Source organism: Pseudomonas sp. RSB 5.4, from assembly GCF_037126175.1.
Taxonomy (GTDB): domain Bacteria; phylum Pseudomonadota; class Gammaproteobacteria; order Pseudomonadales; family Pseudomonadaceae; genus Aquipseudomonas; species Aquipseudomonas fluorescens_H.
Genome location: NZ_CP146986.1, coordinates 749,729 through 803,921, shown reverse-complemented (window position 1 = coordinate 803,921; position 54,193 = coordinate 749,729). Strand labels below are relative to the sequence as shown.

The window sequence follows — 54,193 nt, the reverse complement described above, 5'->3', positions numbered from 1 at the left end:
GTGACCAATGTGGCAACACACCAGGACAGGAAGCCATGGGCGGTATCACGGAAATACACTTCATCACCGTGCATGTTGGCCCACTTCACGCGCAAGCGACCGGCGATGTAACCCCCGAGACCCGAGGCAATGATTTGCGTCGCCGCCAGCCAGACAATCGTGGAAATCCCCAGGCTCTTGGCGCTGACGCCCTCTCCGGCCCAAGGTGAAACGGCAGAGAATCCCAAACCGAACCCAAGCAGCACCAAAATCATCGACAGTGCTGCGGCCGCCGCTGCGCCCGCGAAGATCGCGCCCCAGGACACGCCTGACACGTTGCTCGACTCTCCTTCGAAGGCAGAATAAAACCCATCAGAAGATCTATTCATTGTTGTAGTGCTCCAGGCATGAATAATGGTGTTACAACTCGTCATCAGAGGAATTGCAGCGACCGTGCCATGTGCCAACTTTAAATAAATCGTTATATTTCAATCAGTTAAAAAGAATGAACTTCCTAAGACCGTGCAATTTGCAATAACAGGCTAAAAGCAGCGGGTTTTATGCATTGGCACAAAGGGCTGTCATTTGCGCTTGTAGCTTTTGTTCCCGCTGGGTGTCAGGCAATACACCCCGCCACGCGGGCCGGTGCAGAAAGAGCCGCTACCGCAGGTGCAGCCATCGTCACTCTGCAGAAATTGCTGAGGACGTGCCTGGCCCTTGATTCCGAACAGGGCGGCACAGCTTTTCTTCGAGCCGCTGATAGAGCCGTCATTGCACAGGAACAGATCGCCGTCGCAGCGATCGATACCGCCCTTCTTCCCGGAGCACGGCGTATTGGCGGCCAGGGCTGCGGTGCTCAGCAGCACCAGCAACAAACCGGTAATTGGCATCCAGCCACGGCGAATAAAAGTACGCACTGAACCACTCCTGTTGGAAATTATGGCCAGATGATATCAATGTTCCCGAAAATAATTCCGCAGCCTTGGCAAATGGCGGCTAAAACATGAAAGTTAATTTAAAGCGTTACGGAAAATACTTGGCAAAATGCTGCCATTCCGTTTGAACCGATCAAGGCCTGCTCTATGACTCGTATTTTGACCATCGAAGACGACGCCGTGACTGCCCGTGAAATCGTTGCCGAACTCAGCAGCCACGGCCTGGAAGTGGATTGGGTCGACAATGGCCGCGAAGGCCTGGACCGTGCCGTCAGCGGCAACTACGACCTGATCACCCTCGACCGCATGCTGCCGGAACTCGATGGTCTGGCCATCGTTACCACGCTGCGCACCATGGGCGTGGCCACGCCGATTCTGATGATCAGCGCGCTCTCCGATGTCGATGAACGTGTGCGCGGCTTGCGTGCCGGCGGCGATGACTACCTGACCAAACCGTTCGCCACCGACGAGATGGCCGCGCGCGTAGAGGTGCTGCTGCGCCGCCAGAACAGCGTCGCCACTCAGGCCACTACGTTGCAGGTCGCTGACCTCGAACTGGACTTGATCAGCCACGAAGCGCGCCGCGCCGAGCAGGTGCTGACGCTGCTGCCGACCGAGTACAAGCTGCTGGAATTCCTGATGCGCAACAGTGGCCAGATCCTGTCGCGGATGATGATTTTCGAAGAAGTCTGGGGTTATCACTTCGACCCGGGCACCAACCTGATCGACGTACACATCGGTCGTCTGCGCAAGAAGATCGACGCGGCCGGCAATGTCCCGCTGATTCGCACGGTACGGGGCTCGGGTTATGTCATTGCCGAACCCGTCTGACGGCTGGCGTTCCTCCAGCAGCCGGTTGCTGGCGCTGTACAGTTCGCTGTTCGTGGCCTGGAGCGCGATCCTCATGGGGGTCATGTATTTCGAGGTTTCCGGCTACCTCGACAACCTCGCCAAGCATTCGCTGATGCAACGTCAGCATCTGTTTTCGCACTTTCGCGGTGAGCAACTGGAAGAAGCACTCGCTGCCAGCATGACCTTCGACATCCGCGGTATCGACGCCTATGGCCTGTTCGACGCCCAGGGCGTGTACCTCGGCGGTGCCTTGCAACAGTTGCCCGAAGGCCTGCCGCTGGACGGCAAGATCCACACCCTGGATGACTGCGCCGATTCCGACGACCCGACCCTGCCCGCCGACAGCTGCGACGCGGTGGCAACCCAGACCCGCGACGGTCGCTGGCTGGTGTTGTTGCGCGATAACGGTTCGTTGTTCGCCGTGACGCGGATCATTCTGCACGCGTTGTTCTGGGGTGTGTCGCTGACGATCCTGCCGGGGATTGCCGGTTGGCATCTGCTGCGCCGTCGTCCGATGCGGCGGATTCGGGCGATTCAGGACAGCGCCCAGGCGATTGTGGCCGGCGACCTGACTCACCGCTTGCCGCTGTCCAACCGCCGCGACGAACTGGACATGCTCGCCGCCATCGTCAACGCCATGCTCGATCGCATCGAACGGCTGATGCATGAAGTCAAAGGCGTGTGCGACAACATCGCCCACGACTTGCGCACCCCGCTGACGCGTTTGCGCGCGCAGTTGTATCGCATGCAGCAACAGGCCGGTGAAGGTTCTCAGGAGGCGGCGCAACTGGATCTGGTGCTGGCCGAGGCGGATACGCTGATGGCGCGGTTTCGCGGATTGCTGCGGATTTCCGAGCTCGAAGACCGTCAACGGCGCTCAGGATTTGTCGAGCTCGATCCGGTGCAACTGCTCGAAGAACTGCATGAGTTCTACCTGCCACTGGCCGAGGAAGGCGAACTGCTGTTCGTGCTGAACATGCCGGAAACCCTGCCCCCGTTGAACGGCGACCGGGCGTTGATGTTCGAGGCGCTGGCGAATCTGCTGAGCAACTCGATCAAGTTCACCCCGGCGGGCGGCACGGTGATTTTGCGTGGCGTGAATGATGGCGGGCATACGCGAATCGAGGTCCACGATTCCGGACCGGGGATCCCCGAGGCCGAGCGTGAGGCGGTATTTCAGCGTTTCTATCGGGCCGAGGGTGGGCAACCGCAGAGTGGTTTTGGCCTTGGTCTGTCGATTGTGGCGGCGATTGTCAGTCTGCATGGCTTCAGTCTTGAGGTCGGCAGCAGTGAGCTGGGGGGCGCGAAGCTGGTGCTGGATTGTCGACAGAGTTTGATCTCGCAGTCCTGAGAATCACCGCGATGCAATGTAGGAGTAAGCCTGCTCGCGATGCCGGTGAATCAGCCAACATATTTGTTGTATGACTCACCGCTATCGCGAGCAGGCTCACTCCTACAATCCGTGGTCCTGAAAACAATGTGATCCTCTGTGGGAGCGGGCTTGCTCGCGAAGGCGTCGGGTCATTCGACATCGTTATTGGATGACCCTGCGCATTCGCGAGCAAGCCCGCTCCCACATTCAGATCTTTGTCAGATCAGGCCGGATAATTGGCCCGCAGCGCCTCAAGGCCCCCCTGATAGATGCCGCTGAACAGCGCCACCACTTCCTCATCGCTCACGCCCTTGGCGTTGAAGCGTCCCGACCACGTCACCCGGGCGCCCTGCCCCTGGGCTTCGACCTTGATCGTCGCCAGGTAATCAGTCGCCGGAAACGGCGCCTGTTCGATCGAATAACTGTAGGTCTTTGCGCCGTTATCGAACGCTTGCAGACGCTCGATCACCACGCCGCCATCGGCGGTTTGCAGGGTGCGCACGCGTCCGCCTTCACTCAGCTCACTCTTGGGAATGAACGGCAGCCAGTCCGGCAGCGTGTTGAAGCCGCCAATCAATTGCCAGACCTGATCGGCCGAGGCCGGGATGTCGATCGTTGCTGATGCAGTTGCCATAAATAAAGGTTTCTCCAGAAGAGTTCGGGTTCAGATCGCCATACTGTCGACGACGCCGCCATCGACCCGCAGGGCCGCGCCCGTGGTGGCCGAGGACAGCGGCGAAGCGATGTAAGTGACCAGATGCGCGACTTCTGCGACATCGGCCACGCGCTGGATGATCGAGGTCGGACGCGCCTTGCGCACAAAGGCGTCGGCCTCATCGCGCAGGCTGCGACCGGACTCGGCAGCGGCGTCCTTGAGCATGTTTTCCAGGCCATCGGTGAAGGTCGGCCCCGGCAGGATTGCATTGACCGTCACGCCAGTGCCAGCCAGACGTTTGGCCAGACCATGGGAAACCGCCAGATTGGCGCTTTTGGTCACGCCATAGTTGAGCATGTCGGCCGGAGTCGCCACGCCGGATTCCGAAGACAGGAAGATCACCCGGCCCCAGCCCTGCTCGACCATTGCCGGCACGTAATGGCGCGACAGGCGCACGCCGGAAATCACGTTGACCTCGTAGAAGCGCGTCCACTCGCTGTCCGGCGTGTCGAAGAAATCCACCGCGTCGAAAATCCCCAGGTTGTTCACCAGGATGTCCGCACGGGGTTCGGCGGCGAACAATTTTTCCGCGCCCTCGGCGGTACCCAGATCGGCCGTCAGACCGCGCAGTTGCGCACCCGGCACCTTCTGCCGAATGCTCGCCAGCGCCTGATCGACCTTGGCCGTTTCGCGCCCGATCACCACCACCGTGGCGCCGGCTTCGGCCAGCGACTGACTGATGCCCAGACCAATTCCGGCGGTGCTGCCGCTGACGATCGCCAGTTTTCCACTCAGATCTATTTTCATGCTTTCACCTCATCGATAGGCAACGGTGCACGTTCGGACACCAGTTTTGCGTCACGCATGGCCTGCCAGAAACCGGCGGGAATCAGCGCCGACAATGCCGCGACATCTTCAGCAATGCGCCCCGGTTTGCTCGCACCCGGAATCACCGCAGCAACGGCGGGATTGGCCAGCGAGAATTGCAGGGCTGCCGCTTTTACATCGACGTTAAAAGTAGCGGCGATACGTTTGATCTGCTCGACTTTGGCGATGACCTGCGCGCTGGCCTTCTGGTATTCGAAGTGCGCGCCGCCGGCCAGTATCCCCGAGCTGTAAGGGCCGCCGACCACAATCTCGACGTTCTGCGCCCGTGCCGAATCCATCAGACGTTGTAGCGCACGTTCGTGATCGAGCAAGGTGTAGCGCCCGGCAAGCAGGAAGCCATCGGGTTTCGCCTCCGTCAGGTCGAGCGTCAGTTCGCACGGCTCGACCTTGTTCACACCCAAGCCCCAGCCCTTGATCACGCCTTCTTCGCGCAGTCGGGTCAGCACTTTGAACGCGCCGGTGCGGGCCTGATTGAAGTATTCCAGCCATTGATCGCCATAGAAGTCCTGGGCGATGTCATGGACCCAGACGATGTCGAGGCGATCGGTCTGCAGGCGCTTGAGGCTGTGTTCGATCGAGCGCAGCGTGGCGTCAGCGCTGTAGTCGTTGACGATCCTGTTCGGGCGACCGTGTTCGAACACGCCGCTTTTTTCGCCCAGATCGCGAGCGGCTGCATCTTCCACTTCATCGAGAATCACTCGGCCGACCTTGGTGCTGAGCACATAGTCATCGCGCTGGTACTGTTTAAGCGCCTCACCCAAGCGGATTTCCGACAGGCCCGAGCCGTAGAACGGCGCGGTGTCGAAGTAGCGCACGCCGGCATCCCACGCAGCATGCACGGTGGCTTGCGCTTCGTCTTCCGGGATGGCGCGGAACATGTTGCCCAGCGGTGCGGTGCCGAAGCCGAGCTGGCCGGGCAGTTTGTCTTTCAAGCTCATTGAATTGTCCTCGCAGGTGTCTGGGTCGGTGTGACCGTTGAGCAGATCGTAGATTGCGACGCCGAGACCGTCCAAGACATAATGCGCAGCACTTGAGTCCCTATAGGTCTGACATGATCGACATCCGCCAGTTGCGCTACTTCGTTGCCGTCGCCGAAGAAGAACACGTCGGCCGCGCTGCCGAACGGTTGCATATTTCCCAGTCGCCGCTGAGCCGGCAGATTGCTCAGCTCGAAGAACGCCTGGGCCTGACCCTGTTCGAGCGCAGCCAGCAGCGCATCCGTCTGACCCGCGATGGCCAGACCTTTCTCGCCGAGACCCGCGCCCTGCTGACCCACGCCAGTCGCCTGGAATCCCTTGGCAAACGCCTGGGCCGGGGCGAAGAAGGCGGGTTGTGCATCGGCTATAGCGAGAACGCCATGCACGCCGGGGTGCTGCCCAATGCCCTGCGGGTGTTGCGGGTCGATCGGCCGAATGTGCATGTCGCGCTGTACAACCTGAGTTCCACCGAACAACTTGAAGGCCTGCGTCAGCGGAGCCTGGATATCGCCTTGGTGAGCGAGCCGCCGAGCGACGACGATCCGGATCTGCTGGGTTTTCAGGTGCTCGACGATCCGATGCTGCTGGCTTTGCCGGAACAGCACCCGCTGGCCCGACACACCGCGCTGCGCCCGGAAGATCTGGCCGATCAGGAATGGATCGGCGTGCAATCGCGTCAAGGTGCGAACAATGAGTTTGTGAGTGCCTGCATCCGCGCCGGGTTCACGCCGGATGTGCGCATGCAGGCTACCGAGCCGTTCACCGCGCTGGGACTGGTGGCGTCCGGGCTGGGGATCGCGATGATCCAGAAAGGCCTGAGCCACAACGCCCCGCCCGGCGTAATACTGCGGGAAGTGCCATGGCTGGCATTCACCACACCGCTGTGGGCGGCGTGGCACCGGATCAACCTGCGACCGTTGGTGGAGACCTTTCGCAAGGTCCTGACCGACCCGGTCCCCTACGACCATCACACACTCCCCTGTGGCAGCCAGCCTGCGGGCGATAGCGTTGGCGGATCCAGCATCACTGACAGCTGACAGTCCGCATTCGCGAGCAAGCCCGCTCCCACCGGGGATTGTCGGTGGATCAGGGATTTTTCGGCTGGCCGCGATCAAGGGTGGGAGTGGGCTTGCTCACGAAGGGGTCGGTACATTCAGCATTGATGTCAACTGACCTGACGCCTTCGCGAGCAGGCGAAGGCCTACGGGGAATTGGCGATCTACACTCAGGTGATCAGCAATCGACGTGAGGTGCCCATGAAGATGTCTGTGCAAATGACCGTGGTCACGGTGCTGGCCACCCTTGCCTACCTGGCGCTGGCGGTCTGGGGCATCGGTGGGCCGGCGGTGTTCTTTGCGCATGGGGCGCTGGTGCTGGTGGCGCTGGCCACGGTGCTGATGGTGGTGGCGTCGCTGTTCACCGATGTGAACATGAGCTCGGGCGAGCGCGAGGATCGAGCCAATCGTTGGGTGATTCCAGCGTTCGGGGTGATTGGGCTGGTCAGCGGATTTCTCCCGGCGTACTGCGACCGCATCGACTTCTGGACCTTCGGTGCTGAAGGCGTGCGCTGGCTCGGCGCGCTACTGTTTATCGTCGGTGGTGCGCTGCGGCTGTGGCCGGTGTTTGTGCTGGGGCGGCGGTTCAGCGGGTTGGTGGCGATTCAGCCGGGGCATCGGTTGGTCACTGACGGCATTTACACGCGCCTGCGCAATCCAAGCTATCTGGGTCTGGTGGTCAACGCCGTGGGCTGGGCGCTGGCGTTTCGCTCCAGCGTCGGGTTGATTCTCGCGGCGCTGACATTGATCCCGCTGATCGCCCGCATCCACTCGGAAGAGGCGCTGCTGCGCGGGCAATTTGGCGCTGAGTATGAGGCTTACTGCGCGCGTAGCTGGCGGTTGTTGCCGGGGGTTTACTGACGCCATCGCCAGCAGGCTGGCTGCGACATCTATCCAGTGTGGGAGCGGGCTTGCTCGCGAAGGCGCAGGATCAGTCGACATCACTTGCAACTGACCGAGCGCTTTCGCGAGCAAGCCCGCTTCCACAGGGGGACTGTGTTATGTCAGGTTATTTGCAGGTGTAATTGACCGTCCCTGTCGACAGCGACGCTCAGCGACTCATAACTGTCGAGGGTCGCGTGGCGGGTTTCGAGAGGATGCTGGTGCGTCGTGGTGACGATCATCAGTGCCGCTCCGGCAGCTTCAGCGGCCTGAATACCAACGGTGGCGTCTTCGAAAACCAGGCAATCAGTTGGCTCAAGCCCGAGGCGTTTCGCCGCCAGACGATAACCGGCAGGATCCGGCTTGCCGGCCGTCACGTCCTCCGCCGTGATCATCACCGCAGGTTCGCAGATCCCCGCCGCGGCCATTCGCCGCAACGCCAGATCCCGTGGTGCCGAAGTCACCATGGCCCAGCGCTCTCTCGGCAAGGCATCGAGAAACGCCGCGGCCCCGGGAATCTGCACGATCCCTTCGACATCATCGATTTCCGCCTGCGCGATAAACGCCGCTTGCGCCTCGGCGTCCACCCCCGGCAGGTTCAGCCGGCGGATGGTGTCGATGGCGCGGGCGCCATGAATGGTCGGCAGGAAACTCTCGACATCAACCCCGTGACGCGCAGCCCAAGCCGCCCAGACGCGCTCGGCAGCGGCGATGGAATTGAGGACGGTGCCGTCCATGTCGAACAGGAACGCGCCGAACGCGCGATCAAAGACGTTATCGTGAGCAGACAAAAGGTCGCATCCTTTGACAAGACTGGGCGGATTGGCCGGGCAATGTAGCATTTTTGCCCGGCGATTCGACCCGCCGCTTCAATGCAGACGCGGCGCCTTGGACTTGAACGCGCTGTCGACGCAGTCGAGCAACTGGCCGATGGCCCAGGGCTTTTTGATGAACGCCACCGGATGCTTGACCCCGGAAGTCTCGGGGGTTTCATAACCGGACATGACCATCACCGGTTTGTCCGGCCAGCGCTCGCCGACCAGATTGGCCAGACCCGCCCCGTTGATTTCACCGGGCATGGTGATATCGGTGAGCAGCAGCGCCACTTCCGGCGCGTGCTTTTCCAGATACAGCTTGGCTGCATCCGCGCTGGTTTGCGGCTCGACCTTGAAACCTTCCTCCTGAAGAATTTCGCAGAGAAACTCCAGAATCAACGGGTCATCCTCAACCACCAGAATCAACCCGTCAGGAAGGTGCGCGCTCGCCGTCGGTGTTGGACTCATGAACTGGCACTCCCTGAATTGCATTAACGATTTAGCGGCTTGTTTCCGCTGCTTATCTGGTATGAGCGGCGCGCCCTGCATAAATTCATTTTTGATACAGGTCTTTTCTTAACAGTCGCCAATGGCATTGGCTGACCGGCGTTCGTCAGGCGGTATTTGTGGTTAAAATGCCGGCCCTTTTGCTTGCCGACCGTGACTGATGAACCCTGAAGCCCTCGCCACCCTCCGCGCCCATTTGCTGCCTGCACTCGCTGCGGCACCGAGCGAAACCCGCCGCCTGTTCCATGGCCGCGGGCGTTGCTGGCCGGGGCTGGAACAGTTGACGGTGGACTGGCTGCAAGGCGTGGTGCTGGTGTCGCTGTTCAAGGAGCCGCCGCCGGAGCAACTCGAAGCGCTCAAGCAATTGCTGCTCGACATCAGCACCTCGGCGGAATGGCAAGAGTCCGGTGCCCACACCTTGTTGGTGCAACATCGTTACCTGCCGCAAAGCACCGCCGAATGGCTGCTGGGCAATGAGATCGAGGAGATGAGCATCGTCGAGGGCGGCTTGCAGTACCGCGTCGACTTGGGCCGCAAGCAAAACGCCGGGCTGTTTCTCGACATGCGCTACGGGCGCAACTGGGTGCGTGAGCAGGCCGCAGGCAAACGCGTGCTGAACCTGTTCGCCTACACCTGCGGGTTTTCCGTGACAGCCATCGAAGGCGGCGCCAGCCATGTGGTCAACCTCGACATGTCCCGCGCCGCGCTGAGCCGTGGTCGCGACAATCATCGCTTGAACGGGCATGACCTGAGCAAGGTGAGTTTCCTCGGCCACGACCTGTTCAAGTCGTGGGGCAAGGTGATCAACAGCGGCCCATACGACCTGGTCATCATCGACCCGCCATCGTTCCAGAAAGGCAGTTTTCTGCTGACCAAGGACTACCAGCGCGTGCTGCGCCGCCTGCCGGAACTGCTGACAGCGAACGGCACGGTGCTGGCGTGCATGAATGATCCGTCGTTTGGTTCGGACTTTTTGATCGATGGCGTGACGCAAGAGGCGCCGAGCTTGCGCTTTGAGCAGCGGCTGGAGAATCCGCCGGAGTTTCCGGATATTGATCCTGAGAGCGGTCTTAAGGCGCTCGTCTTCAAACGCCTCGACTGAACCGACATCCCGCGAACCCCGCTCATCTCTGTAGGAGTGAGCCTGCTCGCGAAGACTGACTCACCGGCAACTCATTTCTTCAGAAGGACAAAACCCGCCGCCCCGATCAACCGAGGCGGCGGGTTTTGTCGTTTCAGGCCGAGATCAAATCGTTCCCGTCTTCAACGAACGATCATTGAGCACGCTGCTGATGATCGCCGCGCTGTCCTGCCCACTCGCAATCACCTCAGCGCCCCCCCGACCGTTCATCGCAAATACCTCCCTACCTGTAATTTCTGACAGTAGCCAGAGCCGTCATCTTCAGCGCTGAATAACTCCACGCCCTTTGTCTCCCGACAGTTCGCACGGAGTTCCAACCATGCTCGTTCAGCCCAAGATGAAAATCTCTGCCCCCCATTCACTGCTGGACCCGCTAGTCCCCGGGCGCCTCCTGCCTTCCGGCCAGTGGGGGATCAACCGGGCGGCGGTGTTCACTTTTCCCGACCTTGGCCTGCTGGTCGTGATCCCCGTCTGGGCCAACAAGGCTGTCGGCGACACCGTCAAGCTGCTGCTCAATGGCCGTGAGGTCGACGGGCGTCCCATCATTGACGAGGTCGAGCTCAAGCAACCGACCCTCTTGTGGGTGGCTCCCCGTCATCTGCAGACAGGTCCTTACCAACTCACCTACGAAATCAAACAGCCCAATCAAAAAGAAGAGCGTCCGGACAAGCCCCTCAACCTCTTCGTCAAACTGGAACTCCCCGGTGGCCAGGACATCGACCCGGGCCCTGGTCACTCCAACCTGTACATGTACATTCCCCCGGAAATCGTCAACGGCGGCGTGGACAAAGACGTTGCCGAAGCGGGAGTGCCGATTGTCATCAGGTCCGAGTCCGGCAGCGGCTTGCCTTACCCGGACATCGCGGAGGGCGACGTCATTCATCTCAGTTGGGGCGGCTTTTTTGAGTATTCCACACCGGTGACCCTGGAGCAGATCAACGATCCAGCGGCAAACCCGATATTGATCACGGTCTCCAAAGCCACTATTGAACGGGCTGGTGATACCGACCTCTCCGGTCTGGCGGTCACCTTCAAGGTGCGCGACATCGTCGGCAATGAATCAGAAGACTGGTGCAAGGAAATCCGCATCGTCGTCACCACCGGCATCGACCCGCTGGCCGCACCGATTGTTCAGGAGGCTGTCAACAATGAACTCGACGCCGATAAACAGGGCGATAACGACATCACGGTGCATGTCACGGCCACCCGGCCAGACTTCGAGATGGATGACATCATTCATTTGACCATGCTCGGCACCACCACGGAGGGCGAAAAAGTCGAAGTCACCGCCCTGCCCCAGACCGTCGACAATATCCCGCATAACTACGAGTTCAAGCTGTCCATTGCGGCCGTGCGTAAACTGGTCAATACCCAGGTCAGTTTCTTCTATCGGCTGGAACGCAGCGGCAGCAGTGACCCGTTACGCTCAAAAAGGCAGTTTGTACAAGTCACCGGCGCAGCCCACCGCCTGGCCGCACCGATCATCGAAGAAGCCGAGGGAGACTTCATCGATCCCACGAAGAAACCCGACGTCCGCATTCCGTTCGATCCGGCCATCGAGTACGGCATGGGCATTGAGCTGTTCCTGCTGGGTAAACGCCCGGACGGCAGCACCTTCCTGCCTGAGTTGGAGTGGCACATTCCGGAGGAGGATGAAGTCGAGAATCCCGAAGGTTTCGTCATCACCGTCGCTGACTACAACCTCAAGCTCGTTGACGGCGGAACCCTGGAGGGTTGGTACGAGCTGCTGATAGCCGACGGCGACGAGATCCTCAGACGGGAGTCGCTGCACACAAAATTGATCAATGTGGGTGAACCGAAATTCGAGCTGGACGCTCCCATTGTCCTCGGGGTGGCGAACGGCTTCCTCGACCCGGCCACACTGCCCGGCGGTACCAGTAAACTGACCATCCCCAGGCCTGTGGTGAAGCCATGGGTAGCCAACGACGAGGCCACCTGGAAGTGGATGGGCGACATCTCCGGCGAGGAACCCGGGTCCCGCACATTCAATGCCGTAACCGCCCAACAAGACTGGGTCATCAACCTGGACGCCGCCTTCGTCGCCCAACACATCGAACCGAACCGCGGCAGCAAGATCAGCGTCCGCTACCAGCTCTGGCGGCATGCCACAGATGAGACCAGCCTTTCGAATCCATTGGTGTTCACCGTGGGCGTCGCGCTGGAACTGCTCGCCCCCTCGATCAAGGAGAACAACGGCGACAGCGCACTCAACCCGCTGCTGGTCAGGGACACCTTGACCATCGTGGTGCCGGACAACAGCGAGTTGCTGCCAAACCATGAAATCAGCGTCACCTGGACTGGCGCTGACGGCACGCCGGCCGGCGGGTCGCACACCTCAGCGCCGCGTGCGGTAAGCGAAGGGCTTGAGTTTGCAATCCCCAACAGCGTGGTGGCGTTCAACCTGGGTAAGCGGGTAAAAATCTCCTACGTCGTCATCATTGATGGTCATCCAACACCGTCCCGGGAATTTGACCTGACGGTGCAAGCAATGCCGCAGAGCGCGCTGGCCAGCCCCACCATCGAGCAGGCCGACAACGACGGCGCCGGCCCGGAACTGCATACCGGCAACCTGACCCAAGCGTCCGTACGCATGGGTGACTGGCCGCTGATCGCCCTCGGCCAGTACGTCTGGCTGCGCCTGCACGGGACATATGCTGACGGCAGCGCCTACACACGCGAGATCTGGAGTGCGCCGACGGCCGGCACCAACCCCGACTGGATTGCTGACCGGTTCTTCACTGTTTCGCTTCCAGTCGATGAGCTCCAAGCTCTGCAGGATGGCAGCAGCCTGACACTGATGTTTAAAGCGGCGCTTGGGCAGAGCACGGTGGAGAGTGAGGCGGTGGAGTTTCCAGTGCGTACTTACACGATCAAAGCGATTGAGGATGTGCGGCCCACCATCATTTCGGCAAGAGACTCTGTGGGCCAGATGATTCTGTCTGGCGGTGATACTGCTGACAGAACGATAGTTCTGACCGGGGTAGCAAGCAGGGGCCAAAGAGTCGAAATTCTGGATAACCTGACAGCCATAGGCGAGGTCTTGGCAGACTCGCAAAACGGAGAATGGTCGTACACCTTGATGGGGCTTGACGCGTTGACTCACATCTTCACAGCGAAGGTTCTAGATGGCAGTGATCAGACTTCTGCCCCGTACCTCATCGTTGTCATAGATGCAAAAGATGTTCTCAGTTTTTGGATGCAATTGCCGTCAGGAGGCGCCGGGTATCTTCCTCAAAACGGTAGCGTATTGTTATTTTCGAATTACGTCGGCTTGAGCTTGGGTTTTCAGGTCGTATCCCTCGCCATAGGAACTCATGTAGTAACGCTAAGTAGCCCCATGGTTGAGCTTCAAAGCAGGACTTTAGACATTAAATCTCCTGGTTCCCGTCAGATCGGATTATGGGGTATCAAACTCAACGGGCCGGGACTATATACGCTGAACTTCTTCGGCCCCACAGGAAAGCAGATAACTCCGCCCTTCACCGTCACATTCAATTGATACGAAAGGGTTTGCTCGCCTTAAACCCTAGTTGCTGAGAAGTGATAAGGGGACAGATTTATTTGATAGCAATCGCGAGCAGGCTCACGCCTACAAGGGATCTTTGCCGGGCACAAAACCTGTGACCAACGCAGATCCACTGTGGGAGCGGGCTTGCTCGCGAAGAGGCCAGAACTGTCAGCGCCTATTCCTTGGGCACCACGTTATCCAGCGCCTGATTCACCGCCAACTCCCCCAGCATCACCACCTGCGCAATGCCCAGCGCCGTATTACGACTCGGCCCCTCCAGCGTCCCGGCGAAATCGCCGAGCATGACCGTGGCCGACGCCAGAGATTCGCAAGCGTTGGCCAGCAGGGATTCGGTGTCGGTTTGTGGATTGACGAGGAACATGCTGCTGGGGGTGTATGGCGTTGCCATGATTTGCGCGGGTGCGAGGTAATGGTCGAGGGCGCGTTCGGCGGCTTCGTGGAGTTTTCTGGAGTTGAGGGATTCGTAGGGTGATACCGAGTCTGTGGCCGGCGGATTGGGCTTGGGTTCGGGCATCAGATGGAACTCCGATCGACGTACTTTGAATGAATGATGACCTGTAGGAGCTGCCGCAGGCTGCGATCTTTTGATCTTGATCTTGAAAAACAAAATCAAAAGATCGCAGCCTGCGGCAGCTCCTACAGGGGGACCGAGCAGTTAGTTCGGCACGCGGCGGCCGTCCAGTACCCGGTTGACCATCAGTTCACTGAGCATGATCACCTGATGCAGCATCAGCATCGCCCGGCGCTGTGGGTTGTCGATGGAGTCGCCGATATCGCGGGCCATGTCGCTGGCGGCGGCTAACGATTCGCAGGCTTCGACGAGCAACGTTTCTTCGTCCACGGTGGGGTCGATGAGGAAGATTCTGTTCGATTGGCGTGACGAGGTTGAAGGGATCGAGATCTTCAGGGCGCCGGGGTTGAGGTAGAAGTTGATGGCGCGGTCGGTTGCCGCTTTTATCTTCTGCGGGTCGAGGGCTGGGTCGTATGGGATTGAGGTGTCTGGGGGGTTTGGTGTGGCTTTGAACATAGGTGACTCGCTGTTTTTGAATAAGTGAGGAGCCATCACTCTCGCTACCAAACGAAGGGTGGCGGCCATTTGTGGGTTGGTAGACCGGTCAAAACAGTAAACCCGGCGCTCCCGAAGGAGCCCCACGCATGGCCACCATAAAAGCAGAGCCCCAAAAACGGACCTGTAATGTGGCGCACGACTGTAATGAAACGGGCTACCAAACCCGATCACTGATTTTCAGTGACAGGGAAACGATATAGCCCGCCCCATAGCCGTGTAAGCCGGCGGATTCTGGCGTACGCGTAGGTAACGGCGCAAGGCGTTGTAGCCGGTATGGCGTAACGGTTCGTGTACTTTAAACGTGGTTGCAGAGATGCGTTTATGGTGTGTGTGGAGAACCGGGATTGCTCCTGTAGTTTTGATGTCGTCTGGCAGATCGCTTTCGCGAGCAAGCTCGCTCCCACAGTTGGATTGAGTGCATTCAGGTGGGAATTGGTCGGCTGGTAAGCCGTCATCGCTGGCAAGCCAGCTCCCACCATTTGACCGAGTGCATTCAGTCAAGGATTGGTCGACTGTGAGGCCGCTTTCGCGAGCAGGCTCGCTCCCACAGTTGGATTGAGTGCATTCAGGTGGGAGGTTGGTCGGCTGGTAGGCCGCCATCGCTGGCAAGCCAGCTCCCACCATTTGACCGAGTGCATTCAGTCAGGGATTGGTCGACTGTTAGGCCGCTTTCGCGAGCAAGCTCGCTCCCACAGTTGGAATGCGTGCATTCAGGTGGGGATTGGTTGGCTGTAAGGGCGTCATTGCTGGCAAGCCAGTTCTCACAGGTTCAGGCAGTGGGTGGGCGCAGCACCAGTGCGAACAGCTCGCCATGCCCGTTCACATTGAGCTTGTGATAAAGATTGCGCCGATGCACCTTCACCGTCTCCGGCGAGATGCCCATTTGCTGGGCGATGGCCTTGCTGGAAAAGCCCTGCAGAATCAGCCGCGCAGTGTCGACCTCACGGACGGTCAGGCGCGCATCGAAGCGATCGAGCAGCGTTGCCAGATCCCCCGCCACCGGCTCGCTGCCGGTCCCTTGCGGCGGCAACAGTTGCACATGGCGGCGCATCGCCGCCAACACCCAGTCGCGCACACACAGCAGACGGCCCTGCTCGGCCAGGTCGAAAGCCGTCGAGCGCCCGAGTGACAGGCCAAGCACGCCGCCCTCGATGTTGATCATGAACTGCAACTCGTCCTCACCGACCACCGAGCGAAAGTAGCTCTGGTAATACTCGCTGTGCAGAAACTGGTCCGGCGCCACCGAGGCCAGGCTGTGCAGGCCGTCGGCGATGCCGGTCGAGGCGGTTTGGTAGAACGGATCGAGCAGGTACATGCCAGCGGTGTAGCTGGCCAGTTCTTCCTGCTCGTCGGCGCGGCCCTTGCTGTCGAAGTCGATCAGCAGTTGCGGTGCCTGCCCCGCCTTCATCAGCGCCACCAGCGCGTTGTCCAGCGGCACCAGCAACCGCAGCGTGTCGACCAGCGCCCGCCAGAAATCATCCTGGCCGACGGCGGCAAACACCCGCGCCAGACTTTGATGCACCGGCAACTCCTGCAACAACGCGTCCACGCACTACCCCTTTTGAGTAACCCATGATGGGAATGGGTCAGGCGTGCCCGGCCCGATAGCCTGAGCACTCCCGATCATCACCGGCCTGCCGCAGGCCAGGAGTGCCGCATCATGCGTTGTCGTCGTGGCTATATCAACTTGGGCATCAACCTCGGCCTGCTCGCCTGTATCGGCGGCATCTGCGCCGCCAATGCCGCCGACGCACCGAGCGTGCACGTCTACAACTGGTACGACTACATCGGTCCGACGACCCTGGCTGACTTCAAGCGCGACAGCGGTATTCAGCCGGTTTACGACACCTTCGACAGCGCCGAAGTGCTCGAAGGCAAACTGCTGACCAGCCGCAGCGGTTATGACGTGGTGGTGGCGAGCAACTTCAGCCTGCCGACGCTGATCAAGGCCGGCGCCCTCGCTCCGCTGCCGCGCGATCAACTGCCGGGCTGGAAGAATCTGGACAGCGATCTGCTGAGCAAACTGGCCAACAACGACCCCGGCAATCAATACGCCGTGCCGTATCTGTGGGGCACCAATGGCATCGGCTACAACGTCGACAAAGTGCGCGCCGCACTCGGCGACAAGGCCCCGCTGGATTCGTGGGATCTGGTGTTCAAGGAAGAGAACCTCGCCAAGCTCGGCCAGTGCGGGGTGGCGATGCTCGACTCGCCATCGGAAATGCTTCCGGTGGCCCTGCACTACCTCGGGCTGCCGCCCAACAGCACCAACCCCGAGGACTACCAGAAAGCCGAAGCGCTGCTGCTCAAATTGCGCCCGCACATCGCCTACTTCAACTCGTCGAAATTCATCAGTGACCTGTCCAACGGCAACATTTGTGTGGCGGTGGGCTGGTCCGGGGCGATGCTCGAAGCCAAGACCAACGCCGAGCAGGCGCACAACGGCGTGAAGATCGCCTATAGCCTGCCCAAGGAAGGCGCGCCGGTGTGGTTCGACACGCTGGTGCTGCTCAAGGACGCGCCGAACCGCGCTCAGGGTCTGGCGTTCATCGACTACCTGCTGCGCCCGGAAGTGATCGCGCCGGTCAGTGATCACCTGTCGTACCCCAACGGCAACCGCGCCGCGACGCCACTGGTGGCCGAGGCCACGCGGGATAACCCGGCGGTGTATCCGTCCGCGGCGGCGATGGCCACCTTGTACACCCTGGAACCGCTGCCCAAAGCCACCGAGCGCGTGCGCACGCGGGTGTGGAGCAAGGTCAAGAACGGCCAGTAAACCCATCTGCAAACCACACAAAACCTGTGGGAGCGTGGCTTGCCCGCGATGACGGTGTGTCAGGCGACACACGCATTGGCTGGACGGACGCCTTCGCGGGCAAGCCACGCTCCCACAGGGTTTTGTGTTCAGCCCCGCTCATTCATTTCTGCCTTGTTATAGAGAGACAATCCATGAAACCCCGTGCCCGTGACCTCAATATCCGTATCGGCCAACTGCAACCCGGCCCACTCAACGCCATCACCGACGTCCCCGGCGTACGCGTCGGCCACAGCAACGTGCGTGGCCGCAGCGCGGCCGGGCGTGACATCTGCACCGGCGTTACCGTGATCGAGCCGCGTCGCGGTTCGACCAACCAGCAGCCGTGCTTCGCCGGGGTACATGTGCTCAATGGCAATGGTGATGCCACCGGTCTTGAGTGGATTCGCGAGGCCGGGCTGCTGACCAGTCCCATCGCCTTCACTAACACCCACAGCCTCGGCGTGGTGCGCGATGCGTTGATTGCGCTGGATCGCCAGCAACAGCCGGACGACGGACGCCTTTACTGGAACATGCCGGTGGTGCTGGAGACCTTCGATGGCTTGCTCAATGACATCAATGGTTTTCACGTCAAGCCCGAGCATGTTGCCGAGGCGCTGGATTCAGCGCATGACGGCGCCGTCGAAGAAGGTGCCGTCGGTGGCGGCAGCGGCATGATCTGCCATGAATTCAAGGGCGGCATTGGCAGCGCGTCACGCCGGTTGAGCAGCGCTCAGGGCGGCTGGACGGTGGGCGCGATCGTGCAGGCCAACCACGGCATTCGCAGCGAGTTGCGGGTCGACGGTTATCCGGTGGGCCGCTACATGGAGCAGGTGGATTCGCCATTCCTGCGTGCTTCGCTGCCGCATCCGGGCATGGGTTCGATCGTGGTCTGCCTGGCCACCGACGCACCGCTGCTGCCACATCAATGCACGCGCCTCGCGCAACGCGCCAGCCTCGGTCTGGCGCGCAGCGGCGGCGGTAACGAAGACCACAGCGGCGACATTTTCATTGCCTTCGCCACCGGCAACGAGCAGGTGCCACCCGCCGCTTACGAAGGCAAAGGCGCGCCGACTTGCGACGGCTTGCGCATGGTCAACAACGACCACATCAGCGAACTGTTCCTCGCGGCTACCGAGGCAGTCGAAGAAGCGATCATCAATGCTCTGCTCGCCAGTGACAGTGCCGAAGGCAATGGCCATTCGGTGCCGGGGCTGGATAAGGAAACGCTGCTCGCCGCCCTCGCCAGAGCCGGCTGGCCCGGATCACGCTGACAACACCTGTAGGAGCTGCGGCACACTGCGATCTTTTGATTTTCTAAAAACAAGATCAAAAGATCGCAGCCTTCGGCAGCTCCTACAGGAGGTGCGGCTCAGGTGAACATCTGGGCGCCGATGTGCCGTGCCGTCTGCAGATGCTCCTGCGGATCACGCACCTCCGACTCCACCATCAGCGTCGAACTCACCACCGTCGCCCCGCTGTAATCGAAAATCCCGTGTTCGATCTGCGCCTTCATCGCCGGGCCATAACCGTGACGTTCGTAGGCGCGTTCATCGGCCCCCGCAAGCGCGACCAGATGCACGCGCAGGCGCTGCAGCTTCTTCACATGCTTGAGGTCGCCAGCGAAATCAAACGCCCAGCCGTTGCTGAACACCCGATCGATCCAGCCCTTGAGCAGCGCCGGCATCGACCACCAGTAGACCGGGAACACCAGCACCAGCGCATCGGCGCGATCAATCCGCGCCTGTTCAGCCAGCACGTCGGCTGGCGGCTGCGCCTCACGGTGATGCACGGCGAAATCCGCCGCGCCGAAAACCGGCTGGAAACCTTCCGCGTACAAATCGGCAATTTCACTGGTATTGGTCGAATCGGCGCGGGTCAAGCCCTCAGCAATCTGCGTCGCTACGCCGTGGGTCAGCGAACGCGGCTCGTGATGCGCCACAACAATCAATGCATGCATGGGAATTCTCCTGTAAGTTTGCGCAGACCAAGGGCTATATACTCTTGGTAAGTTACGAACAGTAAGTTACGTTTGGTATATAAGCGATGTCAACCACAGAAATCTCCGAAGCCGATTCCCCTGCCCAACCGCGCCGACGCTTGTCGCGGGAAGATCGCAATCGTCAATTGCTCGATGTCGCCTGGCAGATCATCCGCGCCGAGGGCACCGATGCCCTGACCCTGGGCTATCTGGCGGAAAAGGCTGGCGTGACCAAACCGGTGGTCTACGACCACTTCACTACCCGCTCGGGCCTGCTTGCGGCGCTGTACCGGGATTTCGATACGCGCCAGACCGCAGTGATGGACGCGGCCATCGATAATTGCCCACCGGCACTGATCGATACCGCGACAGTGATCGCCACGGCATACGTCGATTGCGTGTTATTGCAGGGCAATGAGATCCCGGGGGTGATTGCTGCGCTGGGCAGCACGCCGGAGCTGGAGAAAATCAAACGCGATTACGAGGCGATCTTCCTCGAAAAATGTCGTAGCGTGCTACAACCGCTTGCCACTGGCGGCGAAATCACTCAGGCCGGTTTGCGCGCCATGCTCGGTGCCGCCGAAGCCCTGTCGAATGCTGCCGCGAGCGCTGAAATCAGCGCCGAGCAAGCGAAGGACGAATTGTTCGCCACCATCGTTGCGATGGTGGAACGGGCCGCCGCCCGTGCGACTAGCGGTACTTGAGTCAAAGCCGGCACGTTCCCATGATGAAGGTACGCAGGCGCTTCACTCCTGAGCGTCTGCGTAGGGAACGGGTGTTCTGAACCCCAATCAAGCCCGTCTCCTTGTTCATGCGCAACTTGAGCCTCGTGGGCTCTACTTCTCCCCATCAAAGAGCTTCGAGGCTCTTTTTTTGTCTGTTTTTTGCGTCTGAATCAGTGCAGCGTCAGGCGCTGGCGGACAAATTCTTCGACGTGGCGGGTGGTCTGATCCAGATGCCGGTCACGCTGCTTCTCGGCGTCGAGCATGGCGCGCTTGCCGTTTTTCTGTAGCAGGTAGGTGTGGATCTGCTGCACTTCCAGCGAGCGGTAGATGGGCGTGGTGTCGATGAAACCGCGCAGGCCATTGCTGCGGTAATGCCGGGTGCTCATCAGCACCTGGGTTTCCCGAGCGCCGATCACTTCGAAACCCTGCGCCTCGAAGTACGGCACCTTGCCGACGCTGCAGGTCAGTTCGGCATGCGGATAACGCGTCACCATCTCGCTGATCATCGCCCGCGCCACGCCCTGGCGCCGATAGCCTTCGCGCACGGCCATGTAGGCGACGCTGCACGCTTCCCAATCGCCCTGCACTGGCAGGTACAAGAGGAAACCGGTGACCCGCTCCGGATCATCCTCGGCCGTCGCCACCAGCAACTCCACCTCAGTGCCTTTGTCGCCATTCAACGCTTCCAGATACAGATGCACCTCATAGCCGACCGCGTACTGATAGACGTTGTACAGCAGATTGCTCGGGCCGAGACCGACCGCGCTGATGTCGGTCAGATTGTCGACCACCAGTTGCAGAATCTGGCTGTTGACGCTTTCGGGGCATGGGGATTTGTAGTGGGTGATGCGTGGCATGACAACTGAACTCCGGCGGAAAACCGCGACATCATACCGTGTCCCGACGCCTGCCACCGTCGCAGGAAATACCGAAGCAAGCTGACGGTTGACCTGAAGAAAATTTCATCTGCCAAGGCTCGGATCTTTCGCCGATTTAGCGTCCAATTCTTCAGCTGCGTTCACTTTTTTAACGCAGGCCTTGAGGAGTTCACATGAACGTTTTGCGTTCTCTGTTCAAATGGCGGCAAGCCTTGTTGCTGGTGCCGCTGACCCTGGCAGCGCTGGCCAGCACCCCGGTGTTTGCACAACCCCCGGTTTACATTCAGCAGGCACCGCCGCCGATGCGCATGGAAGTGATGCCCGGCCCGCGCCCCGGTTATATCTGGGATCAGGGCCATTGGCGCTGGGAAGGACGCGGCTACGTGTGGATGCCCGGTCATTGGCAACCGGTGAGGTACGGCGCGCACTGGCGACCAGGCCACTGGCAGGCGCGCGGGCCTAACTGGTATTGGGTCGAAGGCCACTGGGCCCGTTGAACCCGCTCGGCAACAACAACTCATCTACCGGGAAGACCGCCATGTCGCGAAACCTGAAAACCCTGCTCGTTGCCTCTCTGGTCGCGATCTCCTTGTCCGGCTGCATCGTCGAGCCGGTCCGGCCGCATCGACCGCCACCGCCGGTTGAAGTCGTGCCGGTCATGCCAGCACCCGGTTACCACTGGGTTGCAGGCCACTATCGCTGGGATGGCCATGAGTGGCGCTGGGCGCCGGGACACTGGCGCGCGTATTGATCGCCAGCGGTGGCGTCACTGCTGTGGCGCCACCACCTTGAACTTGATCGCGATGTCGTTGGACACCACAGTGTCCGCCCACTCCCCCGCCCCGAGTCCGAACTGGTCACGCTTGAGCACCAGTTCACCGTCGAAAATGCCGATCGAACTGTCCGGTTTAAACTCGACCGGCACCTGCACCTCGCGGGTGATGCCCTTGAGGGTGAGCTGGCCGGCGATCAGATAATGATTGCCCGTGACCCGGGTAAAACGGCTGGACTCGAACACCGCCACGGGAAAGCGCTGCGTATCGAACCACGCCGGCTTCACCAGCTCGGTGTTGGCGTCCTCGCTGCCGGCGTCGATGCTGTTGAGGTCGATGTGCAACGTGGTATGGGCGCTGGCGAGGTTGTCACTGTCGAACTGTAGCGTCGCCTCGAACTTGCCAAAGGTGCCGTACATCCGCGAGCCCATCTGGTTGTAAGTGAAACTGATCTGGCTGGCGGTGGTGTTGACACGGTTGTATTCAACGGCCTGCGCTGCGCTCGTGGCACACAGGCAGGCAAACAATGCCGCAGCGGTGAATCGGGCACGCATGGGATTCTCCGGACAGGCCAAACCTTCAAGGCCTCGACTGACTTAAGCAAACAACCGGCGGTTGCGCCATGTCATCTGTCCGCCGAATTGGCTCAGGCAGTCGTCTCGGCGCGCTGGGTTTGAACGCTCTGCCGCTGCCCGCGCCGCAGGCGATGGCGCAGCTTCAGCGCCGGGCGTTCGACGCAGTAGTAGGAAACTCCGCTCAGCGCAAAGGCCAGCACCAGCACCGCCACCACGATATGGGCGTCGTAGGCAACCGGCCAGAAACCGCGCAAAAAGTACATCACCACAAAGTGATTGAGGAACACCCCGTAACTGATGTTGCCGAGGAACTCGTCAACCCGATGATATTTGCATCGAGTCAGCAGATACACCGCCGGGACGCCCAACACGATACCCAGACTCACCTCCGCGTTGAACGGACGACGTTCGATCAGCCCTGCCATGATCGCGACGAAGAGCAACCCTGCCAGCACCGCCGTACCGGCGGCGATCGCCAGGCCTTTGGCCTGAGGCTGGTACAGATAACTGCCGCACAGAAAGATAAAAAGTACACCGGGCAGCAAGCGATAACCGTAGATATCGGTGTTGAGGTAACCCAGACACGCCAACATGAAAATGCCGGCAGAGAGCACAAATGCAGCGCCCCGCAGCTTGAAAATCAGCAGGAACGGGATCACCAGGTAGAAGCACATCTCCAGGCCGAGCGACCAGGCCGGGGGGACGATTTCGGTTCCCGCCACTCCGAACATGTAGAAGCCGAGCGGCAGCATGAGCACACTGCTGGCGATCGTTTTGAACGTCAGTTCAGCCGCCTGAGGGGTGCCGGGCAGAAGGAAATGGATCACCGTACAAGAAAGGACGAAGTAAAACAGGAACTGCGGGTACAACCGCAAGGCCCTGTCCACGTAGAACAGGCCGATTTTCTCGGGGACGCTGTAGTTGCGCTCGATCAGCGAGGTCATGACAAAACCGCTGATGATCAAAAAGGAGATGACCGCGACCACTCCCGGGTTGAACCCTGCGACCGTCTTGCCCATATGAGAAACGGCGACCAGAACAGCCAGCAACAGACGAAAAGCTCCCATCGATACCCTCAAGCGTCCTTATTGTTATGGCGGATAAGCTACGACGCTTTGATCGACAATGCCAGCGAGACAAAAAAGGGCCGCCCCGAAGGCTGGCCCTTCTCATTGCTTCAGACCAGCCGCTCGATCTTCTGATGCTGCCAGACCAGCTTGTAATACAGCGTCTGCAACACCAGCATGCCCAGATACGCCACCGGAAACGCCATCCACACCCCCTGCAAACCGTACTGCCCATCCAGCCAGTAAGCCGCCGGTAACTGCACGCCAACCACACAGATAATCGCAATGGCCACCGGCACCAGCACCGTGCCACTGGCACGCATGATCCCGCCGATGATCGCCTGAAAACCAAACACCAGCAGGCTCCAGAGCATGATGTGCAGCAAATGTTCGGCCATCACCCGGGTCGAATCCTCGGTCAGGAACAATCCCAGCAACCAGTGCGACAACAGGTAACCGAGCACGATCAAGCCACCGGTCAGGCACACGTTGATCAGCAGCCCGGTGCGCAGGATCGGCCCCATGCGCTGCAGTTGCCCGGCACCGATGGCCTGCGCGCCGAGGATCGACGCGGTGATCGCAATCGACAGCGCCGGAAACTGCACGTAGTTGACGATCTGCGTGACCGCGCCATACGCCGCCGTCGCCTGGGAACCGTGCTGATTCACCAGCGCCAGGATCACCAGCTCCGACAGCGACAGCACAATCATCTGCACCCCGGTCGGCAGACCGATGCGCAGCACCTTGCCCAGAATCGCCCCGTCCAGCCGCAGTGCCGCGAAGAACTCGCGGTCTGGGGCCAGCGGGTGGTGCTTGCGAATCAGCCGCCAGGCCAGCCACGCCATCGCCGACAGGTTACCGGCCAGACCGGCGAAGGCGGCGCTCTGGATTCCCAACTGGGGCAAACCGAACCAGCCACGAATCAACGCCGGGGTCAGCGCCAGCCCGACCGAGGTCGACACGATCAGCGCCAACAGCGGTGACACGGTGTCACTGACCCCGCGCAGCAACTGCGTGAACAGCACAAACACCAGCATCGACGGCAGAATCCACATCATCACGTGCGCATACGCCACCGCATCATCCAGCACATCCGCAGGCGTCCCCAGCCCCTGCAACGCCTGCCGCGCAAACACACTGCCCAGCACCGCCGCAAGCAAGCCGATCAATACCCCCAGCAACAGCGTTGCCCCGGCGATCGCCTTGACCATGTGCGCCTCACGTGCGCCCCACGCCTGACCGATCAACACCCCGGCCCCTGCGCCCAGACCGATCACCAGCGCGATGAAGAAAAAGATGATCGGAAACATCCCCGACACCGCTGCCAACGCCTGAGTGCCGAGCATCTGCCCGATGTAGATGCTGTTGATCGTGCCCGACATCGATTGCAGGAAGTTCGACAGCACCATCGGCGCGAGGAACAGCAGGTAGGTTTGCCAAAGGGGTTTGGTGGTGGCAGGGGTTTGCATTGAGGATCCGTCTCGGGGTGGGAGATGCGATGGATATTACGCTAGATGCGCGGGTTAAAGTCAGTCGACATGACCTCGGCGCAAGGCTTAAATGGCGGCACTCTTATCATTGGATCGCGCCTTGCCATGCCTCTTCTGCGAAATGCTCTGACCTGTTCCGTGCTGGTTGTTTTCAGCCACATTGCTGGTGCCGCCGAAGCCTCCGCTCCCGCCGAAGCGTTGCGCCCCTTGCTGGCGACATTGAACGAACGCCTGAACATCGGCGATCTGGTAGCGCTGACCAAATGGGACAGCGGCAAGCCGATTCAGGACAGCCCGCGCGAAGCTCAGGTCATCGCCAATGCCCGCACCTTGGCGACCGAACGCCAGCTCGACCCCGAAGACGTTGCGCAGTTGATTGCGGCGCAAATGGAGGCCAACAAATTGGTGCAGTATGGATTGCTCGCACAATGGCAAACGGCCGGTGTGGCGCCGGACACTCCGCGTCCGGATCTGGCCAGGCAAATTCGTCCGCGCCTGGACGAGTTGCAGACCCGCCTGCTGCGCCAGTATTCCGACTTCGCGCCGTATCGCCGCGCCCCGAATTGCCCGGCCTTGCTGGCCCAGGCTCGCCAGGGGCTGACCTATGACGCACTGCACGACCTGGCCCTGACCCGCGCCACCGGAGAGCTGTGCATTCGCGCGGAACATCTCTAGAACAGGGGGTCTGGCACACATCGCTGGCGTCGATAGTGACCATCACGTCAATGAAGTTCTCATAAAAACTCCGCGGCGTAACATCCGCTCCATACCAACCCAATACACCCCGGAGCACACGATCATGAAACGCCAAACCATCCTCGGCATCGCTTTCTCGGTTCTCGCAGTTAACGCTTTTGCAGCAACGCCCGCTCACACCCTGGTCGTTGAAGGCAGCTCGGACAAGTTGATTGAAAGCCGTTTGGCTGAAGGTGGTTCGGATCGTCTGCTGGAACGCCGCTTGGCTGAAGGTGGCTCGGATCGTCTGCTGGAACGCCGCGTGGCTGAAGGTGGCTCGGATCGTCTGCTGGAACGCCGCGTGGCCGAAGGTGGCTCGGATCGTCTGCTGGAACGCCGCGTGGCTGAAGGTGGCTCGGATCGTCTGCTGGAACGCCGCGTGGCTGAAGGTGGCTCGGATCGTCTGCTGGAACGCCGTGTGGCCGAAGGTGGCTCGGATCGTCTGCTGGAACGCCGCGTGGCCGAAGGTGGTGCGGATCGTTTGAACGAGCGCCGCGTCGCCTGAATCAACGCCACCAGCCCATAAAAAAGCCCGGCCTGATCAGCCGGGCTTTTGCGTTCAACCGCGGTTTACTGCACGGTTTTCAGCTTGATCACATCACCGGAAATCTTGGTGGTGTAGCCGCTCAGAACCCATGCCCAGAACCAGTTTTCCTGAACTTGGGTATTGATCATGGCATCGCCGCCCTTGGCTTTGATGGCCGCAGTCTGCGCGCGCACGAAGCGGTTGTTCTGTTGGATCGGGATTACGCCGAACAGCATCAGACCGGTGGCGGTAGCTTCACTGTGGCCAATCACGGTGTATTGACTGCTGTCATATTGCTTGGTGTTCATCGGGGTGCCGGTGCAACCTGCCAGAACCACACCGAACAGTGCGGCGGCGACTACTTTGCTCAGATATTTCACTGCAAACTCCATGGGTGTTAGCCCGGGATCCATCTCTCGGGCGGCGCACACTCTACCGGAGGCAGTGGCTTTTTAGTATCAACCCCGACAAGTTTCATGAAGTGGGTCTGACGCACACTCCGTGCAGGCGCTGGCGCCATCGCCCCTGCACAGGGTGGTTGCCATCAGGTATTGGTTTTCAATTTCGTCCACAACCGCGTCGACAACCGCGCAATCGCCGCCGGCAGCTCTTCCACGGTGAACAACCGTTGCATCACGTCCTTGGGCGGGTAGATGGCCGAATCCTGCTTCACGTCCGCGTTGAGGTACTGATCAGCCGCCGCATTGGGATTGGCGTAATGAATGCTGTTGCTGATGTTGGCCACCACTTTGGGGTCAAGGAGGTAGTTCATGTAGGCGTAACCGTTCTTTTCATGCGGCGCGTTTTTGGGCATGACCACCATGTCGAACCACAGCGTCGTGCCTTCTTTAGGGATCGAGTAGGCGATGTTGATGCCATTCCTGGCGTCTTTCGCGCTGGCCGCGGCCTGGACGATGTCACCATTGAAGCCGATCACCGCGCAGACGTTGCCGTTGGCCAGGTCGCTGATGTACTTCGAGGCGTGGAAGTACTGAATGTACGGACGAATCTTCAGCAGCGCCTGCTCGGCTTGTTTGTAATCCGCCGGTTCGTGACTGTGTGCTGGCAAGTGCAGGTAGTTGAGCGTGATCGGCAGCACCTGGGTCGGGTTGTCGATGAACGCCACGCCGCACTGGCTCAGCTTCTTGATGTTTTCTTCCTTGAAGAAAAAGTCCCATGACTGCGTGACATCGGTGTTGCCGAAAATCGCCTTGATCTTCTCGACGTTGTAACCGATACCGGCCGTGCCCCACATGTAGGGGTAACCGTACTGATTGCCGGGATCGTTGACTTCAAGTTTTTGCAGCAGTACCGGGTCGAGGTTCTTCCAGTTCGGCAGCTGCGATCGGTCGAGTTTCTGAATTGCCCCGGCCTTGATCAGTCGCGACAGAAAGTGGTTCGACGGGCTGACCACGTCATAACCGGTGTTGCCGGTCATCAACTTCGATTCCAGCACTTCGTTGCTGTCGTGAATGTCGTAGGTGGTCTTGATCCCCGTGGCCTGGGTGAAATTGGCCAGAGTGTCCGCGGCGATGTAGCTGTTCCAGTTGGAAATGTTGACGGTTTCGTCGGCCCAAGCGGCCGTGCTGGCCGTGAGCAGGACTGCCAGGGAAAGTGGGTTGATGCGCATGGTCTGTCACCTGTGTTGAGTGGCTTTTGTTGTTGTGCGATAGGCGAAACTTCAGATCTCTGTTCTGGCCCTGACTGCCTCCACGCGCATGCGAAGCATGGCACCGATGTCGAAAAAAGGTCGCGGCGGCAGCCAGCCAGGGTCGGCCCGTTGCATCACCGATTGCAGCAACGGTGAATCGACGCCGCACGCCAGTTCCGCCAGCAAGCGTCCCCACAGCGTGCCGCGCGCCACCCCGGAACCGTTGCAACCGGCGACGGCAAACACGCCCTCTTCCACCTTCTGAAAAAACGCCTGACCGCTGCGGGTCGCGCTCAAGTGGCCGGTCCAGGTGTACTGGATGTCTTGCGCGCCGAGGAACGGAAAGCGTCGTTGCAGACCACGCACATGATGCTCGCGGCGCAGCACCAATTCGCTTTCAGACAAATCGCGCGTGCGGTATTCGGCGGTGTTGCGGATCATCACCCGGCGGTCCGGGGTCAGGCGCACCGTGGCGCCCAGCGGCCGGGTCGACAGCACGCCCCACGGCTCGACGGCGCCGATGGCCTGAAATTCTTCATCGCTGAGCGGCCGGGTGAGACTGGCGCTGAGCTCCATCGGGAAGGTCGCACTGTCATGAATGCCGACCCGGGGAATGAATGCGTTCAGACACACCAGCACCCGTTTGGCCTCGACGCTGCCACTCACCGCGCTGGCTCGCAGCCGGCCGTGGCTCATGCGCACCAGACTGCTGATGTCGGTGTGTTCGTAAACGCTGACATTGCCCGGCAGCGCATTGAACAGGACCTTCACGTATTTGGCCGGTTGCAACAGCGCATTGCCGTTGCCGCACCAGATCCCCGCCGCGTAATGCCGGGTGCCGAGTTTCTGCGCCAGCGCATCGCCCTGGAGAAAATCTGCGCGGGCACCGAGGGCGCGCAAGGTCGCCAGTTTGGCGTCGACATGGCTGAGCTTGGCGGCGTCGCTGACGGCGAAGAAATAACCGTTGTCGCGAAAGTCGCAGTCGATGGCATATTGCGCGATGGTCTGGCGCACCGCATCGCTGGCGGCACGGGAAATTGCCGTGTCGATTTCGAACCCGGCAAAGCCTGGCGCGCCGATCAATTCACTGTCGGCCGGATGCTCGTGGGCTACGACAAACCCCGAGTTGCGCGCCGAAGCACCCTGCGCCGCACGCTGGCGGTCAACCACCACGATGCGCGCCTGTGGGTGCATTTGTGCCAGGTTGTGCGCGGCGCTGAGGCCGGTAATGCCGCCGCCGATCACCAGCCAGTCGGCTTGTTGCGTACCGCTCAGGCAACCGCGCTGCGGCGAGCTGCCGGCCTGGGCGATCCAGCCACATACGTTTTCCATTGCTGACCTCATTCGACTGTCGTTGCACGGCTTGCCTTTCACCTTTGCTCATGCGTGAATCGCATGGAAAAAGCGTAAAGTTCGCCGCCAGAGCTAAAATCTATAAGGTCTTGGCTGGCCCAACCAACGTTATAAAATCATCGAGCCATTCTGAAAACGCATGGATAAAATCCGCCACGTACCGTCCCTGCAGGCCATGCAGACGCTGGTTGAAGTCGCCCGTTGCGCCAGCTTCACCCAGGCCGCGCAACAGCTGTGCCTGACCCAAAGCGCGGTGAGCCGGCAGATCCAGCAACTGGAAAACCATTTCAACGTTGCGCTGTTCATCAGAACCAGCCGCAGCCTGCGCCTGACCCCGGAAGGCGAACAGGTACTGGCCAGCGCCGTCAGCATTCTCGAACAATTGAAAACCCTCGAAGAGCGCCTCGTTCCGCAGCAACGCCCGTTCCGCATTCGCATGCATGTGTCACTGGCGGTGCGCTGGCTGCTGCCCAAACTCAACGACTTCTACCTCAGCCACCCCGAGGTCTCGCTGGCGATAGAAACCGTTGCCACCGAGGTGGTTGAACCGGCCAGTGACAGCGACGCCTACATTCTTTATCTGCCGCAGCCAACCAGTGACGCAGACTGCCTGACGCTGTTTGAGGAAACGCTGGTGCCCGTGTGTGCGCCGAGCCTGCCGCAGGCGCCTCGATCAGTCGCGGAGTTGCAGCGCTTTGCGTTGCTGCATCGCTCTGCCGATCGGCAGGCGTGGATCGAATGGCTGGCGGCCAATGGCGGCAAGCCACTGGAGAGTTACCGGCACATTCCGTTCAACCTCGATGAGCTGGCACTGGATGCGGCGGCGCGAGGCTTGGGCGTTGCGGTGACGGACATGACGCTCGCGGCAGAGTCCATCGAGCGCGGGGTGTTGGTGGTGCCGTTCGGACCACCGCTGAAAACCGGCGGGATTTACGCCTTGTGCCTGCAACCGGCAGCGGCTTCGCATGCGGCGTGCGCGGTGGTCATGCAATGGTTTGCCGCGCAGGCCGAGCAAAACATTTAGTTGGAGAATTGCTGCAGATACGCGAGCAAATTATCGATCTTCTCCTCATCACTCAGCCCCCAGAAAATCATCCGCGTGCCCGGCACCACGCCCTTTGGATCTTTCAGATACGCAGTCAGCGTTTCGCGATCCCAAGTCTTGCCGGAATTTTTCATCGCGTCGGAATACACGTAATTGGCCGACGTCCCGGCGGGTCGACCCATGATGCCGTTGAGTTGCGGGCCGAACCCCGGGCGCGCATCCGGGCCGACCTGGTGGCAGCCGCCGCACAGGCGCGGGAAGATCTTTTCGCCGGCTGCCGGATCGCCTGCGGCGCGGGCGGTTGAGCTGAACAGAATGGCGGTTGCGGTGAGGGCAAGAAGCAGTGCAACGGTGTTTTTCATCGGGCGATCCAGAACGGTGTGATGCAGTTGAGGCAAGGCTAACACTTTGTGGCGAGGGAGCTTGCTCCCGCTGGCCTATTCAGCAGGCTCATCGTAGGGGGCGCTTCGCACCCAGCGCGAGCAAGCTCCCTCGCCACAGGCTTTTTCACAGCAGGTGCTTTTTACAGGTAAGCGCCGATGACCTTTCTGACGGTGATCAATGCCTGACGCAGGACATCCATCGGCACCGACCCCAACGCCAGCCGAATCGCATGCGGCACATGCGCCGATACGGCGAACGGCTCGGCGGTGGTCACCGAAATCTGCTGGTGCATCAACTCCACCACAATCTGATCGGCGCGTACGTCTTCCGGCAGTGGCAGCCACAGGAAATAGGAGGATGGATGGCCGATGCAGGTCAGCCCTTGCAGCAACTCGGCGGCCAGGGTTTGCCGGGCCTTGGCGTCGTCGCGTTTTTGTTGTTCGAGTAGGGTGACGGTGCCATCGTCGAGCCAGCCGCAAGCCATCGCGGTCATCACGCCGGGGGTGTTCCAGGTGGTGGCGCGAATGATCCGTTCCAGCGCCGGCACCGTGTGCAGCGGCGCAGCAATGAAACCGACACGCAGCCCAGTGGCAATGTTCTTCGAAAGTCCCGAGACGTACACCGTGCGCTCCGGTGCCAGGTCGACCAGGGTACGCGGTGGGTTTTCCACCAGAAAGGCGTAGGCCGCGTCCTCGATGAGCGTCAGATCATGCCGTCGGGCGAGCGCGACCAATTGCTCGCGCTGCTCGATCGGCGTCACCCAACCCAATGGATTGTGCAGCGTCGGCATGCTGTACACGGCCCGCACCGAGCGGCTGCGACATAGCTTTTCCAGTGCCGCCAAGTCTGGCCCGTGATCACCGGGCGGGATCGCCACCACTTCCAGATGCAGCGCTTCGGCCAACACCTTGAAGCCGGAATAGGTCAGCGCATCCGCTGCAATCACATCGCCGGGTTTGAGCAACGCCATCAGCGTCACCGCCAACCCTTGCTGGGCACCGTTGACGATCAGCACTTGCCCGGCATCGACCTGCACCCCGCGATCCTGCATATGCCGCGCAATCGAGGCGCGCTCATGCGGGCGCCCGGCGTGGGGCTGGTAACGCAGCAAGGCTTCCAGATCGCCAGACAGGGCCAGTTGGCGTAACGCCGTGCGCAACAGATCGGCCTGACCGGGCAGCGATGGATAGTTGAAATTGAGGTCGATCATGCCGACCGCCACGTCTTTCTGGTCGATGCCCTGCCCCGGCGACAACGAGGTTTCGCGCACAAACGTCCCGCGCCCGGTTTCGCCGCTGACCAGCCCCATCGCCTCAAGCTCGGCGTACACCCGCGACGCAGTAACCAGTGCCAGGCCTTCGTTGGCCGCCAGTTCCCGGTGGGTGGGCAGTCGCGTTCCGGGCGCCAGACGCCCCGCGCGAATGTCAGCGGCATAGGCGTCAACGAGGGTTTTGTAGCGCGAGCGCGGCATGCTGGATGTATCCATGACAATTATTTGATTGTGCTGATTCTCGGCTCCAGGATGGCTCGAAAGCAACCCCACCCTTTGAGCGCGACCTTCTATGGAACGGACTTCGAACCCGGTTAACCCGGCCCTGGAAAAAACCAGTGGCTGGATCAATGGCTTTATCGGCGTGGTGATCTTCAGCGGATCACTCCCGGCCACGCGTCTGGCGGTGCTGGAATTCGATCCGGTGTTTCTCACCGTGGCGCGCGCGGCCATTGCCGGGGTGCTGGCGGTGGTTCTGCTGTGGCTGTTTCGCGAACGGCGTCCGGCACGCGATCAGTGGTGGTCGTTGTTGGTTGTGGCGTTGGGTGTGGTGCTGGGTTTTCCACTGCTGACGGCATTGGCGCTGCAACACGTGACGTCGGCGCATTCGATTGTGTTTGTAGGATTGCTGCCACTGGCGACGGCAATTTTTGCCGTGCTGCGCGGCGGTGAGCGCCCGCGACCGGTGTTCTGGGGGTTTTCGATTCTGGGCAGCGCGTTGGTCGTCGGCTTTGCTCTGTCACAGGGGCTGACCGCCTCGCCCACCGGCGACCTGCTGATGCTCGCCGCGATTCTGGCCTGTGGCCTGGGTTACGCCGAAGGCGCGAAACTGTCGCGAGTTCTCGGCGGCTGGCAGGTGATTTGCTGGGCGCTGGTGTTGTCACTGCCGGTGATGGCCTTGCTCAGCCTGTACCTGGCGCCCGCCTCGTTCAGCCACATCAGCCTGTCGGCCTGGATGTGCCTGGCCTATGTGGCGCTGTTCAGCATGCTGATCGGCTTTGTGTTCTGGTACCGCGGTCTGGCCCAGGGCGGGATCGCGGCGGTCGGCCAACTGCAATTGCTGCAGCCGTTTTTCGGTCTGGCACTGGCGGCGACGTTGCTGCATGAACAGGTGAGTGTGGGGATGCTGGCGGTGACGTTGGGGGTGATTCTGTGTGTGGCCGGGGCGAAGAAGTTCGCCGGGTAGCTATGTTTGGAATCTCATCTGTGGGAGCAGGCTTGCTCGCGAAAGCGCTGGGTCAGTCAACTTGTGTGTTGAATGACACGCTGCCTTCGCGAGCAAGCCCGCTCCCACAGTTGATCAGTGGTGTTCGACGCCGGCGCGTTTGAACAGCTTCTTGCAGCGCTCGGACAGATGAAACACCTGCAATTCCTTCCCGGCCTTGGCGTAACGCTCACGCAAGGTCTTCAACGCGGCAATCGCCGAATAATCGACGAAGCTCAAATGCCGGCAATCCAGGGTCACCCGCTCCGGGTCATTGGCCGGGTCGAACTGGTTGAGGAACGGCGTGGTCGAGGCGAAAAACAACGTGCCGTGCAGGCGGTAGAGTTTGCTGCCGTCGGCTTCCAGATGCTCATCGGCGTACAACTCGCGGGCCTGCTGCCACGCGAAGTTCAGCGCGGCGATGATGATCCCGCACAGCACGGCAGTGGCCAGATCGGTGAACACGGTGATGCTGGTCACAGCGATGATCACTAGCACATCGTTAAGCGGCACTTTGTTCAATACACGCAACGACGCCCAGGCGAAGGTTTGCTGCGAGACCACGAACATCACCCCCACCAGCGCCGCCAGCGGAATGCGCTCGATCAGCGGCGACAGAAACAGGATGAACAGCAGAATCAGCACCCCCGCCACCACCCCGGACAAACGCCCACGGCCGCCGGAGCTGAGGTTGATCACGGTCTGGCCGATCATCGCGCAACCGCCCATACCACCGAACGCGCCGGAGACCACGTTCGCCGCGCCCAGCGCCACGCATTCGCGATCCGGGTAGCCACGGGTTTCGGTGATTTCATCGGTGAGGTTCAGCGTCAGCAAAGTTTCCAGCAGACCGACCAGCGCCATCAGAATCGCGTACGGGGCGATGATGCGCAGGGTCTCCAGCGTCCACGGGATGTCCGGCAGCGCGAAGCTCGGCAGACCACCGGCGATGTGCGCCATGTCGCCAAGTGTGCGGGTCGGCAGGCCGAACAGGTAGACCAGCAGGCCCACGCCGAGGATCGCCACCAGTGCCGGCGGCACCGCGCGGGTCAGGCGCGGCAGAATGTAGACGATGGCCATGGTCAGCAGCACCAGCCCGGTCATCAGGTACAGCGGCGTGCCGCTGAGCCAGTGTTCGCCGCTCTTGAAATGCTCCAGTTGCGCCAGCGCAATGATGATCGCCAGACCGTTGACGAAGCCGAGCATCACCGGGTGCGGCACCATGCGCACCAGTTTGCCCAGGCGCAGCAGCCCGAACGCCATCATGATCAGACCGCCGAGCAACACCGTTGCCAGCAGGTATTGCACGCCGTGCTGCACCACCAGCGCGACGATCACCACCGCCATCGAGCCTGCCGCCCCGGAGACCATCCCCGGCCGCCCGCCAAACAACGCGGTCAGCGTGCAAATAATGAAGGCGCCGTACAGGCCCATCAGCGGATTGAGATGCGCCACCAGCGCAAACGCAATGCATTCGGGCAACAGGGCAAACGAGGTGGTGAGTCCGGCCAGGACATCGGCGCGCAGACGTTGTGGTTTCATGGCTTACCTGACTAAACGACCTGAGAGCGTGGCCGAGGGTGTTCGCGGAAGTAAAAGAGGGTTGCGGATGTTACGGAATTGTCCGGGATCGGGCCAGTGATCGCTGACACGTGTAGCCGTGCGATTTATCCTGACGCGCTTATGCCTCCACCGAGTATGACCATGACTGCATTGCTGACCGCCCGCGACGTTTGCCAGCGCTTGCGCGAGGCTGCGCTGGGTGTGCTGATGTTCAACCGATTAGAGGCGTCCGGTGCTGCCGGACTGGTTGCGGTCGATATCGAGGGCTGGCGCCTATTGCTGGATGTTGAGGGTGGGCGCTTGCATCACTGTGAACAGTGCCGCTGCCCGGATGGCCGCGAATGGCATTTCAATAGCCGTTACGGCACCGACCCGGTGAATCTGCTCAGTACCTGGGAACTGGCGCAGATCGAAAATCTGTTGAAGCCCTGAGCACCTCACGGACAAAGTCGATTGCTCAATGATGGCACTCTGCCCATAATTCGCACCCCTTATTCCTCACGCAAGGAAACGCCGTGAAAAAGTCTCTGTTGTTGATCCCGATGCTGGCCGTGCTGCTGCAAGGTTGTGGCATGACCATGACCCGCTACGAACCGAGCTTCGAAAACGTTCAAAAGCTCAAGCAGACTCCGCCCCTGCATGCAGTCAGCAATTCGCAGGTGACTGCCGAGTCCGGCGAAGGTTCGCTGACAGTTCGAGCCAATCCGGTGCGCTCGCCGTCCGGCAGCATCCCGGCGCACATCCAGGACGCGATCACTGAAGAACTGCGCAAGGCCGGCCTGCTTGATCCGCAAGCTCAGCGTCAGCTGAAAGTGCTGGTGGTGAAGAACAATCTGTCGGCCGGCATGGGCACCGGCGAAGGCCAACTCGCGGCACGCTTCACCCTGCTCAATGGCCAGAATGTGGTCTACGACGCGACCAAGAATGTCAGCAGCCAGTGGAGCAGCAGCTTCTTCGGTTTCATTGCAATTCCGAATGCGGTCAACGCCTATAACCCGATGCTGCGCGATCTGCTGAAGGAACTGTACAGCGATCCGCAGTTCATCCAGGCCCTGAAGTAAGGGCAAAAAAAGAGCCGCGATTGCGGCTCTTTTTTTGGCATCAGGCCCGCGGAGTGCGGGTCTCGAGCGCCGAGTATTTCAGGGTATTGTTGTCGATCATCTGCTTGAGCAGCGCGTTGACCTGACGGGCGAAAGTGTCGTTGACCGCCGCCTTCGGAGTGTTGCCCATCAGCGGAATGAACCAGATACCGATCCAGGTACCGACCGCATCATGGTTGCTCGCGGTGGTCAGGGCCTGGCCTGTGCCGTCGACGGCTTCGAGGCTCATGGTGTACTGATCGGTGCCGTACGCCGGGATCACCATCAGACTGAAACCACTGATGAAGGCCAGCACCATCGAACCGGCATTCGGCGGATGGTTGTACATTTTCAGACGCAGGCTGTAGTCACCCGGCTGCTTCTGGAACTCGTCCAGGGTGACACGACCGAACAGACCCGAATCGGTCAGAATCTTTTGCAGCTCTGGTTTGAGCTGATCTCGCGCTTGCGGCACTTCTACGGCCGAAGTGCTTTTCGGCTCGCCCTGATAGAAGTCGAAGTCCACATACACGTTCGGTTTATTCGCGTAGCTGGCCATCGATGGCAGCTTGACCGGCGCAACTTCGTCTTTGGTGAAACTGGCACAACCACCGAGCGTGAGCACCAGGCCCAGCGCCACGACTTTCCCGAATTGCATGTTGTCTTCCCTATATGAACCGAGCCAAATGATAGCAATGAGCCTCCATTGCGGAGGCGGGGCGGATTCTAGAGAGAGCGGTCGCTTGAGGAAAGGCCGCATCGGGAAATTTACACAAAAATATTCGCTCAGCTATGCCGCAAATCGAGCAGTCAGCTGGCCTCATCGCTATATAGTTTTGTATATTGCGAAACCGAATTTGCCAGTATCCGCCCATGCCATTCATTCACACCGTGTTCCCATGAGCGCCATTCGCGTACGCAACGAGCAATTGATCCTCGCCGCCGCCAGCGAAGAGTTTGCCGCCAACGGCTTCGACGCCACCCAGACCCGCGACATCGCCGCCCGTGCCGGCGTGCCCAAGGCCAACCTGTATTACTACTTCCAGACCAAGGAAAACCTCTATTCCAAGGTCCTGTTGGGGTTTGTCGAACCGCTGCTGGAAGCCTCGGCAGCGCTGCGCGAAAGCGACGATCCCATGATCGGCCTGCGCGCCTACGTCGCCGCACGCATCCGCATCGCTCGCGAACATCCGGCCATCGCCAAGGTCTTCAGCGGCGAACTGCTACTCGGCGGTCGCCAACTGCCAGACGAGTGCCGCGACCTGCTGCACGCCGAAGCCCGGCGCAACGTCGACTGCCTGCGCAGCTGGATCGAACGCGGCCTCCTGGCCCCGGTGGACCCGGAACACCTGATGCTGTTCATCTGGTCGGCGACCCGCACCTACACCAACATTGGCTGGCAAATGGGCTGCATCACCGGGCGCGCAGTGCCGCAGGATGAGGATTATCAGACGGCGGCGGAGACGATTACGCGGATGGTGCTGGAGGGCGTCGTGGCACCGCGGGCTGGGGAGATTCGTGGGGTTTTGTTTGCGACTTGAGGTGTTAGGGCTGCTGCGCGGCCCGGCGCGAGCAAGCTCGCTCGCCACAGGGGATTTGTGCTGGACATGGAATCCGTGAACACCATCAATCAATGTGGGAGCGGGCTTGCTCGCGAAGGCGTCGGATCAGCCCACACATGCGTCACAGGCCCGCCGCTTTCGCGAGCAAGCCCGCTCCCACAGGGGTATTCGCTGGTTTAGAGAATGATCTCGGCTGCAGGTTTGACATCGACCCGGGCCGTGGCACCGGTCAGGTGCGCCAAGTCCTTGTTGTGTTCGGCGATGATGTCTTCGGCGCTCATGTTGCCGTTGTCGACGGTGGAATGGGCGTCTGCCACGAGCACCACGTCGTAACCCAGCTCATGGGCCTGACGCACGGTGGCGTTGACGCAGTAGTCGGTCTGCAGGCCGCAGATGACCAAGCGTTCGAAATCTTCACTGGGCAGCAGTTTGCCCAGGTCGGTCTGGTAGAACGAATCCGGGGTGGTTTTGCGTACGCGTAGATCTTGCGCGGCCGTCAGTAGGCCTTCGGCGAGTTGCCAGCCTGCGGCACCATGGGCCAGCGGGCTGTCCTTTTCTTCATGCTGAATCAGCACCACCGGCACGCCAGCCTTGCGCGCGCGGGTGCTGATCTGGTTGATGGTATCGATCACGCGGCGAATGTCGAAGCACTGGTATTCGCCCGAGCAGAGAGCCTGTTGGACGTCGATGATCAACAATGCGCTAGACATGATGGGTCTTCCTTGATCGCCTCGAAACAGGGGCGGACCTGAATCCGCCCCCTTTTTACGCCTCTCAGTAGCCCAGTGACAACCCGGTATTGCGCCGTGGATCGTTGGCCCCGTAGAAACGGTTGTTGCCCACCGGTTTACCGCCCAGCGACGGCGCGCCGACGAGGATCGCCGCGATATGGTTGGCATCCTGCGGCCCTGCAAACTTGTGGCCCCAGCTCTCGAGAATCTTCTTCGTATCCGGGCTGGCGGCGAAGTCTTCGAGGTTGGTTTCCTCCGGCATCCATTGCTGGTGGAAGCGCGGCGCGTCGACCGCCTCCTGCAGGCCCATGCCGTAGTCGATGACGTTGAGCATGGTCAGCAAGGTCGCAGTGATGATGCGGCTGCCACCCGGGGTGCCGACCACCATCACCACTTTGCCGTCCTTGGTGACGATGGTCGGGCTCATCGACGACAGCGGGGTTTTGCCCGGGGCGATGGCGTTGGCCTCGCCCTGCACCAGGCCGTACATGTTCGGCACGCCGACCTTGGAGGTGAAGTCGTCCATTTCGTCGTTGAGGATCACCCCGGTCTTGCTCGCCATCACCCCGGCGCCGAACCAGTCGTTGAGGGTGTAAGTCACCGACACCGCGTTGCCCCACTTGTCGACGATCGAATAATGCGTGGTGTTATTGCCTTCATGCGGTGCGACGCCGGGTTTCAGCTCGGCGGAAATTCCGGCCTTCTGCGGCTGGATCGCGTTGCGCAGCTTGGTCGCGTAGTTCTTGTCCAGCAGATGCTCGATCGGATTCTTCACAAAATCCGGGTCACCCAGATAGCTGTTGCGATCGACATAGGCGTGGCGCATCGCTTCGATCTGGTAGTGCATGCCTTGGGCCGAATGGAAGCCCAGATCCTTCATCGGATAGCCTTCAAGAATGTTCATGATCTCGCAGATCACCACCCCGCCGGAGCTTGGTGGTGGCGCCGAGACCACGTGGTAACCACGGTAATCGCATTCAACCGGCGCCAGCTCGCGGGTCTTGTACTTGTCGAGGTCGGCCTGGGTGATGATGCCCTTGTTGGCCTGACTGGACGTGACGATGGCGTCGGCCACCCAGCCCTTATAGAAGCCGTCAGCGCCTTTTTCGGAAATGGTGCGCAGGGTTTTCGCCAGATCCTTCTGCACCAGTTTCTGCCCGACCTGCATCGGCTCGCCGTTGTGCAGGAAGATCGACCCGGAATCACGCATGTCCTTTTTGAACACATCGGTGGCGTAGTCCAGCAGATCAACGTCGCCCTGCTCCAGCTCGAAGCCGTCTTCAGCCAGTTTGATCGCCGGGGCGATCATTTCCTTGCGCGGTTTGGTGCCGTACTTGCTCAGCGCCAGCTCCATGCCCGACACGGTGCCCGGCACCGCCACGGCGAGGTGACCACGGGTGCTCAGGTCGGGAACGACGTTGCCGTCCTTGTCCAGATACATGTTGGCCGTCGCCGCCAGCGGGGCTTTTTCGCGGAAGTCGAGGAAGGTCTTGCGCCCGTCCGCCAGTTGAATGGTCATGAAACCGCCACCGCCAAGGTTGCCTGCCGCGGGATATACCACCGCCAGCGCATAGCCCACGGCGACCGCCGCATCCACCGCGTTACCGCCGTTTTTCAACACATCGACGCCGACATGGGAGGCCAGGTGCTGGGCGGTGACCACCATGCCGTTCTCGGCGGCAACCGGTGCCACGGAGGCGGCATGGGCCATGAGGCAGCTCAGTGCCAGTGAAGTCGCAATCAGCGTTTTGGCCAAAGGTTCGTACTTCATGAGTCGATCTCTTTTTTGTTATTGGATGGTGTGCAGAACAGGGGGGAACGCTTTAAAGGCAACCAGCAGTATGGTCGTTATTGCGATTTGCGCCTCCCCGATCAGGCAGTATGCTGGTTGCCGTTGCCGCGCCGACCCGGAGTTTTGCCCATGCCCTACACGTTCATCACCCTGCCCTCACCGGTCGGCGAATTGAAGCTGGTTGCGAACGGCTCACGACTGGCGGCCATCCTCTGGGAAAACGACAAACCGGGCCGGGTGCGCCTCGGTCCGATGAGCGAAGCGCCGGACAATCCGCTGCTGCAGCGAACCGCACAGCAGCTTGAAGAATATTTTGCCGGCAAGCGTGATCGCTTCGACCTGGAACTGGATTTTGTCGGCACCGATTTTCAGAAAAAGGTCTGGGCGGCGCTGCTGACGATTCCGTTTGGCGAAACCCGCACCTACAGCCAGATCGCCGAGCAGATCGGTAATCCGACAGCCGTACGTGCGGTGGGAGCGGCGAATGGGCGCAATCCGATTTCGATCGTGGCGCCGTGTCATCGGGTGATTGGCGCGTCGGGGAAGTTGACCGGGTTTGCGGGTGGGCTTGAGGCCAAGGAAAGATTGCTGACGCTGGAGGGAGGTGACTGGTCTGACGTCGGTAGAACAGGCGACCTGTTTTAACTCTGTAAATGCCATTGTGTGGCGAGGGAGCTCGCTCCCGCTCCGGTGCGCAGCACTGGCAAAAACCTGGGGCCGCTGCGCAGCCCAGCGGGAGCAAGCTCCCTCGCCACAATGGATTGGCGCTGAATCAGGTGTTGAACAGATTATTCATCGCCGCATACTGCAGCAGCATGATGGTCTTGGCGTCGCAGATTTCGCCGCGCTGGAACGCCGCCAGTGCTTCGTCGAAACCCCACTCGAGCACTTCCAGTTCTTCGGTTTCCTCTTCCAGTCCGCCACCCTCGCTGACCTTCGACTTCGCGTCGTACTCGGCAATAAAGAAGTGCAGCTTTTCGGTCACCGAGCCAGGGCTCATGTAAGCCTCGAATACCTTCTTCACGTCATGCACGCGGTAGCCGGTTTCCTCTTCGGCCTCATCGCGAATTCGCTGTTCCGGCGCAGCACCTTCCAGCAGCCCCGCTGCCACTTCGATCAACAAACCGTCGTGGCCGTTGACGAACACCGGCAAGCGGAATTGACGGGTCAGCACCACGGTACGCTGTGCGCGGTTGAACAACAGGATCGCGGCACCATTGCCACGGTCGTAAACCTCGCGCGTCTGCCGCTGCCAGTCGCCGTTATTGCGCAGGTAGTCAAAGGTGATTTTCTGCAACAGATACCAGTCGTGGGACAACACCTCAGTGTCGACAATGTTGACCCGCTCGGCTGTCTTGATCATGACGCCAGATCCTTGTGCCATCGGAAAACGCCCATAGTCGATTAATCGCGCCCACAAAAAAAGCCCGGCAGCGCTACCGGGCTTCTTTATTTGCGATTAACGGGCGAGACGCGATAACGCTTCATCCGTTTCCTGCACTGCTGTGCGGACGCCGTGAATCAGCGGCCCATAACGCCGGCTGAACTCCCAGTTGTACGGCACGCGATCCTTGCTGACACCGTTATCCCAGTTCACCGACCAGGTCATCAGCCCTCTGATCGGCAGCCCTTTGATCGCCAGACGCTTGAGCGCATTGCCCACTGCGGTGCTGTCGATCACATAACCGGTGGCGGCCGCATCGACGTTGGCCGGCAGGCCGATGACGAATTTGTCCGCCGGGATTTTGGTGAAACCGCGGGTTCCGGTCACCAGACTTTCGGTCAGGTAATAGAGGAAGTCCTCTTTCAGCGCATCGTTGTTCTGCGCGATCCACGCGCCATTGCCGTTATTGGCTTCCGGCACCCAGACTCCGTCGCCGCCCTGGTTGTAGAACTGCGGGGCGATGAAGTCGTAATAGCCTTCGAGTGCCTGCAGGTAACCAACGTATTTGCCGTTGGTGGTCAGGTACGGAAACTCCGGGGCCATGCTGATGATGAAGTGCTTGCCCTGGCCTGCGTAGTGATCCTTGACCAGTTTCAGCGCGGCTGGCAGCACGGTCTTGTTGGCAGCGAAATCAATCGCGCTCTGTTCAAGATCGATGTCCAACCCATCGAAGCCGTAGGTTTCCACCAGACGGATGATTTCATTGGCCAGCGGTTGTTCCTGCCCGCTGCGCAACTCGATGTGTGCATCGGCGCCCCCCAGGGACAGCAGCACCGCCCGCCCCTGGCTGTTGAGTACGCCGACCTGACGCCGGAACTCGGCATCGGAGACGTTGTACGGCTTGAAGGTCGGAATCCCGCTGCCCTTCATGAACGCCACCGCGATCACGTTGTACTCCTTGGGCACGGCTTCCAGAGCGATCTCGGCGAATCGGCCCTGGCGATAGCCGTCACTCGGACCCGCCGGCCAGTTGTGCCAGAAGCCCATGAGTATTTTTTTGCCGGCGATGCTCGGCATCAGCGAGGCCGCGTCGGCCGCCTGGTTTTGCACTAGCGTGAAGTCGATATTTGACATGTTCTAATCCTTCAGAACCTGTGGGTTGAGCGTAACGCCGTTATTTGAAGTCGACGTCGAACGCCTGATAGAACGCGTTGCCGGTGTTGGCGACGATCCACATCAACACGATGACGTGACGACCCTTTTTATTGGCCGGCAATTTCACCGAATGATTGACCTTGGCCTTCAATTCCCCCGGATAGCTGTAATACGGCACTTGAGTGTAGAAGTCTTCGGCGAAAGGCTGCGCCTCGAGCTGTGCACGGGAAATCCGCTGTTTCGGATCCCAGCCATCCTTGGTGATCATCCAGCGATAGCCACGGGTGGTGTGCGGCGCGGTGTATTCCCACTTCACTTCCAGTGTCTGGCCCGGGGTAACGCTGAGCAGCGGCCAGTTGAACGGACGGTTGAGCTTCTTGCTCATTTCCTCGTCGGTGAAGTTTACGCAGTCACGGGCATCGGTCTTGCCGCCGCTGAGAATGTAACCATCGGCGGGCGGTGTGACGCTGTCACTGTCGCTGCCATAGGGAGCAGGAAAAGGCCCTGCCACGAGCGCCGGGAAGTTCTTGCCGCCTTCCATTTCGTTGACCTGCCAGGCACCGAGCAATCCTTGCTCGATGGCTACCGCACCGCGGCTGGCTGGAGAGGTGACGCGACCGTGTCGCAGTTGGGTTTGAGCTTGTGGTTGATTCATGTTTTTCACTCCGTTGATTTAAGAACTCTCCTGTCCGAGGAGAGGCCTTCAAGCTAACGGAGGTGGTTTTTTTGTCCATCGGCGGTTTTGTCGCAGGCAATCGACCGCCCGAATTGAAAACACCGAAAATACTGGATGGATATCCAGTCAATTGCGACAACACCCACCTGACGCATGGCTAAAGGCCTACACGCCGACACAGCAAAAACCTGCATTCACCACTCACTCCAGTTGTGCCTGGTATTCTTTTTCGTACTGCCCGGCAAGCTGTTCTTTTTGCTTGTCGTCAAGCAACTTGCCTGCCATCTGGAAGAACTTCTGTTCCTCTTCCTTGAGATGGTGATGAACCTTGTCCGAGAGTTTCTTGGCGGTCGCCAGCCACGCCGGACTGGACATCTCGGTCTCGTCCAGCTCTTCCATCATCTCGTCCATTTCATGGTGCTCGGAGATGGCATGGCGACTGAGGTCGACACCGTTGTCGAATTCCATCAGCGGGATGTAGAAGTGGCGTTCTTCGGCGGTTTCATGGGCCTGCAGTTCAGCCTTGAGCTGTTTGTAGGCCTCAACCCGCTCCGGAGTATCACCGCTGGTTTCGACCAGGGCTTTGGCGTAGCTGCGCTGGCGGTCATGGCTTTCGCGAAGGGCTTCGAAAATATTCATGGGGTGATCCTCATCAGTCGCGTTCGGAAATGACGCTGTAAAACCTAGACCCCGACGTCTCAGCGACGGTTCCAAAGGCTTGAGGAAGGACTTGGAGGACGCCCCCCGGCAGGATAGGCTGCGGATTCACCTCACAAGGAAGTTGCGCATGACGTTACGAATCGAGCTGTCGCAGAACCCCACGGAAGAACAACGCAAGGCCATTCTCGAGCCTTTGATTGCGTATAACGACGCCCAGACCGGTGGTTCCGTGTCAGAACCCTTCGCCCTGCTGGTGCGCGATGAACACGACGCGATTCTCGGCGGTTTGTATGGCCGGGTGATTTTTACCTGGATGTACATTGAGTTGCTGTGCGTCCCGGAACAAGGCCGCGGACAACGCATCGGCTCGGAACTGATGGCCATGGCGGAAAATCTGGCCCGAGAGAAGAACTGCTTGGGCATCTGGCTGGACACCTTCGATTTTCAGGCGCCGGAGTTTTACAAGAAGTTGGGATTCAGCCAGTTTGGCGAGATCGTGGACTACCCGCCGGGGCATAGTCGGCATTATTTCCAGAAGCGTTTGACCGGGTGAATGCACTGGCCCCATCGCGAGCAGGCTCACTCCTACACTGGATTTGTATTTGTCACCAATCCTGTAGGAGTGAGCCTGCTCGCGATGGCGGCAGCCGCCTCAACGCAAGATCAGAGACAGGTCGCCAACCCCGCCAACCGGCGCTTAGCGACAAAATCATCCTTCTGCACGTAATAATTGAGCACGGTCCCCGACGCATCGCTGGTCACGTCGACAAACGACTCCGCCGAACGCGTATACACCGTCGAACCACCCTTCTTGCCCGGTTGCAGATAGGCCCCCGCATCCACGCCAAACACCGCCTCGTCCTGCCAGGCGAATTGCACGCACTGGGCCACGACTTGCTCGGGCTTGTCCGAGGTCAGAACCTTGTAAGGGGCTTTGGTGCGAGAATCATCCATCACCGAACCCGCGCAGCCAGCCAGCACGGTCGCGGCCAGCGCTACCATCAGAATTCGCATTGCATTCGCTCATTCAGAAAAAAGCGGACTGTATCACCGCAACAGGCAAAATCGTTCTGCTTTACTGCATTTATAGCGCGACACGCATCGGCCGCTCCGGCACCCTAGGGTCATCAGCCTCACAAGGAACACACATGGCGCCCACCGACCAGCGACATGAACAAGCCCTGAAACTGTTTCTCGACGCGCGCCCCGAACTGCGCGAAACCCTCGATCATCTCAATCCGCTGCTGGCCCAGGCCAAGGGCGAAACCCCGGCGCAATATCGTGAAGAACGCCTGCACGAAGCCTTCGAGGCCGAGGCGGAGCATCAAGGGCTGTTCGCTTGGGAACTGACCTTGCTCCTGACGGCGGCAACGCCCGAGGACTATCAGGCCCAGCGCATGGAGGTGCACCGCGAGGTGGCGGAAATGGCGCACATGAGCTGGCCGGACTATTGCGACCTGTATGGGTTAGAACCGTAACCGCCGCTCAAGGATATCGCCGCCGATGCTGCCTTCGACCTCGACTCACCGCGCCACGTCCGGACATCTGCACCGGCAGAAGTGGCGTGGCCGTATCGGTCTGGCACTGGTGGCCAGTCTGTCGGTGCTGGCGGGCATGACCGACGCGATCGGCTTCATGGCCAGCGGCGATTTCGTTTCGTTCATGAGCGGCAACACCACGCGGCTGGCGGTGGCGATCAGTGACGGCGACCTCGGACTGACGTTGCGCCTGATCATCCTCGTCGTCACCTTCGTGATCGGTAATGCCTTGGGGATCGTGATCGGGCGCCTCGGTGGTCGGCGCACATTGCCCTTGTTGCTGTGCATCACCACCTTGCTCTGCCTGGCGGCCGCCTGGCCATATGACACGCAACTGCCGGCGCTGCTGGCGGCGATCATCGCAATGGGCATGCTCAACGCGGCGGTCGAGGAAGTGAACGGTCTGCCGGTCGGCCTGACTTACGTGACCGGAGCGTTGTCGCGGTTCGGCCGTGGACTGGGGCGCTGGATGCTCGGCGAACGCCGTAACGGCTGGCGGGTGCAACTGGTGCCGTGGAGCGGGATGTTCATCGGCGCGATTCTCGGTGCGGTGCTGGAACATCATTTCGGGCTTCGGGCATTGTTCGCCAGCGGCTTGCTGGCTGCTGTACTGGGCGTGCTGTCCCTGAGCATTCCGCGGCGTTGGCAACTGGGCTATATGCCCCGCTGAAATACGATCCTGTGGGAGCGGGCTTGCTCGCGAAAGCGGTGCATCAGTCAAAGATGTTTTGAATGACCCAACGCCTTCGCGAGCAAGCCCGCTCCCACAGAGGGCATGTGCTTCACTTGGTTTCGCGGCTGCCTTCATAAAGCATTATCATGGCCGCAGTTTTGCTGATCGAGTCCGTCATGAAGTTCGCCATCGCGCTGTTTTCCGCCGCCCATGCGCCCTCCTCGCGCCGTGCCCTGCTGTTTGCGCAGGCTGCGCTGGCCGGCGGGCATGAGATTGTCCGGCTGTTTTTCTATCAGGACGGCGTCTACAACGCCTCGGACGCGGTGGTCACCCCGCAGGACGAACTGGACCTGCCCAAACAGTGGCGCGCGTTCATCAGCGAGCAGCAACTGGACGGCGTGGTGTGCATCGCCGCCGCCCTGCGCCGTGGCGTGCTGAATGACGAAGAAGCCAAACGCTACCAGCGTGATGCGGTCGCGGTCAGCGCGCCGTGGGAATTGTCCGGCCTCGGCCAGTTGCACGATGCGGTGCAGGACGCCGATCGACTGATCTGTTTCGGAGGCGCGTGAGATGGCCAAATCGCTGTTGATCATCAGCCGCCAGTCGCCGTGGTCCGGCCCCGGCGCCCGCGAAGCGCTGGACATCGTGCTGGCCGGCGGCGCGTTCGATCTGCCGATCGGCCTGCTGTTTCTCGACGACGGCGTGCTGCAACTGGCCGCTGGACAGAACGCCAAGGCCCTGCAACAGAAAGACCTCAGCGCCAACCTGCAGGCGCTGCCGATGTTCGGCGTCGAAGAACTGTTCTACTGCGCCGACAGCGCCAGCCATCGTGGCCTGAGCAGTCTGTCGCTGGACGAAGCGCAGCCGCTCGGTGCCAGCGAAATCCCCGCCCTCATTGACCGCTACGACCAGGTGATCACCCTCTGATGTCGACTTTGCATGTGTTGTCTCATTCCCCGTTCGGCGACGATCGCCTGAGCAGTTGCCTGCGCGTGATCGGCGCTGCCGACGCCTTGCTGTTATCCGGCGATGCCGTTTACGCCCTGCAACCGGGCACCGCGCCGTTCAACACGCTGAACGAGCGCCGGGTCAAGCTGTTCGCCCTCGCCGAAGACCTGCAGGCCCGTGCCATCGTTGCTCCCGACTGGGCCGAAGCCATCGATTACCCGGCCTTCGTCGAACTGTCGATCCACCACGACAAGGTCAACAGCTGGCTATGAACTCCATGACTGTCGGCGCCCGCGCCATCGAACTGGACAAGGACGGCTTTCTGGTCGACCTCGACGACTGGTCCCATGACGTCGCCAGCGCCCTCGCCGCCGCTGAAGACATCGAACTGACGGCGGAACACTGGGAAGTCCTCGAACTGCTGCGCAGCTTCTACGCAGAATTCCAGCTGTCGCCGGCCACCCGCCCGCTGATCAAGTACACCGCACTCAAACTCGGCCCGGACAAAGGCAACAGCCTGCACCTGAACCGACTGTTCAAAGGCACCCCTGCCAAGCTCGCCGCGAAACTGGCGGGCCTGCCCAAACCGACGAATTGCTTATGACCGACTTTCCAGCGCTGACCCTCGAAACGCCCGCCGAGCACCCGTTCGCGCAATTCGTGCGGATCCTCGGCAAGGGCAAGCGCGGTGCCCGCGACCTGACCCGCGAGGAAGCGCGGGAAGCCATGGGCATGGTGCTCGACGACAAAGTCGAAGACACCCAGCTCGGGGCCTTTCTGATGCTGCTGCGGCACAAGGAAGAAAGCGCCGAGGAAATGGCCGGTTTCACCGAAGCCCTCCGCGAGCGCCTGTCAGCACCAACGCTGAACGTCGATCTGGACTGGCCGACCTACGCCGGCAAGAAACGCCATCTGCCGTGGTATCTGCTGTCGGCCAAGTGCCTGGCGCAAAACGGCGTGCGGATTTTCATGCACGGCGGCGGCGCGCATACCGCCGGGCGCCTGTACACCGAACAACTGCTTGGCGAGTTGAACATTCCGCTGTGCCGCACCTGGCAGCAGGTCGGCAGCGCGCTGGACAACGGTGGTCTGGCGTTCATGCCGCTGATGGACTGGGCGCCGCAGTTGCAGAAGATGATCGACCTGCGCAACACCATGGGCCTGCGTTCGCCGATCCATTCGCTGGCACGGATTCTCAATCCGCTGCGCGCCCGTTGTGGCCTGCAAAGCATTTTCCACCCGGGCTATCAAGCGGTGCATCGCGAGGCCAGCGGTCTGCTCGGCGACACGGCGATCGTGGTCAAGGGCGATGGCGGCGAAATCGAGATCAACCCGGATGCCGACAGCCACCTCTATGGCACCACAGGCGGCAAGAGCTGGGACGAGGAATGGCCGCAACTGTCGAGCCAGCGCCACGTCAAACCGGCCTCGCTGGATGTCGAGCATTTGAAAGCGATTTGGCGCGGCGAGGTGGTCGACAGCTATCCGCAGATGGCGCTGATCTCGACCATGGCCTTGGCCCTGCGCGGTCTCGGTCAAAGTCGCGAGCAAGCGTTCGAAACCGCCGAGCAATACTGGGCTGCGCGTAACAAATCGATTTAACCGATCATCGACGCCCGATCTTTGCGCTTTTTGTTCGAACTCATCGGAATAGACTCGGCTCCAACGCTTATTGGATTCAGGAGTCTTGATCATGGGTTTACTCGTCGACGGCCACTGGCAGGACAAGTGGTACGAAAGCAGCAAGGACGGCGCGTTCCAGCGCGAACAGGCGCAGCGCCGTCACTGGGTCACCACTGACGGCCAGCCAGGGCCGAGCGGTGAAGGCGGTTTCGCCGCCGAAGCCGGGCGCTATCACCTTTACGTTTCCCTCGCCTGCCCCTGGGCACACCGCACGCTGATCCTGCGCAAGCTCAAAGGCCTGGAAAATCTGATCGACGTCTCCGTGGTCAGTTGGCTGATGCTGGAAAACGGCTGGACCTTCGACAAAGCCCACGGCTCGACTGGCGACAAGCTCGATCACTTCGATTTCATGCACCAGCGCTACACCGCCGACACGCCCGACTACACCGGCCGCGTCACCGTACCGGTGCTGTGGGACAAAAAACTCAAGCGCATCGTCAGCAATGAATCGGCGGAAATCATCCGCATGTTCAACAGCGCCTTCGATGACCTGACCGGTAACGAGCTGGACTTCTACCCCGCGCCGTTACGCGGCGAGATCGATGCACTGAATGAACGGATTTATCCCGCAGTCAACAACGGCGTGTATCGCGCTGGGTTCGCCACCTCGCAACAGGCTTATGAAGAGGCGTTCGATGAGGTGTTTGCCGAGCTGGATCATCTGGAACGGGTGCTGAGCGCCAATCGCTATCTGACGGGTGAATACCTGGCCGAGGCCGATGTGCGACTGTTCACCACGATGATTCGCTTCGATGCGGTGTACCACGGACACTTCAAGTGCAATCTGCGGCGGATTGCTGATTATCCGAACCTGTCGAACTGGCTGCGTGAGCTGTATCAGTGGCCGGGGCTTGGCGAGACGGTGGATTTTCAGCACATCAAAAATCACTACTACGGTAGCCACAAGACCATCAATCCGACGGGGATTGTGCCGAAGGGGCCGAAGCAGGATTTCACCATCGCTCATGATCGGGAGCGGCTGAGCGGGAAAGGAGTTTGGCGGCGGGGTTAATTGATTCGGTGTTTTCGAGGGCCTCTTCGCGAGCAAGCCCGCTCCCACATTGGATTTGTGCATGACACAGATCCAATGTGGGAGCGGGCTTGCTCGCGAAGGAGGGCAACTCGGTTTTCAGACTTGCGCCTGAGCCCCTTCAAACCACGCCAGTTTCTCGCGCAACTGCACCACTTCACCGACGATCACCAGCGTCGGCGCATGCACTTCATGCTCCGCCACCAGACGCGGCAAATCGGCCAGCGTACCCGTGAAGACCCGCTGATTGACCGTGGTGCCCTGCTGGATCAGCGCCGCCGGGGTATCTGCCGAGCGACCGTGTTTGATCAACTGCTCGCAGATCACCGGCAAGCCCACCAGGCCCATATAGAACACCAGCGTCTGCGCCGGGGCGACGAGGTCGGCCCAAGGCAGATCGGTGGAACCGTCCTTCAGGTGACCGGTGACGAAGCGTACCGACTGCGCGTAATCGCGATGGGTCAGCGGAATCCCGGCATACGCCGCGCAACCGCTGGCCGCCGTGATCCCCGGCACCACCTGGAACGGAATCCCGTGGGCCGCCAGCTCTTCGATCTCTTCACCGCCGCGACCGAAGATGAACGGATCACCGCCCTTCAAGCGCACCACGCGTTTGCCGGCCTTGGCCAGATCCACCAGTTGCTGGTTGATCTGATCCTGCGGCACCGCATGATCAGCGCGACGCTTGCCGACGTAGACGCGCTCGGCATCGCGACGGCACAGCTCAAGAATCGCCGGAGCGACCAAACGGTCGTACAGCACCACGTCGGCTTGCTGCATCAGGCGCAAGGCGCGGAAGGTCAGCAGATCCGGATCACCCGGCCCGGCCCCCACCAGATACACCTCACCGGTGGTGATCGCCGCTTCGCCATCGATTTTGGCCTGCAACAGACGTTCGGCTTCGCTGCCCTGCCCGGCCAGTTGCCGATCGGCAATCGGACCCTGAAACACGTCTTCCCAGAAACCACGACGTTGCTGCACATCCGGAAACAGGTTTTTCACCTGATTACGGAAACGTGCGGCCAGTCCGGCCAATTGGCCATAAGTTGAGGGAATCCAGGTTTCGATCTTGGCCCGAATCAGCCGCGCCAGCACCGGCGCATCGCCGCCGCTGGACACCGCAATAATCAGCGGCGAGCGATCGACGATCGCCGGGAAGATCACGCTGCACAGCTGCGGCGCGTCGACCACATTGACCGGCACGCAACGCCGATGGGCATCGCTGGAGACTTGAGCGTTGAGCGTTTCGTCGTCGGTGGCGGCGATGATCAGCCCGCAACCGTCCAGATCCGCTTCCACGTAACCACGCAGCAGACATTCGCCACCGCTGGCGCTGACCAGTTCGCGCAGTTGCGCTTCGATTTCAGGTGCGACCACCCGCAGCAGCGCACCGGCATCGGCCAGCAGGCGGGATTTGCGCAAGGCAATTTCCCCCCGCCGACCACCAACACACGACTGCCGCGCAGGTTGTGAAACAGCGGCAGATATTTCATTTAGCCGATGACCTCAAGGCCACCCATGTACGGCTTCAGTACGTCCGGCACACGGATCGAACCGTCGGCCTGCTGGTAGTTTTCCAGCACCGCCACCAGCGTACGACCGACCGCCAGGCCCGAACCGTTGAGGGTGTGCACCAGCTCAGGCTTGCCGGTTTCCGGGTTGCGGAAACGCGCCTGCATGCGGCGGGCCTGGAAGTCGCCGCAGTTGGAGCACGACGAGATTTCGCGGTACTTGTCCTGGCTCGGAATCCACACTTCGAGGTCGTAGGTCTTGACGGCGCTGAAGCCCATGTCGCCGGTGCACAGCGCCAGGGTGCGGTAAGGCAGACCCAGCAGTTGCAGGACTTTCTCGGCGTTGGCGGTCAGGCCTTCCAGCGCTTCCATCGACGTCGACGGCTCGACGATCTGCACCATTTCAACTTTGTCGAACTGATGCTGACGGATCATCCCGCGAGTATCACGACCCGACGCACCGGCTTCGCTGCGGAAGCACGGGGTGTGGGCGACGAACTTGATCGGCAACAGTTTCGAGTCGACGATTTCGCCGGCCACGATGTTGGTCAAGGACACTTCGGCGGTCGGAATCAGGTACAGATCGGCTTCGCCTTCGCGAGCGATCTTGAACAGGTCTTCCTCGAACTTCGGCAGTTGACCGGTGCCTTGCAGCGCCGGGGCCTGAACCAGATAAGGCGTGTAGGCCTCTTCGTAGCCATGCTCGTTAACGTGCAGGTTGATCATGAACTGCGCCAGGGCGCGGTGCAGACGGGCGATCGGGCCGCGCAGCAGGGCGAAACGCGCGCCGGACAGCTTGGCGGCGGTTTCAAAGTCCAGCCAGCCGAACTTCTCACCGAGGGCGACGTGGTCTTTGACTTCGAAATCGAACTGCGTCGGGGTGCCCCAGCGGCGCACTTCGACGTTGTCGTCTTCGTCTTTGCCGACCGGTACCGATTCATGCGGCAGGTTGGGGATACCCAGCAGGATCGAGTCCAGCTCGGTCTGGATCGCGTCCAGCTCGACTTTACCGGCACTCAGCTCGCCCGCCATGCGCTCGACGTCCGCCATCAGCGGCGCGATGTCTTCGCCGCGCTGCTTGGCCTGACCGATGGATTTGGAACGCGCGTTACGCTCAGCCTGCAGTGCTTCGGTGCGGGTCTGGACGGTCTTGCGCTGTTCTTCCAGCGCTTCGATGCGCGCGGTATCCAGGGCAAAGCCACGGGAAGCCAGGCGGTCCGCTACGTCCTGAAGGTTGCTACGTAACAGTTTGGAATCGAGCATGTCGGTTTCTCGTTATCAAAGTTTGGTCAGGGACAGGCCGGCCCACGTCGCGAGCAGCCCGCCGAATACGCTGATTGCCGCATAGCCCAGGGCCAGCGGCACTTGCCCGCTTTCCAGCAGACGCACCGTATCCAGTGAAAAGGATGAAAAAGTCGTCAGCCCTCCGAGGAAGCCGACGATCAACCCGGCACGCACCTCGATCGGCACCTCCGGGCGTATCAGAAACAGGCCGTACAACACGCCAATCAGCAGACAGCCCACGATATTAACGGCCAGCGTCGCGGTATAGAAGTGCCGCGGCCAATTGGCGTTGACCCAATTGCCGGTGGCGAAGCGCAACAGGGTGCCGGCAATTCCGCCGACGGAGACCGCAACGATCAATGGAAGCACTATTTTCTCCGCTGTCTTGGGCTTAAACGGTCGAGTTGAGCGAGGTGGTTGAGCTTCTCGCCGATCTTCAATTCCAGGCCACGGGGCACCGGTTGGTAGAACGGAATCGGTTCGAGTTCTTCCGGGAAATAGTCTTCGCCGGCGGCATAGGCGTCCGGCTCGTCGTGGGCGTAGCGATATTCGTCGCCATAGCCCAACTGCTTCATCAGCTTGGTTGGGGCATTGCGCAAGTGCAGCGGCACTTCCAGCGAACCGTACTCGGCAGCGGCGCGCAGCGCAGTCTTGAAACCCATGTACACCGCATTGCTTTTCGGTGCGCAGGCCAGATAGGTGATGGCCTGAGCCACCGCCAACTCGCCTTCCGGACTGCCGAGGCGCTCCTGCACTTCCCACGCCGCCAGGCACAGGCTCAGAGCACGCGGGTCGGCATTGCCGATGTCTTCGCTGGCCATGCGCACCACGCGCCGCGCCAGATACAGCGGATCGCAGCCGCCGTCGATCATTCGCGCGAACCAGTACAGCGCGCCATCGGGGTTGGAGCCACGCACCGACTTGTGCAGCGCCGAGATCTGGTCGTAGAACGCTTCGCCGCCCTTGTCGAAGCGTCGCCGGGTGTCGCCGAGCAGGCTTTGCAGCAGCTCGGTGCCCATCTCGCTGTTGTCTTCAGCCAGATCCGAGGCGTTCTCCAGCAGATTGAGCAGGCGCCGGCCATCGCCATCGGCGGCCGACAGCAGCATCTGGAAGCCTTCATCGCTGAGGGTCAGGTTGCGTTTGCCCAGCCCGCGCTCTTCGGTGAGTGCGCGGTGCACCAGTTTGCGCAGCGCGGTCTCGTCGAGGCTTTTCAGCACATAGACACGGGCCCGCGACAACAGCGCGTTGTTCAATTCAAACGAAGGGTTTTCGGTGGTGGCGCCGATGAAAATCAGCGTGCCGTCCTCAACATACGGCAGGAACGCATCCTGCTGCGACTTGTTGAAACGGTGCACTTCATCGACGAACAGAATCGTGCGCTTGCCGTACTGGCCGGCCTGCTGCTTGGCGATTTCCACCGCCTGACGGATCTCCTTGACCCCGGCGAGCACCGCCGAGACCGTTTCGAAGTGCGCATCCGAGACTTCCGCAAGCAATCGCGCGAGGGTGGTCTTGCCCACGCCCGGCGGCCCCCAGAAGATCATCGAATGCAGGGCACCCTGCTCCAGCGCCTCACGCAGAGGCTTGCCGCGAGCGAGCACGTGTTCCTGACCGACGTACTCATCCAGATTGGTCGCGCGCAAACGCGCGGCCAGTGGCTGGGCAATCGGTGCACTGCGAAACAGATCCATCACGTAGCGTTGAAACCTCTGATTGTCTGAAAGCCTGTCGAGAACCCTGTGGTGAGGGGATTCATCCCCGACTGACTGCGCAGCAGTCACCTTTTTTGGGGCTGC

General features: G+C 60.7%; 59 protein-coding genes and 2 pseudogenes (1 of these 61 only partly in view). 28 read left to right on the top strand and 33 right to left on the bottom strand.

Annotation, left to right across the window (positions count from 1 at the left end):
- Positions 1-368 carry the beginning of a hypothetical protein gene (locus V9L13_RS03485; protein WP_338801481.1) on the bottom strand. The gene continues 574 nt to the left of window position 1, outside the view, so the window shows 368 of its 942 coding nt (coding positions 1-368); the start codon lies at positions 366-368; its stop codon lies off the left edge, out of view.
- 192 nt (positions 369-560) lie between these two features.
- Positions 561-896, bottom strand: coding sequence for a hypothetical protein (locus tag V9L13_RS03480; RefSeq protein WP_338801480.1), 336 nt, complete (start codon positions 894-896; stop codon positions 561-563).
- Positions 897-1,061: 165 nt separating this feature from the next.
- Here V9L13_RS03480 and V9L13_RS03475 point away from each other — a divergent pair, with 165 nt between their 5' ends.
- Together V9L13_RS03475 and V9L13_RS03470 are read left to right on the top strand one after the other, a co-directional pair.
- Positions 1,062-1,745 carry a response regulator transcription factor gene (locus tag V9L13_RS03475; protein ID WP_003223938.1) on the top strand — a complete coding sequence of 228 codons (684 nt, stop codon included), beginning with the start codon at positions 1,062-1,064 and terminating at the stop codon, positions 1,743-1,745.
- A complete protein-coding gene (locus tag V9L13_RS03470) occupies positions 1,723-3,117 on the top strand; it encodes a HAMP domain-containing sensor histidine kinase (protein WP_045122392.1) in 1,395 nt (464 codons plus the stop codon). The genes V9L13_RS03475 and V9L13_RS03470 overlap by 23 nt, the downstream gene beginning before the upstream one ends.
- 244 nt (positions 3,118-3,361) lie before the next feature.
- Here the strand turns inward: V9L13_RS03470 and V9L13_RS03465 are convergent, their stop codons facing one another.
- Genes V9L13_RS03465 through V9L13_RS03455 form a run of 3 tightly spaced genes read right to left on the bottom strand, consistent with a single transcriptional unit; the run spans position 3,362 to position 5,619 of the window.
- Complete coding sequence (locus V9L13_RS03465) at positions 3,362-3,772, bottom strand: SRPBCC family protein (RefSeq protein ID WP_338801479.1); 411 nt, start codon at positions 3,770-3,772, stop codon at positions 3,362-3,364.
- Positions 3,773-3,802: 30 nt separating this feature from the next.
- Positions 3,803-4,600, bottom strand: a complete 798-nt coding sequence (locus tag V9L13_RS03460) for an SDR family oxidoreductase (protein WP_103484697.1) — start codon at positions 4,598-4,600, stop codon at positions 3,803-3,805.
- Positions 4,597-5,619, bottom strand: a complete 1,023-nt coding sequence (locus V9L13_RS03455) for an aldo/keto reductase (protein ID WP_338801478.1) — start codon at positions 5,617-5,619, stop codon at positions 4,597-4,599. Before V9L13_RS03455 ends, V9L13_RS03460 begins: the two co-directional genes overlap by 4 nt.
- Positions 5,620-5,732: 113 nt before the next feature.
- Here V9L13_RS03455 and V9L13_RS03450 point away from each other — a divergent pair, with 113 nt between their 5' ends.
- Together V9L13_RS03450 and V9L13_RS03445 are read left to right on the top strand one after the other, a co-directional pair.
- Positions 5,733-6,695 carry a LysR substrate-binding domain-containing protein gene (locus tag V9L13_RS03450; RefSeq protein WP_338801477.1) on the top strand — a complete coding sequence of 321 codons (963 nt, stop codon included), beginning with the start codon at positions 5,733-5,735 and terminating at the stop codon, positions 6,693-6,695.
- Between the two features lie 219 nt (positions 6,696-6,914).
- Positions 6,915-7,574 carry an isoprenylcysteine carboxylmethyltransferase family protein gene (locus V9L13_RS03445; RefSeq protein WP_338801476.1) on the top strand — a complete coding sequence of 220 codons (660 nt, stop codon included), beginning with the start codon at positions 6,915-6,917 and terminating at the stop codon, positions 7,572-7,574.
- A 143-nt stretch (positions 7,575-7,717) separates the two neighbouring features.
- On the opposite strand, the gene V9L13_RS03440 is transcribed toward V9L13_RS03445, so the two are convergent.
- Complete coding sequence (locus V9L13_RS03440; RefSeq protein WP_338801475.1) at positions 7,718-8,386, bottom strand: HAD-IA family hydrolase; 669 nt, start codon at positions 8,384-8,386, stop codon at positions 7,718-7,720.
- Positions 8,387-8,464: 78 nt separating this feature from the next.
- Entirely contained in the window at positions 8,465-8,878 is a 414-nt protein-coding gene (locus V9L13_RS03435; protein WP_003223923.1) for a response regulator, read from the bottom strand.
- A 199-nt stretch (positions 8,879-9,077) separates the two neighbouring features.
- Between V9L13_RS03435 and V9L13_RS03430 the strand changes: the two genes are divergently transcribed.
- Both V9L13_RS03430 and V9L13_RS03425 read left to right on the top strand, forming a co-directional pair.
- A complete protein-coding gene (locus V9L13_RS03430) occupies positions 9,078-10,019 on the top strand; it encodes a class I SAM-dependent methyltransferase (RefSeq protein WP_338801473.1) in 942 nt (313 codons plus the stop codon).
- A 358-nt stretch (positions 10,020-10,377) separates the two neighbouring features.
- Positions 10,378-13,578 (top strand): hypothetical protein, encoded by a 3,201-nt coding sequence (locus tag V9L13_RS03425; RefSeq protein WP_338801472.1) that lies wholly within the window; start codon positions 10,378-10,380, stop codon positions 13,576-13,578.
- Between the two features lie 184 nt (positions 13,579-13,762).
- Here the strand turns inward: V9L13_RS03425 and V9L13_RS03420 are convergent, their stop codons facing one another.
- The 3 genes from V9L13_RS03420 to V9L13_RS03410 all read right to left on the bottom strand — a co-directional run bounded on the left by V9L13_RS03420 (position 13,763) and on the right by V9L13_RS03410 (position 16,226).
- The gene (locus tag V9L13_RS03420; RefSeq protein ID WP_338801471.1) at positions 13,763-14,122 is read right to left on the bottom strand and encodes a DUF6124 family protein; all 360 of its coding nucleotides are present in this window, start codon (positions 14,120-14,122) and stop codon (positions 13,763-13,765) included.
- A gap of 141 nt (positions 14,123-14,263) precedes the next feature.
- Positions 14,264-14,635: a hypothetical protein gene (locus V9L13_RS03415; RefSeq protein ID WP_338801094.1), complete on the bottom strand. Its 372-nt coding sequence runs from the start codon at positions 14,633-14,635 to the stop codon at positions 14,264-14,266.
- Positions 14,636-15,446: 811 nt separating this feature from the next.
- The gene (locus V9L13_RS03410; RefSeq protein ID WP_338801470.1) at positions 15,447-16,226 is read right to left on the bottom strand and encodes a LuxR C-terminal-related transcriptional regulator; all 780 of its coding nucleotides are present in this window, start codon (positions 16,224-16,226) and stop codon (positions 15,447-15,449) included.
- 111 nt (positions 16,227-16,337) lie between these two features.
- Between V9L13_RS03410 and V9L13_RS03405 the strand changes: the two genes are divergently transcribed.
- Together V9L13_RS03405 and V9L13_RS03400 are read left to right on the top strand one after the other, a co-directional pair.
- Positions 16,338-17,453, top strand: coding sequence for a polyamine ABC transporter substrate-binding protein (locus V9L13_RS03405; RefSeq protein WP_003223916.1), 1,116 nt, complete (start codon positions 16,338-16,340; stop codon positions 17,451-17,453).
- A gap of 173 nt (positions 17,454-17,626) precedes the next feature.
- Entirely contained in the window at positions 17,627-18,745 is a 1,119-nt protein-coding gene (locus V9L13_RS03400) for a P1 family peptidase (protein ID WP_338801468.1), read from the top strand.
- Between the two features lie 98 nt (positions 18,746-18,843).
- Here the strand turns inward: V9L13_RS03400 and V9L13_RS03395 are convergent, their stop codons facing one another.
- Positions 18,844-19,431: an NAD(P)H-dependent oxidoreductase gene (locus V9L13_RS03395; RefSeq protein ID WP_338801467.1), complete on the bottom strand. Its 588-nt coding sequence runs from the start codon at positions 19,429-19,431 to the stop codon at positions 18,844-18,846.
- Positions 19,432-19,517: 86 nt separating this feature from the next.
- On the opposite strand from V9L13_RS03395, the gene V9L13_RS03390 reads away from it, so the two are divergent.
- On the top strand, positions 19,518-20,156 hold the full coding sequence (locus V9L13_RS03390) for a TetR/AcrR family transcriptional regulator (protein ID WP_338801466.1): 639 nt from the start codon (positions 19,518-19,520) through the stop codon (positions 20,154-20,156).
- 191 nt (positions 20,157-20,347) lie between these two features.
- On the opposite strand, the gene V9L13_RS03385 is transcribed toward V9L13_RS03390, so the two are convergent.
- Positions 20,348-21,034: a GNAT family N-acetyltransferase gene (locus tag V9L13_RS03385; protein WP_338801465.1), complete on the bottom strand. Its 687-nt coding sequence runs from the start codon at positions 21,032-21,034 to the stop codon at positions 20,348-20,350.
- A gap of 194 nt (positions 21,035-21,228) precedes the next feature.
- On the opposite strand from V9L13_RS03385, the gene V9L13_RS03380 reads away from it, so the two are divergent.
- Both V9L13_RS03380 and V9L13_RS03375 read left to right on the top strand, forming a co-directional pair.
- Entirely contained in the window at positions 21,229-21,552 is a 324-nt protein-coding gene (locus V9L13_RS03380) for a YXWGXW repeat-containing protein (RefSeq protein ID WP_338801464.1), read from the top strand.
- 41 nt (positions 21,553-21,593) lie between these two features.
- Positions 21,594-21,806, top strand: coding sequence for a hypothetical protein (locus tag V9L13_RS03375; RefSeq protein ID WP_338801463.1), 213 nt, complete (start codon positions 21,594-21,596; stop codon positions 21,804-21,806).
- A 15-nt stretch (positions 21,807-21,821) separates the two neighbouring features.
- On the opposite strand, the gene V9L13_RS03370 is transcribed toward V9L13_RS03375, so the two are convergent.
- The 3 genes from V9L13_RS03370 to V9L13_RS03360 all read right to left on the bottom strand — a co-directional run bounded on the left by V9L13_RS03370 (position 21,822) and on the right by V9L13_RS03360 (position 24,939).
- Positions 21,822-22,382 (bottom strand): YceI family protein, encoded by a 561-nt coding sequence (locus tag V9L13_RS03370; RefSeq protein WP_338801462.1) that lies wholly within the window; start codon positions 22,380-22,382, stop codon positions 21,822-21,824.
- A gap of 92 nt (positions 22,383-22,474) precedes the next feature.
- The gene (locus V9L13_RS03365; protein ID WP_338801461.1) at positions 22,475-23,470 is read right to left on the bottom strand and encodes an acyltransferase; all 996 of its coding nucleotides are present in this window, start codon (positions 23,468-23,470) and stop codon (positions 22,475-22,477) included.
- 110 nt (positions 23,471-23,580) lie between these two features.
- Entirely contained in the window at positions 23,581-24,939 is a 1,359-nt protein-coding gene (locus tag V9L13_RS03360; protein WP_338801460.1) for an MATE family efflux transporter, read from the bottom strand.
- Between the two features lie 126 nt (positions 24,940-25,065).
- On the opposite strand from V9L13_RS03360, the gene V9L13_RS03355 reads away from it, so the two are divergent.
- Positions 25,066-25,635 (top strand): chorismate mutase, encoded by a 570-nt coding sequence (locus V9L13_RS03355; RefSeq protein WP_338801459.1) that lies wholly within the window; start codon positions 25,066-25,068, stop codon positions 25,633-25,635.
- A gap of 124 nt (positions 25,636-25,759) precedes the next feature.
- Positions 25,760-26,200: a phage infection protein gene (locus tag V9L13_RS03350; protein ID WP_338801458.1), complete on the top strand. Its 441-nt coding sequence runs from the start codon at positions 25,760-25,762 to the stop codon at positions 26,198-26,200.
- 65 nt (positions 26,201-26,265) lie between these two features.
- On the opposite strand, the gene V9L13_RS03345 is transcribed toward V9L13_RS03350, so the two are convergent.
- From V9L13_RS03345 to V9L13_RS03335, 3 genes are all read right to left on the bottom strand, one after another.
- Positions 26,266-26,601: a hypothetical protein gene (locus V9L13_RS03345; protein ID WP_338801457.1), complete on the bottom strand. Its 336-nt coding sequence runs from the start codon at positions 26,599-26,601 to the stop codon at positions 26,266-26,268.
- Between the two features lie 164 nt (positions 26,602-26,765).
- Positions 26,766-27,851 (bottom strand): polyamine ABC transporter substrate-binding protein, encoded by a 1,086-nt coding sequence (locus tag V9L13_RS03340; RefSeq protein ID WP_338801455.1) that lies wholly within the window; start codon positions 27,849-27,851, stop codon positions 26,766-26,768.
- A gap of 51 nt (positions 27,852-27,902) precedes the next feature.
- The gene (locus V9L13_RS03335) at positions 27,903-29,204 is read right to left on the bottom strand and encodes an FAD-binding oxidoreductase (protein WP_338801453.1); all 1,302 of its coding nucleotides are present in this window, start codon (positions 29,202-29,204) and stop codon (positions 27,903-27,905) included.
- Between the two features lie 160 nt (positions 29,205-29,364).
- On the opposite strand from V9L13_RS03335, the gene V9L13_RS03330 reads away from it, so the two are divergent.
- Positions 29,365-30,249, top strand: a complete 885-nt coding sequence (locus tag V9L13_RS03330) for a LysR substrate-binding domain-containing protein (RefSeq protein WP_338801452.1) — start codon at positions 29,365-29,367, stop codon at positions 30,247-30,249.
- Here V9L13_RS03330 and V9L13_RS03325 read toward each other — a convergent pair.
- Both V9L13_RS03325 and V9L13_RS03320 read right to left on the bottom strand, forming a co-directional pair.
- A complete protein-coding gene (locus tag V9L13_RS03325; RefSeq protein WP_338801451.1) occupies positions 30,246-30,632 on the bottom strand; it encodes a cytochrome c family protein in 387 nt (128 codons plus the stop codon). The genes V9L13_RS03330 and V9L13_RS03325 overlap by 4 nt on opposite strands.
- Before the next feature lie 161 nt (positions 30,633-30,793).
- Entirely contained in the window at positions 30,794-32,125 is a 1,332-nt protein-coding gene (locus tag V9L13_RS03320) for a PLP-dependent aminotransferase family protein (RefSeq protein ID WP_338801450.1), read from the bottom strand.
- Positions 32,126-32,216: 91 nt separating this feature from the next.
- Here V9L13_RS03320 and V9L13_RS03315 point away from each other — a divergent pair, with 91 nt between their 5' ends.
- On the top strand, positions 32,217-33,110 hold the full coding sequence (locus V9L13_RS03315) for a DMT family transporter (RefSeq protein WP_338801449.1): 894 nt from the start codon (positions 32,217-32,219) through the stop codon (positions 33,108-33,110).
- A 114-nt stretch (positions 33,111-33,224) separates the two neighbouring features.
- Here the strand turns inward: V9L13_RS03315 and V9L13_RS03310 are convergent, their stop codons facing one another.
- Complete coding sequence (locus V9L13_RS03310) at positions 33,225-34,670, bottom strand: SulP family inorganic anion transporter (protein ID WP_338801448.1); 1,446 nt, start codon at positions 34,668-34,670, stop codon at positions 33,225-33,227.
- A gap of 162 nt (positions 34,671-34,832) precedes the next feature.
- Between V9L13_RS03310 and V9L13_RS03305 the strand changes: the two genes are divergently transcribed.
- Positions 34,833-35,123, top strand: a complete 291-nt coding sequence (locus V9L13_RS03305) for a hypothetical protein (RefSeq protein ID WP_338801447.1) — start codon at positions 34,833-34,835, stop codon at positions 35,121-35,123.
- An 83-nt stretch (positions 35,124-35,206) separates the two neighbouring features.
- Positions 35,207-35,752: a hypothetical protein gene (locus V9L13_RS03300; protein WP_338801446.1), complete on the top strand. Its 546-nt coding sequence runs from the start codon at positions 35,207-35,209 to the stop codon at positions 35,750-35,752.
- A gap of 40 nt (positions 35,753-35,792) precedes the next feature.
- On the opposite strand, the gene V9L13_RS03295 is transcribed toward V9L13_RS03300, so the two are convergent.
- Positions 35,793-36,428 carry a hypothetical protein gene (locus V9L13_RS03295; protein WP_338801445.1) on the bottom strand — a complete coding sequence of 212 codons (636 nt, stop codon included), beginning with the start codon at positions 36,426-36,428 and terminating at the stop codon, positions 35,793-35,795.
- A 241-nt stretch (positions 36,429-36,669) separates the two neighbouring features.
- Between V9L13_RS03295 and V9L13_RS03290 the strand changes: the two genes are divergently transcribed.
- Positions 36,670-37,311, top strand: a complete 642-nt coding sequence (locus tag V9L13_RS03290) for a TetR/AcrR family transcriptional regulator (protein WP_045122389.1) — start codon at positions 36,670-36,672, stop codon at positions 37,309-37,311.
- Between the two features lie 197 nt (positions 37,312-37,508).
- Here V9L13_RS03290 and V9L13_RS03285 read toward each other — a convergent pair whose 3' ends face one another.
- Complete coding sequence (locus V9L13_RS03285; protein WP_338801444.1) at positions 37,509-38,042, bottom strand: cysteine hydrolase family protein; 534 nt, start codon at positions 38,040-38,042, stop codon at positions 37,509-37,511.
- Between the two features lie 64 nt (positions 38,043-38,106).
- Complete coding sequence (ggt, locus tag V9L13_RS03280; RefSeq protein WP_338801443.1) at positions 38,107-39,834, bottom strand: gamma-glutamyltransferase; 1,728 nt, start codon at positions 39,832-39,834, stop codon at positions 38,107-38,109.
- 150 nt (positions 39,835-39,984) lie between these two features.
- Here ggt and V9L13_RS03275 point away from each other — a divergent pair, with 150 nt between their 5' ends.
- A complete protein-coding gene (locus V9L13_RS03275) occupies positions 39,985-40,500 on the top strand; it encodes a methylated-DNA--[protein]-cysteine S-methyltransferase (protein ID WP_338801442.1) in 516 nt (171 codons plus the stop codon).
- 127 nt (positions 40,501-40,627) lie between these two features.
- Here V9L13_RS03275 and V9L13_RS03270 read toward each other — a convergent pair whose 3' ends face one another.
- The 4 genes and pseudogenes from V9L13_RS03270 to V9L13_RS03255 all read right to left on the bottom strand — a co-directional run bounded on the left by V9L13_RS03270 (position 40,628) and on the right by V9L13_RS03255 (position 43,709).
- A complete protein-coding gene (locus V9L13_RS03270) occupies positions 40,628-41,218 on the bottom strand; it encodes an NUDIX domain-containing protein (RefSeq protein WP_103521197.1) in 591 nt (196 codons plus the stop codon).
- Between the two features lie 153 nt (positions 41,219-41,371).
- Positions 41,372-42,373: pseudogene (locus tag V9L13_RS03265) on the bottom strand (chitinase); the annotation flags it as partial.
- Between the two features lie 40 nt (positions 42,374-42,413).
- Positions 42,414-43,049 (bottom strand): lytic polysaccharide monooxygenase auxiliary activity family 9 protein, encoded by a 636-nt coding sequence (locus V9L13_RS03260; protein ID WP_003223871.1) that lies wholly within the window; start codon positions 43,047-43,049, stop codon positions 42,414-42,416.
- Between the two features lie 222 nt (positions 43,050-43,271).
- Positions 43,272-43,709: a hemerythrin domain-containing protein gene (locus tag V9L13_RS03255; RefSeq protein WP_003223870.1), complete on the bottom strand. Its 438-nt coding sequence runs from the start codon at positions 43,707-43,709 to the stop codon at positions 43,272-43,274.
- A 148-nt stretch (positions 43,710-43,857) separates the two neighbouring features.
- Here V9L13_RS03255 and V9L13_RS03250 point away from each other — a divergent pair, with 148 nt between their 5' ends.
- Complete coding sequence (locus V9L13_RS03250; protein ID WP_338801441.1) at positions 43,858-44,283, top strand: GNAT family N-acetyltransferase; 426 nt, start codon at positions 43,858-43,860, stop codon at positions 44,281-44,283.
- A 110-nt stretch (positions 44,284-44,393) separates the two neighbouring features.
- Here the strand turns inward: V9L13_RS03250 and V9L13_RS03245 are convergent, their stop codons facing one another.
- Positions 44,394-44,744: a hypothetical protein gene (locus tag V9L13_RS03245; protein ID WP_103486093.1), complete on the bottom strand. Its 351-nt coding sequence runs from the start codon at positions 44,742-44,744 to the stop codon at positions 44,394-44,396.
- A gap of 134 nt (positions 44,745-44,878) precedes the next feature.
- On the opposite strand from V9L13_RS03245, the gene V9L13_RS03240 reads away from it, so the two are divergent.
- From V9L13_RS03240 to V9L13_RS03205, 8 genes are all read left to right on the top strand, one after another.
- Entirely contained in the window at positions 44,879-45,208 is a 330-nt protein-coding gene (locus tag V9L13_RS03240) for a DUF6388 family protein (RefSeq protein WP_201138123.1), read from the top strand.
- A gap of 25 nt (positions 45,209-45,233) precedes the next feature.
- A complete protein-coding gene (locus V9L13_RS03235; protein WP_338801440.1) occupies positions 45,234-45,938 on the top strand; it encodes a YoaK family protein in 705 nt (234 codons plus the stop codon).
- A 179-nt stretch (positions 45,939-46,117) separates the two neighbouring features.
- Positions 46,118-46,510: a sulfurtransferase complex subunit TusD gene (gene tusD / locus V9L13_RS03230; protein ID WP_027614682.1), complete on the top strand. Its 393-nt coding sequence runs from the start codon at positions 46,118-46,120 to the stop codon at positions 46,508-46,510.
- Position 46,511: 1 nt separating this feature from the next.
- Positions 46,512-46,868, top strand: coding sequence for a sulfurtransferase complex subunit TusC (tusC, locus tag V9L13_RS03225; protein WP_338801439.1), 357 nt, complete (start codon positions 46,512-46,514; stop codon positions 46,866-46,868).
- Positions 46,868-47,161, top strand: coding sequence for a sulfurtransferase complex subunit TusB (gene tusB / locus V9L13_RS03220; RefSeq protein WP_338801438.1), 294 nt, complete (start codon positions 46,868-46,870; stop codon positions 47,159-47,161). Before tusC ends, tusB begins: the two co-directional genes overlap by 1 nt.
- Positions 47,158-47,493, top strand: coding sequence for a TusE/DsrC/DsvC family sulfur relay protein (locus tag V9L13_RS03215; protein ID WP_003223861.1), 336 nt, complete (start codon positions 47,158-47,160; stop codon positions 47,491-47,493). Before tusB ends, V9L13_RS03215 begins: the two co-directional genes overlap by 4 nt.
- Entirely contained in the window at positions 47,490-48,491 is a 1,002-nt protein-coding gene (locus V9L13_RS03210; RefSeq protein WP_338801437.1) for a glycosyl transferase family protein, read from the top strand. Before V9L13_RS03215 ends, V9L13_RS03210 begins: the two co-directional genes overlap by 4 nt.
- Positions 48,492-48,582: 91 nt before the next feature.
- Positions 48,583-49,584, top strand: coding sequence for a glutathione S-transferase family protein (locus tag V9L13_RS03205; RefSeq protein ID WP_338801436.1), 1,002 nt, complete (start codon positions 48,583-48,585; stop codon positions 49,582-49,584).
- A gap of 117 nt (positions 49,585-49,701) precedes the next feature.
- Here V9L13_RS03205 and cysG read toward each other — a convergent pair.
- From cysG to V9L13_RS03185, 4 genes and pseudogenes are all read right to left on the bottom strand, one after another.
- Positions 49,702-51,095, bottom strand: a pseudogene (cysG, locus tag V9L13_RS03200) (siroheme synthase CysG).
- The gene (gene serS, locus V9L13_RS03195; RefSeq protein ID WP_003223852.1) at positions 51,096-52,376 is read right to left on the bottom strand and encodes a serine--tRNA ligase; all 1,281 of its coding nucleotides are present in this window, start codon (positions 52,374-52,376) and stop codon (positions 51,096-51,098) included.
- A gap of 15 nt (positions 52,377-52,391) precedes the next feature.
- Positions 52,392-52,766, bottom strand: coding sequence for a fluoride efflux transporter CrcB (gene crcB, locus V9L13_RS03190; protein WP_003223851.1), 375 nt, complete (start codon positions 52,764-52,766; stop codon positions 52,392-52,394).
- Entirely contained in the window at positions 52,766-54,088 is a 1,323-nt protein-coding gene (locus tag V9L13_RS03185; RefSeq protein WP_003223849.1) for a replication-associated recombination protein A, read from the bottom strand. Before V9L13_RS03185 ends, crcB begins: the two co-directional genes overlap by 1 nt.
- Between the last annotated feature and the right edge of the window lie 105 nt (positions 54,089-54,193).

Bases quoted from the DNA above. Each gene is read 5' to 3' on its own strand.
- V9L13_RS03330 (WP_338801452.1), top strand. From the start codon at position 29,365: ATGGATAAAATCCGCCACGTACCGTCCCTGCAGGCCATGCAGACGCTG.
- V9L13_RS03465 (WP_338801479.1), bottom strand. From the start codon at position 3,772: ATGGCAACTGCATCAGCAACGATCGACATCCCGGCCTCGGCCGATCAG.
- V9L13_RS03400 (WP_338801468.1), top strand. From the start codon at position 17,627: ATGAAACCCCGTGCCCGTGACCTCAATATCCGTATCGGCCAACTGCAA.
- V9L13_RS03380 (WP_338801464.1), top strand. From the start codon at position 21,229: ATGAACGTTTTGCGTTCTCTGTTCAAATGGCGGCAAGCCTTGTTGCTG.
- V9L13_RS03295 (WP_338801445.1), bottom strand. From the start codon at position 36,428: ATGCAATTCGGGAAAGTCGTGGCGCTGGGCCTGGTGCTCACGCTCGGT.
- V9L13_RS03455 (WP_338801478.1), bottom strand. From the start codon at position 5,619: ATGAGCTTGAAAGACAAACTGCCCGGCCAGCTCGGCTTCGGCACCGCA.
- V9L13_RS03365 (WP_338801461.1), bottom strand. From the start codon at position 23,470: ATGGGAGCTTTTCGTCTGTTGCTGGCTGTTCTGGTCGCCGTTTCTCAT.
- V9L13_RS03435 (WP_003223923.1), bottom strand. From the start codon at position 8,878: ATGAGTCCAACACCGACGGCGAGCGCGCACCTTCCTGACGGGTTGATT.
- V9L13_RS03235 (WP_338801440.1), top strand. From the start codon at position 45,234: ATGCTGCCTTCGACCTCGACTCACCGCGCCACGTCCGGACATCTGCAC.
- V9L13_RS03255 (WP_003223870.1), bottom strand. From the start codon at position 43,709: ATGAATATTTTCGAAGCCCTTCGCGAAAGCCATGACCGCCAGCGCAGC.
- V9L13_RS03460 (WP_103484697.1), bottom strand. From the start codon at position 4,600: ATGAAAATAGATCTGAGTGGAAAACTGGCGATCGTCAGCGGCAGCACC.
- V9L13_RS03425 (WP_338801472.1), top strand. From the start codon at position 10,378: ATGCTCGTTCAGCCCAAGATGAAAATCTCTGCCCCCCATTCACTGCTG.
- V9L13_RS03375 (WP_338801463.1), top strand. From the start codon at position 21,594: ATGTCGCGAAACCTGAAAACCCTGCTCGTTGCCTCTCTGGTCGCGATC.
- V9L13_RS03415 (WP_338801094.1), bottom strand. From the start codon at position 14,635: ATGTTCAAAGCCACACCAAACCCCCCAGACACCTCAATCCCATACGAC.
- V9L13_RS03470 (WP_045122392.1), top strand. From the start codon at position 1,723: ATGTCATTGCCGAACCCGTCTGACGGCTGGCGTTCCTCCAGCAGCCGG.
- V9L13_RS03305 (WP_338801447.1), top strand. From the start codon at position 34,833: ATGACTGCATTGCTGACCGCCCGCGACGTTTGCCAGCGCTTGCGCGAG.
- V9L13_RS03450 (WP_338801477.1), top strand. From the start codon at position 5,733: ATGATCGACATCCGCCAGTTGCGCTACTTCGTTGCCGTCGCCGAAGAA.
- serS (WP_003223852.1), bottom strand. From the start codon at position 52,376: ATGCTCGATTCCAAACTGTTACGTAGCAACCTTCAGGACGTAGCGGAC.
- V9L13_RS03395 (WP_338801467.1), bottom strand. From the start codon at position 19,431: ATGCATGCATTGATTGTTGTGGCGCATCACGAGCCGCGTTCGCTGACC.
- V9L13_RS03445 (WP_338801476.1), top strand. From the start codon at position 6,915: ATGAAGATGTCTGTGCAAATGACCGTGGTCACGGTGCTGGCCACCCTT.
- V9L13_RS03315 (WP_338801449.1), top strand. From the start codon at position 32,217: ATGGAACGGACTTCGAACCCGGTTAACCCGGCCCTGGAAAAAACCAGT.
- V9L13_RS03250 (WP_338801441.1), top strand. From the start codon at position 43,858: ATGACGTTACGAATCGAGCTGTCGCAGAACCCCACGGAAGAACAACGC.
- V9L13_RS03270 (WP_103521197.1), bottom strand. From the start codon at position 41,218: ATGATCAAGACAGCCGAGCGGGTCAACATTGTCGACACTGAGGTGTTG.
- V9L13_RS03260 (WP_003223871.1), bottom strand. From the start codon at position 43,049: ATGAATCAACCACAAGCTCAAACCCAACTGCGACACGGTCGCGTCACC.
- ggt (WP_338801443.1), bottom strand. From the start codon at position 39,834: ATGAAGTACGAACCTTTGGCCAAAACGCTGATTGCGACTTCACTGGCA.
- tusC (WP_338801439.1), top strand. From the start codon at position 46,512: ATGGCCAAATCGCTGTTGATCATCAGCCGCCAGTCGCCGTGGTCCGGC.
- V9L13_RS03360 (WP_338801460.1), bottom strand. From the start codon at position 24,939: ATGCAAACCCCTGCCACCACCAAACCCCTTTGGCAAACCTACCTGCTG.
- V9L13_RS03420 (WP_338801471.1), bottom strand. From the start codon at position 14,122: ATGCCCGAACCCAAGCCCAATCCGCCGGCCACAGACTCGGTATCACCC.
- V9L13_RS03275 (WP_338801442.1), top strand. From the start codon at position 39,985: ATGCCCTACACGTTCATCACCCTGCCCTCACCGGTCGGCGAATTGAAG.
- V9L13_RS03320 (WP_338801450.1), bottom strand. From the start codon at position 32,125: ATGCCGCGCTCGCGCTACAAAACCCTCGTTGACGCCTATGCCGCTGAC.
- V9L13_RS03475 (WP_003223938.1), top strand. From the start codon at position 1,062: ATGACTCGTATTTTGACCATCGAAGACGACGCCGTGACTGCCCGTGAA.
- V9L13_RS03355 (WP_338801459.1), top strand. From the start codon at position 25,066: ATGCCTCTTCTGCGAAATGCTCTGACCTGTTCCGTGCTGGTTGTTTTC.
- V9L13_RS03240 (WP_201138123.1), top strand. From the start codon at position 44,879: ATGGCGCCCACCGACCAGCGACATGAACAAGCCCTGAAACTGTTTCTC.
- V9L13_RS03350 (WP_338801458.1), top strand. From the start codon at position 25,760: ATGAAACGCCAAACCATCCTCGGCATCGCTTTCTCGGTTCTCGCAGTT.
- V9L13_RS03285 (WP_338801444.1), bottom strand. From the start codon at position 38,042: ATGTCTAGCGCATTGTTGATCATCGACGTCCAACAGGCTCTCTGCTCG.
- V9L13_RS03385 (WP_338801465.1), bottom strand. From the start codon at position 21,034: ATGCCACGCATCACCCACTACAAATCCCCATGCCCCGAAAGCGTCAAC.
- V9L13_RS03205 (WP_338801436.1), top strand. From the start codon at position 48,583: ATGGGTTTACTCGTCGACGGCCACTGGCAGGACAAGTGGTACGAAAGC.
- V9L13_RS03340 (WP_338801455.1), bottom strand. From the start codon at position 27,851: ATGCGCATCAACCCACTTTCCCTGGCAGTCCTGCTCACGGCCAGCACG.
- V9L13_RS03310 (WP_338801448.1), bottom strand. From the start codon at position 34,670: ATGAAACCACAACGTCTGCGCGCCGATGTCCTGGCCGGACTCACCACC.
- V9L13_RS03185 (WP_003223849.1), bottom strand. From the start codon at position 54,088: ATGGATCTGTTTCGCAGTGCACCGATTGCCCAGCCACTGGCCGCGCGT.
- V9L13_RS03405 (WP_003223916.1), top strand. From the start codon at position 16,338: ATGCGTTGTCGTCGTGGCTATATCAACTTGGGCATCAACCTCGGCCTG.
- tusB (WP_338801438.1), top strand. From the start codon at position 46,868: ATGTCGACTTTGCATGTGTTGTCTCATTCCCCGTTCGGCGACGATCGC.
- V9L13_RS03215 (WP_003223861.1), top strand. From the start codon at position 47,158: ATGAACTCCATGACTGTCGGCGCCCGCGCCATCGAACTGGACAAGGAC.
- V9L13_RS03245 (WP_103486093.1), bottom strand. From the start codon at position 44,744: ATGCGAATTCTGATGGTAGCGCTGGCCGCGACCGTGCTGGCTGGCTGC.
- V9L13_RS03325 (WP_338801451.1), bottom strand. From the start codon at position 30,632: ATGAAAAACACCGTTGCACTGCTTCTTGCCCTCACCGCAACCGCCATT.
- V9L13_RS03290 (WP_045122389.1), top strand. From the start codon at position 36,670: ATGAGCGCCATTCGCGTACGCAACGAGCAATTGATCCTCGCCGCCGCC.
- V9L13_RS03370 (WP_338801462.1), bottom strand. From the start codon at position 22,382: ATGCGTGCCCGATTCACCGCTGCGGCATTGTTTGCCTGCCTGTGTGCC.
- V9L13_RS03210 (WP_338801437.1), top strand. From the start codon at position 47,490: ATGACCGACTTTCCAGCGCTGACCCTCGAAACGCCCGCCGAGCACCCG.
- V9L13_RS03390 (WP_338801466.1), top strand. From the start codon at position 19,518: ATGTCAACCACAGAAATCTCCGAAGCCGATTCCCCTGCCCAACCGCGC.
- tusD (WP_027614682.1), top strand. From the start codon at position 46,118: ATGAAGTTCGCCATCGCGCTGTTTTCCGCCGCCCATGCGCCCTCCTCG.
- V9L13_RS03430 (WP_338801473.1), top strand. From the start codon at position 9,078: ATGAACCCTGAAGCCCTCGCCACCCTCCGCGCCCATTTGCTGCCTGCA.
- V9L13_RS03335 (WP_338801453.1), bottom strand. From the start codon at position 29,204: ATGGAAAACGTATGTGGCTGGATCGCCCAGGCCGGCAGCTCGCCGCAG.